This window comes from Streptomyces sp. NBC_01283 (assembly GCF_041435335.1).
Lineage (GTDB): Bacteria > Actinomycetota > Actinomycetes > Streptomycetales > Streptomycetaceae > Streptomyces.
The window spans coordinates 3,740,312-3,796,382 of the sequence record NZ_CP108430.1 but is presented as its reverse complement, the minus strand read 5'-3'; the positions used below and the strand labels follow the sequence as shown (position 1 = coordinate 3,796,382).

Sequence of the window (56,071 nt, the reverse complement as noted above, 5' to 3'; positions counted from 1 at the left end):
TGATCGATGCCGACCGGTTTGAGTGCGAGGTCCGAGGCGGGCGCGGCCACGTACTCGGCGTAGGCGTGGCCCTCGAAGCTGGGGAAACGCAGCAGACCGAAGACCTCGTCGCCGACGGAGAAGCCGTCCACATCCGCGGCGACCGCCTCGACGACGCCGGAGAGATCCGTCCCGGGGATCACGGGCAGCTCGAACCTCGGCCTCGTCTCCGGAGGCAGGTTGGACATCCCGTCCCGCAGGTACCAGTCGGGGGGATTGATGCCGGCCGCGTGGACGCGGACGAGCACCTCGCCCGGCCCCGGCTCGGGCATCGGCACCTCGTCGTAGCGCAGTACCTCGGGCCCGCCGTGCTCCAGGAGCCGGACCGCCCTCATCGTCGGCTGTGTCGGCTGTGTCGGCATCGTTTTCTCCTGCTCGCGTTGCGGGATACGCTGATTCGGATCAGCGGTCCACATAAGTGAACCACTGATCCGAATATATGGACCACCGATCCGGATCGTCAAGCGCAAGCATCGAGCCGGACAGCCGAGCCGGACAGTCATGCCGGGGCAGCCATGCCGGGACAGCCAAGAGGGAAGACATGCGGGCCGACGCCCAGAAGAACCGCGACCACCTGCTCGCCGTAGCGGGCACCGCCATCGCCGAGCAGGGCGTGGAGGTGTCCCTGCGCGACATCGCGCGCAGGGCCGACGTCGGGCTCGCGACGCTGCTGCGCCACTTCCCGACGCGCGAGGCGCTGCTCGACGCCCTGCTCCGCACGAGCTTCGACGAGCTGACGGCCAGGGCGGGCGAGCTGGAGACGTCGAGCGCACCCGACGAAGCCCTGGTCTCCTGGCTGCGCGACTGCGTCGTGTGGACCACCGAGTACCGGGGTGTGACCGTCCTGATGGCGGCCGCCATCGAGGACCCCGATTCCGCGCTCCACGCTTCGTGCGTCACCCTGCGCTCGGCCGGCGCGCGCCTCCTCGCCCGCGCCCAGGCCGCGGGCACGGCGCGCGGCGACATCGACGGCTCCGATGTGTTCGCGCTGGTGGCCATGCTGGCCTGGCTCGGCGATCAGCCCTCGCTCGCCCCGCGCGCCGAGCGCCTCTTCGGGGTGGTCGCGAGCGCGCTCCTGACGAGCGCGGGGGGCAGCTGAAACGCCCGGTACCACCGCGGGCGCGCCGCCCCGCACGGGCCGCCTCGGGAGGCGCGGGAGGTCGCATGCCGGATGTCCGCGACGGTAGATTTGCAATAGGCCGGATCCCGACCCATTGGCCTCCGGGGAGCCTCGATGACCTCGTCCGCAGCCCCTGTGGCCTCGTCTGCCTCCCTGATGGGGCGCGAGAGAATACCCAGCGCGACCAGCACTCATGCGCCACGCGGCCACTTTTTCTTACCCTATCGGGCTGAACTTTTGTTGATCGTGGGTCAGTTGGCCCACGCGCCGCCCTACTCTTCAGAGGGTGAACCAACTGATGTCACGAGATTCCGAGCGAGGGTCCGGGGCTGATCTGCCCGGGGAAACAGCGGGGGACGCCCCCGGGGAAGCAGCACTCCCCGGTGCGCTCCCGGATGCCTTGCGCGCCGAACTCATCGCCTTCCGCCGCGACTTGCACATGCACCCCGAGCTCGGAAACCAGGAGTTCCGCACCACCGCGGCGCTCAAGGCCCGGCTGGAGCGCGCGGGTCTCGAACCCCGCGTACTCGACATCGGCACGGGACTCGTCTGTGACATCGGCGCCGAGGAGTGGGACGGCGTGCGCCCCATGCTCGCGCTGCGTGCCGACATCGACGCGCTGCCCATCCCGGACACCAAGCTGGGCGTTCCGTACCGCTCCACCGTGCCCGACCGCGCCCACGCCTGCGGGCACGACGTGCACACCACCGTGGTGCTCGGCGCCGGGCTCGTCCTCGCCGAGCTCGCGAAGCAGGGGCAACTGCCCTGCCCCGTACGGCTGATCTTCCAGCCCGCCGAGGAGGTCCTGCCCGGCGGCGCGCCCGACGCCATCGAGTCGGGTGTGCTCGACGGGGTGGGCCGCATCATCGGCGTGCACTGCGACCCCCGTGTCGACGCCGGGAAGATCGGGCTGCGGCACGGCGCGATCACCTCCGCCTGCGACCGGCTCGAGGTGTCACTGGACGGCGCGGGCGGTCACACCGCGCGCCCCCACCTGACCACCGACCTCGTGACCGCCGCCGCCAAGGTCGTCACCGAGGTGCCCGCCCTGGTCGCCCGCCGCATCGACGCCCGCTCGGGGCTCGCGGTGACCTGGGGCCGCATCGAGTCCGGCCACGCCTGCAACGTCATCCCGCAGCACGCCGAACTCTCCGGCACCGTCCGCTGCCTGGACCTCACCGCCTGGCGGAAGGCGCCCGACCTGGTGCACGGCGCCATCCAGGAGATCGCCGACCTGTACCGCGCCAAGTCCGAGGTGAACTACATCCGCGGGGTGCCGCCCGTGGTGAACGACCCCGAGGTGACCGAGCTGTTGCGCGAATCCATGGAGCTGCGGCGCGGGCCGCAGGCCGTCGAGGACACCGAACAGAGCCTGGGCGGCGAGGACTTCTCCTGGTACCTGGAGCACGTGCCGGGCGCCATGGCCCGCCTCGGCGTCCGTACGCCCGGCGAGCGCACCGTCCGCGATCTGCACCAGGGCGACTTCGACGCCGACGAGTCGGCGATCACGGCGGGTGTCGAGCTCTTCACCGCCGCGGCACTGCTCGACGGCGCCCGGTAGGTAACCACCGCTATCGGCCGGTTACGGCACACCCGTTCACCCGGACGTAACCGGCCCTCGGCACGAATAGGTAACGGCCGCGCGAAACCCCGTTCCCCTCCCTTTCTACGCGCGTTACTGTGCGCCGAAATCAGTGCCGTCAACGGTGCTTTGGGGAACGTGAGGGGTGCGTCCTATGCGTCTTCGTGGTGGATCTCGTGGAATCCACGGATCTCGTGGATCGAGGCTTTCCCAAGTGGCCGTGGTGGTGGCGTCCCTCGCCCTCGCGGCCTCGGCGTGCGGCAAGACCAGCAACGAGGCTTCGCAGGACGACGACAAGGACGACAAGTCCTCGGGGTCCTCGGAGTACAAGGGCAAGGGCATAGGCCTGGCGTACGACATCGGCGGCAAGGGCGACCAGTCCTTCAACGACGCCGCGTACTCCGGCTACTCCAAGGCCCGCAAGGACTTCAAGGTCGGCGGCGTCGACATGGAGCCGGGCGACGGCGAGTCCAGCGCCGACAAGGTGCAGCGTCTGGAGCAGCTGGCGCGGCAGGGCTACAACCCGGTGATCGGCGTCGGCTTCGTCTACGCGCCCGCCGTGAAGGAAGCCGCCGAGAAGTTCCCGAAGACCACCTTCGGCATCATCGACGACAACACGGTGAAGGCGGACAACGTCGCCGACCTCGTCTTCCACGAGGAGCAGGGCTCGTACCTGGCCGGTGTCGCCGCGGCCAAGGCCACCAAGGCCGACCACGTCGGATTCATCGGCGGCGTCGACATCAACCTCATCCACAAGTTTGAGGCCGGCTTCGTACAGGGCGTGAAGTCCGTCGACCCGAAGATCAAGATCGAGAAGCGGTATCTGACCGAGAAGCCCGAGGAGGGCGGCTTCTCCAGCCCCGACAAGGGACAGAACGCGGCCAGTGGCCAGATCGAGTCGGGCGCCGACGTGATCTACCACGCGGCGGGGCTCTCCGGTCAGGGCGTGATCCAGGAGGCGGGCTCGCAGAAGGTGTGGGCGATCGGCGTCGACTCCGACCAGTACAAGCAGAAGGCCCTGGCCAAGTACAAGGACTACATCCTCGGCTCGGCCCTCAAGGACGTCGGCGGCGCCGTCTACGACCTCACCAAGTCGGTCGTCGAGGGCAAGCCGATGACGGGCGAGCAGCGCTACGACCTGAAGTCGGGACGCGTCGGGTTCTCCGACACGAATCCGAAGTACACGGCGATGAAGGACGTGGTCGCCGCCGTGGAGAAGGCCAAGAAGGACATCATCGACGGCAAGGTCACGGTCAAGACCGTTCCGTAGCCGTACCTGTGATGCCCGTGGGGCGCCCCGCTGTGTGCGGGGCGCCCCACACTGCGTACACGCTCCCGCAACCCCGCGGCCACAGCTCGATAACGGACGGGACAGAAGGGTTCTTATGTCAGGTCTACGCGCGTTACGCTGCGGCGAAATCAGCGCCAGGTGAGGCGCTCGTACGTGCTTGTGCTTGCTTGTACATAAGGAGTTCCTCTCTATGCGCCGGGTTTCCCGAATCGCCGCAGCGGGCATCGCGACCGCCGCACTCGCCGTATCCGCCACCGCTTGCGGCGGCACGTCCAGCGACGCCGCAGGCTCCAAGAGCGACGGCAAGGGCAAGGGCGTCGCCATCGCGTACGACGTCGGCGGCAAGGGCGACCAGTCCTTCAACGACGCCGCGACCGCCGGCATGGACAAGGCCGCCAAGGACCTGAAGATCGGCAAGAAGGCCGTCGAGCCGACGGACGGCGAGTCCGACGCCGACAAGGCCCAGCGTCTCACCGAGCTCGCCAAGCAGGGCTACAACCCGGTGATCGGCATCGGCTACGCCTACGCGCCCGCCGTGAAGGAGGTCGCCGCGAAGTTCCCGAAGGTCACCTTCGGCATCGTCGACGACGCCACCATCAAGGCGGACAACGTCTCGGACCTGGTCTTCAACGAGGAGCAGTCCTCGTACCTGGCGGGCGTCGCCGCGGCCAAGGCCACCAAGAAGAAGAGCGTCGGCTTCATCGGCGGTGTGGACAACCCGCTGATCCGCAAGTTCGAGGCCGGCTTCGTCCAGGGCGTCCAGGCCACCGACAAGTCGGTCAAGATCAAGCGCCAGTTCCTCACCGAGAAGGCCGAGGACGGCGGCTTCTCCAGCCCGGACAAGGGCAAGGAGGGCGCCAGCGGCCAGATCGAGGGCGGTGCCGACGTGGTCTACCACGCCGCGGGTCTCTCGGGTCAGGGCGTCATCGAGGCGGCGGCCGCCAAGAAGGTCTGGGCGATCGGTGTCGACTCCGACCAGTACAAGCAGAAGGCCCTCGCCAAGTACAAGAAGTACATCCTGACCTCGGCGACCAAGGACGTCGCCGGAGCGGTGTACAACCTGACGAAGTCGGTCCAGGATGACAACGCCAAGGGCGGCGTGGTCCGTGCGGACCTGGCGTCCGGTGGCGTCGCGCTCGCCGACTCGAACCCCGAGTTCAAGAGCATGAAGGACCTGCAGGCCGCCCTGAAGAAGGCCGAGCAGGACATCACCAGCGGCAAGATCAAGGTCAAGACCACGCTGTAGCCACGACTGCGCTGCAACAGCGAAGTCACGGCCGCGAAACGGGGTGTGGGGGACGATGTTCCCCCGCGCCCCGTTCGCGCGGCCGACTGCTCAACTCCCGTCGAACCAGGGGCGCTACGCGCGTAGGTGGCCCCTTTCCTGAGGATTCCCGAGGAGAGTGCGCCATCGACGCGTCCACCAGCCCAGACAGGGGCAAGACCACGGCCCAGGCCGTTGCCGTCGAACTCGACGGCATCACCAAGCGCTTCCCGGGCGTCGTGGCCAACCACGACATCCGCCTGACCGTCCGCAAGGGCACCGTGCACGCCCTCGTCGGTGAGAACGGCGCGGGCAAGTCGACCCTGATGAAGATCCTCTACGGCATGCAGAAGCCGGACGAGGGCACCATCACGGTCGACGGCGAGCAGGTCAGCTTCTCCAGCCCCGCCGACGCCATCGTGCGCGGCATCGGCATGGTGCACCAGCACTTCATGCTCGCCGACCAGCTCACGGTCCTGGAGAACATCGTTCTCGGCAGCGAGAAGCTGCACGGCATCGGCGCCGCGGCCCGCCGCCAGATCGCGGAGATATCCGAGCGCTACGGCCTCGGGGTGCGCCCCGACGCGATGGTCGAGGACCTCGGCGTCGCCGACCGGCAGCGCGTGGAGATCCTCAAGGTCCTCTACCGCGGCGCCACCACGCTGATCCTGGACGAGCCGACCGCGGTCCTCGTGCCGCAGGAGGTCGACGCGCTCTTCGACAACCTGCGCGAGCTGAAGTCCGAGGGCCTGTCCGTCATCTTCATCTCCCACAAGCTGGGCGAAGTCCTCTCCGTGGCCGACGACATCACCGTCATCCGGCGCGGCACGACGGTCGGCACGGCCGTCCCGTCCGAGACGACCCCGCGCCAGCTCGCCGAGCTGATGGTCGGCAGCGAGCTGCCGACGCCGGAGACCGCCGAGTCGACGGTCACCGACCGGCCGATGATCGAGGTCGAGGCGCTCAAGCTGCTCGCCGACGGCGAGTCGGGCCGCGCCCTCCTCGACGACATCTCCTTCACCATCCACGAGGGCGAAGTGCTCGGCCTCGCGGGCGTCGAGGGCAACGGCCAGACCGAGCTGATCGACGCACTGATCGGCCTCAAGCACGCCGACTCCGGCGTCATCCGTATGGCGGGCCAGGACATCACCGCCATGGCCACGCGCCACCGCCGCGAGCAGGGCGTCGGCTACATCCCCGAGGACCGCCACCGCCACGGCCTCCTCCTGGAGTCGCCGCTCTGGGAGAACCGCATCCTCGGGCACGTCACCGAGAAGCCCAACTCCCGCGGCAAGGGCGGCTTCTGGCTCGACCCCAAGGGCGCGCAGGCCGACACCCGGCGCATCGTCGAGCAGTACGACGTGCGCACCCCGGGCATCGACGTGACGGCCGCGTCCCTCTCCGGCGGCAACCAGCAGAAGCTGATCGTCGGCCGCGAGATGAGCCACAAGCCGCGCTTCCTGATCGCCGCCCACCCCACCCGCGGTGTGGACGTCGGCGCGCAGGCCCAGATCTGGGACCAGATCCGCGAGGCCCGCCGCGAGGGACTCGCCGTACTGCTGATCTCCGCCGACCTGGACGAGCTGATCGGCCTCTCCGACACCCTCCGCGTGATCTACCGCGGACGGCTCGTGGCGGACGCCGACCCGGCCACCATCACGCCGGAGGAGCTGGGTTCGGCGATGACCGGTGCCGCGTCCGGACACCTGGAACACGTCGAGTCCGGTGACGGCTCCGAGGAGGACGAGACCCGATGAAGAAGTTCGACAAGGAGCGCGTGCTCCTCGCGGTGGCCGGACCGGTCATCGCACTCATCGCGGCCGTGGCACTGACCTCGGTCGTCCTGATCGCATCGGGCAAGAACCCGTTCGAGCCGTACAGCCTGATGTTCGAGCAGGCCACCTTCTCCGACATCCAGGTCCTGATCATCAACCAGGCCGGCATGTACTACCTGGCCGCGCTCGCGGTCGCCGTCGGCTTCCGGATGAACCTCTTCAACATCGGGGTGGACGGGCAGTACCGCCTCGCCGCGATGGCCACCGCCGTCGTCGGCGCGCACGTGGCGCTCCCGGCCCCCCTCCAGATCCCGCTCCTGATCCTGGTCGCCATGCTCACCGGCGCCTTCTGGGCCGGCATCGCGGGCATCCTCAAGACCACCCGCGGGGTCAGCGAGGTCGTCGCGACGATCATGCTCAACGCCATCGCGACGAGCGTCATCGGCTACATGACCCTCACCGAGAACTTCGGTGTCCCGGTCGGCAACAACCAGACCACCGGCGAGATGTCCAAGTCCGGCTGGTTCCCCGGCATCAGCATGGGCGAGTCCGGCGAGATCTACGGCTTCGTGATCATCGCCGCGCTCGCGGGCGTCCTGTACTGGCTGATCCTCAACCGCACCCGCTTCGGCTTCGACCTGCGCGCCACCGGTGCCTCCGAGTCGGCCGCCGCGGCCTCCGGCGTCAACGCCAAGCGCATGGTGCTCAGCGCGATGCTGATCTCCGGCGCTGTCGCGGGCCTCGCGGGCATGCCGATCCTGCTCGGCGACGTCCACACCTACAGCCTCAGCTTCCCCACCGGCCTCGGCTTCACCGGCATCACCATCGCCCTGCTCGGCCGCAACAACCCGGTCGGCATCGCCTTCGCCGCGCTGCTCATCGCCTTCCTCGACAAGGCGTCACCTGCCCTCGACTACGCGACCCCGGTCGCGTACGACAAGGAGATCGCGGTGATCATGCAGGGCCTCATCGTGATCGCGGTCGTCGTCTCCTACGAGGCCGTACGCCGCTGGGGGCTCCGCCGCCAGCAGCAGCGCGTCGGCGAGGAACTGGCCGCCGCGGCCCGTGCCAACGGCAACGGCAACAACGACACCGTGAAGGAGGTGGCTGCCCGATGAGCTCGGCAACCGTAGCCAAGCCCCCGGCCAAGCAGCCCGCGCCGGGCCGCCGCCGCATCTCGCTCCCCGTCCTCCTGCTGATCATCGCGGGCGTCCTCGCCCTGACGTCCGTGGTCCGGCTGATCACCGGCGCGGACGGCATCACCTCCACCGGGCAGATGTCCACCGCGCTGCGGCTCGCCGTGCCGATCGGCCTCGCGGGCCTCGGCGGCCTGTGGGCCGAGCGCGCGGGCGTGGTCAACATCGGCCTTGAGGGCATGCTCATCCTCGGCACCTGGTTCGGCGCGTTCGCCGGTTACCAGTGGGGCCCGTGGGTCGGCATCCTCTTCGGCATACTCGGCGGCGCGCTCGGCGGTCTGCTGCACGCGATCGTCACGGTCACCTTCAACGTCAACCACATCGTCTCCGGTGTGGCCCTCAACATCCTCGCCCTGGGCGCCACCCGCTACCTCTCCACCTTCGCCTTCGAGGGCAAGGAGGGCGGCACGTCCAAGCAGTCGCCGCCGGTGGACTCGCTGGGCAGCTTCTCCGTGCCGGGTCTCTCCGACTGGCTGCAGGACCTCAACGAGAAGCACTGGTTCCTCGTCTCGGACCTCGCGGGCCTGCTCGGCGGCCTGTTCACGGACCTCTCGCCGCTCACCGTCATCGCCGTCGCGATGGTGCCGCTGAGCTGGTGGGTCCTGTGGCGCACGTCGTTCGGTCTGCGGCTGCGCTCCTGCGGCGAGAACCCGGTCGCCGCCGAGTCCCTCGGCGTGAACGTCTACAAGTACAAGTACCTCGCGGTGATCATCTCCGGTGGTCTGGCGGGCCTGGGCGGCGCGTTCCTCTCCCTGGTCGCCTCCAACATCTACCTGGAGGGCCAGACCGGCGGGCGCGGCTACATCGGCCTCGCCGCCATGATCTTCGGCAACTGGATGCCCGGCGGACTCGCGCTCGGTGCCGGACTGTTCGGTTACACCGACAGCCTGAAGCTCCGGGGCGGCGGCACGAACGTGCACGCACTGCTCCTGCTGCTCGCGATCCTGCTGGTCATCGGCGCGGCCTACCTCGTATGGCGCAAGCGTTACGTGCCCGCGGCGATCACCGCGGCCGTCTCGGCGCTGATGTTCGCGTGGTACGGCTTGACCGACGAGGTGCCCAACCAGGTCGTCACCGCGACGCCGTACGTCGTCACGCTGCTCGTGCTCTCGCTCTCCGCCCAGCGCCTTCGGATGCCGAAGGCGGACGGCCAGCCCTACCGAAAGGGACGAACGTGACGGATACCGACTGGGACGCGCTGCGGGATGCTGCGCGCGAGGCCATGTCCCGTGCGTACGCGCCCTACTCAGGCTTCCCGGTCGGTGCCGCGGCCCTTGTGGACGACGGCCGCACGGTCTCCGGCTGCAACGTCGAGAACGCCTCGTACGGCCTCGGCCTGTGCGCCGAGTGCGGCCTCGTCTCGCAGCTCCAGCTCACCGGGGGCGGCCGTCTGACGCACTTCACCTGCGTCGACGCCAAGGGCGAGATCCTGATGCCGTGCGGCCGCTGCCGCCAGCTGCTCTACGAGTTCGGCGGCGCGACGCTCCTCCTGGAGACGGCCGCGGGCATCCGGACCCTGGGGGAGATGCTGCCGGACCCGTTCGGGCCGGAGCACCTCAACTGACGTACGGCCCCTGCCCGTTGCCTCAGGCCGGGTGGGGGCCGTCTTCATCTCGTGGCTCTATGCGCGTAGAGTCGCGATCACCGTTTTAGGCGCAAAGAGGGGTTATGCCATGGACGTCATCTCCGTGATTCGTACGAAGCGGGACCGCGGCGAGCTGAGCGGCGAGCAGATCGACTGGGTCATCGACGCCTATACGCGCGGCGTGGTCGCCGACGAACAGATGTCCGCCCTCGCCATGGCGATCCTGCTGAACGGCATGAACCGCGGCGAGATCGCCCGCTGGACCGCCGCGATGATCGCGAGCGGCGAGCGCATGGACTTCTCCTCCCTGTCCCGTCCCACGGCCGACAAGCACTCCACGGGCGGTGTCGGCGACAAGATCACGCTGCCGCTCGCCCCGCTGGTCGCCGCGTGCGGCGCTGCGGTGCCGCAGCTCTCGGGCCGGGGCCTCGGCCACACCGGCGGCACCCTGGACAAGCTGGAGTCGATCCCGGGCTGGAAGGCCCTCCTCTCGAACGAGGAGATGCTCTCGGTCCTGGACTCCGTCGGCTCGGTCATCTGCGCCGCGGGCGACGGCCTGGCCCCCGCGGACAAGAAGCTGTACGCCCTTCGCGACGTGACGGGCACGGTGGAGGCCATCCCCCTGATCGCCTCCTCGATCATGTCGAAGAAGATCGCCGAGGGTACGGGCTCGCTGGTCCTGGACGTGAAGGTCGGCACCGGCGCCTTCATGAAGACCCTGGAGGACGCCCGCGAGCTGGCCTCCACGATGGTCGGCCTGGGCACGGACCACGGCGTACGCACGGTGGCCCTGCTCACGGACATGTCCACGCCGCTCGGCCTGACGGCGGGCAACGCGCTCGAGGTCCGCGAGTCGGTCGAGGTCCTCGCGGGCGGCGGCCCGGCGGACGTGGTCGACCTGACCCTCGCCCTGGCGCGCGAAATGCTGGACGCTGCGGGCCTCAAGGACGTCGACCCGGCGAAGGCGCTGGCCGACGGTTCGGCGATGGATGTCTGGCGCCGGATGATCTCCGCGCAGGGCGGCGACCCGGACGCGACGCTGCCGGTGGCCCGCGAGACGCACGTCGTGACGGCACCGTCGTCCGGCGTCCTGACCCGCCTCGACGCGTACGACGTCGGCGTCGCCGCCTGGCGCCTGGGCGCGGGCCGTGCCCGCAAGGAGGACGTGGTGCAGGCGGGCGCGGGCGTGGAGCTCCACGCGAAGCCGGGCGCTCGGGTCACCGCGGGCCAGCCGCTCATGACCCTGCACACGGACACCCCGGAGCGCTTCGAGTACGCCCTGCAGGCAGTGGAGGGCTCCTTCGACATCGCCCCCGAGGGCACGGGCTTCTCGGCCACGCCGATCGTCCTGGACCGCATCGCGTAGGCACACCCCGCACAAGATGGCCTCGAACACCGGCCGGGCTGGATATATCCAGCCCGGCCGGTGTCTTTCAGCCTGTCCGGCGTTTGAGGACGCACCGATGAGTTCCGGCCCTCCGCCCAGTCCCCCCAACATGGATGCAGACCAGAACCCCGCCCTCACCCTCACCGGCACCCTCGACCGAGAAGCAACGCACCGCCTCTGCGAGGAGGCCAGAACCCTGCTGCAAGCGACCGGCGCGGAAGAAGTCCTGGTCTGCGACGTCGCGGGCGTGGGCCCGCCCGTCCTGGCGGCGATAGACGCCCTCGCCCGACTCCAGCTCACCGCCCGCCGAGCGGGAGGCCGGATCCGCCTGCGGAACCCGGCCCCGCCCCTGCGCGAGCTACTGGACCTCGTCGGGCTCCCCATTGAGGTCGAGATGCAGCGGCAGACCGAACAGCGGGAACCACCGGGGCGTGTCCAGGAAGCAGTGGAAGCCCGCGATCCGCCCCTCTGAGATCTCGATGACCTGAACCGCCCACGGCGTGAACCCACCCTTCTCCGGGTCGGGCTTGTAGTGGGCGAAGCCCGGCGTGCCGTTGACGTCGACCGGCATGAGACGGCTGTTGGCGCAGGACGCGCCGATGGTCGACATGAAGCCGGTGATGTCGTCCGTGCCCCGCAGCCACAGGTCGAACGGGGGCATCGTCATGATGGCGTCCTCGTGCAGCAGGGCGGTGAGCGCCGCCATGTCATAGCCCTCGAACGCCGCCACGTACCGCTCGAGGAGCTTCTGCTGCTCCTCGTCGAGCGGGTCGGACGTGGCGGTGTCGTCGGCCGGACCCTCGGCGAGCGTCGCCCGCGCCCGCTGCAACGCGCTGTTGACGGAGGCCACCGAGGTGTCGAGGAGCTCGGCCGCCTCGCTGGCCTTCCACGCGAGGACCTCGCGCAGGATCAGCACCGCCCGCTGCTTGGGCGGCAGTTGCTGCAGGGCGGCGACGAACGCGAGCCGCACCGACTCCTTCGCGACGGCGGCCTCGGCGGGGTCGCTGGGGGAGGGCAGCACGCGTGCGTCCGGCATCGGCTCCAGCCACACGTTGTCGGGGCGCGGGGTGAGCGCGGCCTGGGCCAGCGGCGCCGCCGCGGTCAGGTCCATGGGACGGGCCCGGCGGTTGCCCGCGTTCAGCATGTCCAGACAGACGTTCGTCGCGATGCGGTACAGCCACGACCTCAGACTGGAGCGGCCCTCGAACTTCTCGTAGCTCCGCCAGGCGCGGACCATCGTGTCCTGCACCGCGTCCTCGGCCTCGAAGGCCGAGCCCAGCATGCGATAGCAGTACCCGGTCAGCTCGACCCGGTGCTTCTCCAGCGTGACGTCCAGTTCCGACGTCGTCCCTGCGATGTCAGTCATCCCCACCCACCCCTGCGGCTGCCACGAAAGTCCCAGCACTTCGGAAGCTACCGCAGCCCACTGACAACGGCCCCCGGAGTAGGAAGACCCGCAGGCAAGAGGGGTGGCTCAGTGCGCGGCCACGAGCCCCCGCCGCTCCTGGACGCGAGCCGCGTGCGACCCCCAGACGGTGAGGGAGACGACGCCGGACACCGCGAGCAGCCCCAGGCCCACCGTCCCGGCCCAGCCCCCCGCGTGGAAGGCGACCGCACCGAGCGTGCCGCCCGCGCTGGATCCCAGGTAGTACGCGGACTGGTAGAGCGCCGAAGCCTGCGCCCGCCCCGCGGTGGCCGTACGGCTCACGGATGAGGAGGCCACCGCGTGGCCGGCGAAGAAGCCCGCGGTGATCAGGACGAGCCCGAGCAGCACCATGAGCAGCGAGTCGGACAGGGAGAACAGCAGCCCGCCGGCCGTCGTGCTCACCGCCAGGTACAGCGCCCCGCGCCGGCCGAGCCGCGCGACCAGCTTCCCCGCGGCGGCCGACGAGACCGTACCGACGAGGTAGACCAGGAAGATCGAGCCGATGATGCCCTGCGGGAGCGAGAACGGCGCCTCGGTGAGGCGGTAGCCGATCACCGTGTAGACCGCGCCGAACACGGTCATGAACAGCGCGCCGATCGCGTACAGGCGGCACAGCAGCGGGTTGGAGAGGTGTGAACGGATCGTCCGGCCCAGGGCCTTGGGGTTGAGCGACCCGGCCGTGAAGTGGCGCGGCGCGGGGAGCAGCGCGCGGAAGGCGAGGGCGCACAGGACGGCCACGACACCCACCACGCCCACGGCCGCGCGCCAGCCCCATGCCTGCGCGACCCAGCCGGTGATGATGCGCCCGCTCATGCCGCCGATCGAATTTCCCGCCACGAACATGCCGATCGCGGCGACCAGCGCCTTGGGCCGCACCTCCTCGGCGAGGAAGGCCATCGCGGACGCCGGGAGACCGGCGAGCGCCGCGCCCTGCACGGCGCGCAGCGCGATGAGGACGCCGATGGAGGGCGCGAAGGGAACGAGCAGCCCCACGGTCACGGCCACGGTCAGCGAGGCCGTCATCAGCGTCCGTCGCCCGAACCGTTCGCTGAGCGCGCTCAGCGGCAGGACGAAGAGGGCCAGCGCGCCGGTTGCGGCCGACACCGTCCAGCTCGCCGAGCTCGCGCTCACGCCGAAGTCGGCGGATACCAGGGGGAGCAGCGCCTGCGTCGAGTAGAGGAGGGCGAACGTGGCGACACCCGCGAGGAAGAGGGCGAAGCTCATCCGGCGATAGCCGGGCCCACCGGGAGTCAGGCGGGTGTCGGCGGGATCGGCGGGTTCAGCGGGATCAATGAGAGGGGACGACGGGGTGAGGGCGGCCGCGTGGGTGGCGGACGCCCCGCTACTGGCAGGAGGCATGCATCGAACGTAGGCACACAGGACTCATCCGTCCAATGCATGGATTGGCCATAATCGTTCCTATGGTGCATGAGCGCAGTTCAGAGCGGCGTCTGTCGCAGAGCAGTTACGTAGGAGACATCGGGTCGGCCGCCGCGGCGGCGCCCGCCGGGCTCACCCCGGAGTCGTGGTCCGCGCTGCTCTCGCCGCGGCTCGCGTACTTCGCGGGGGTGGCGCGGACGGAGCACGTGACGCGGGCCGCGCAGGAGATGCAGGTGCCGCAGTCGACGCTGTCCCGCGCGCTGGTACGCCTCGAACAGGACCTGGGGGTCGACCTGTTCGCGCGGCATGGCCGGACGGTGTCCCTGACCCCGGCGGGCCGCACGTTCCTCGCCTCCGTGGAACGTGCGCTCGGCGAGGTGGAGCGGGCCGCCGAATCCGTACGGGCGGACGCGGACCCGGCGTCGGGCAAGGTGGCCTTCGGGTTCCTCCACACCATGGGCTCGGAGACCGTGCCCGGCCTGATCCGCGCCTTCCGCGCGGACCATCCGAGGGTCCGCTTCAGCCTCGTACAGAACTACGGGGAGGCGATGATCGAGCGGCTCCGGGCGGGGGAGCTGGACCTGTGCCTCACCTCGCCCGTGCCGGATGCCCCCGACCTCGTGGCCCGGCGCCTCGACGAGCAGCGGCTGCGTCTCGTGGTGCCCGACGACCACCGGCTCGCGGGGCGCAAGCGGGTCCGCCTCGCGGAGGCGGCGGACGAGGCCTTCGTGACCCTCGAACCGGGGTACGGCCTGCGGCGCATCACGGACGACCTCTGCCAGGAGGCGGGCTTCAAGCCGCGGATCGCGTTCGAGGGGGAGGAGGCGGAGACGCTGCGGGGGCTGGTCGCGGCGGGCCTCGGGGCCGCCCTCCTGCCGCCACCGGCCGTCCCCCGCCCGGGAGTCGTCGAACTGACGGTGACGGGCCAGCGGGCGGTCCGCGAGATCGGTGTGGCCTGGCTGGACGGCCATCCGGACACCCCGCCGGTGGCGGCGTTCAAGAAGTTCCTGCTGGGGAGGAGGGGGCGGCTGCTGCCGGAGTAGCGGCCCTCAGTGCCGTAACGAATCCCCGAACCCCGCGGCGAGCGGCATGCGAAGACCCAGGGGCGGCGGGGCCGCCAGCGCGTCCTCCAGGGGGCGCGCGTACGCGTGTCCGAACAGCGAGCCCATGACGAAGTCCGAAGCCAGGGCCTGGACTTCGGACTGGTGCTGCTGCAACCGGTGGCCGTCGGAATGGACTTCGAACCGGCACACCTCCCGGTTCGCCTTCTTCGCCCGCTCCGCGAGACGGAACGAGAGCTCGGGGTCGGTCCGCTCGTCGGTCGTGCCGTGCACGATCAGGACCCGGCGCCCGGCGAGCTGCTTCACCGGCTCGGGCGTGGCGGCCACGTCGTCCTCGGGCAGCCAAGGGGCCAGTGCCAGCACGGAGTTGACCGCGTCGTGGCCACTGGCCCGCAAGGCGGCCCGACCGCCCATGTCCCTGCCGACGAGGCAGATCGAGACGTCGCCGTACAGCCGGATGATCTCGTCCGCCGCCCACTCCGCGTCCCGCGCGAGCTCCGCCTGCGCGCCGTTCCACCCGCGGCAGCGGTAGTGCACGACATGCGCGGCGAGCCCCTCATCCCGGCCGTCCTGGGCGAGCCTGCGGCCGAGCGCGCGCAGCGAGGCGGCGGCGAACGGCGACGGCTTGCGGGCGGAGGTCTCGTGGCCGCCGGGGAGCAGCAGCACCGCGCCGCTGACCGCCGAGGGACGGGCGCCGATCACGCGCCCGAGCCTGGCCGCGCGCGCGGAATCGGGCGTCGCTTGCTGTGCCATGACAGAACAGTGTCAGAAGCGATGGTGTACGCCACCCGTCCGCGGGGTCACTGTTACGTATCGACCCGTGAGATCTACGCGCGTAGGCGCTAGAGTGCCGAGATGACGAGCCAGACCACCAAAGCCGGTCAGACGGACCGCGAAACGCCCAGCGCCGAACAGATCCGCCGCGCCCCGAAGGTGCTCCTGCACGACCACCTCGACGGTGGCCTGCGCCCCGGCACGATCGTCGACCTCGCCCGCGAGTCCGGGTACGAGGGTCTGCCCGAGACCGACCCCGACAAGCTGGGGATCTGGTTCCGGGAGGCCGCCGACTCCGGTTCGCTGCCGCGCTATCTGGAGACCTTCGCGCACACCTGTGCGGTGATGCAGACGAAGGACGCCCTCAAGCGCGTGGCGGCCGAGTGCGCCGAGGACCTCGCCGAGGACGGCGTCGTCTACGCCGAGATCCGGTACGCCCCCGAGCAGCACCTGGAGCAGGGCCTCACCCTCGAAGAGGTCGTCGAGGCCGTCAACGAAGGCTTCCGGGAGGGCGAGCGGCGCGCGAAGGCCAACGGCCACCGCATCCGCGTGGGCGCGCTGCTCACCGCCATGCGGCATGCCGCACGCGCCCTGGAGATCGCCGAACTCGCCAACCGCTACCGCGATCTCGGTGTCGTCGGCTTCGACATCGCGGGCGCGGAGGCGGGCTTCCCGCCCACCCGCCACCTCGACGCCTTCGAGTACCTCAAGCGCGAGAACAACCACTTCACCATCCACGCGGGCGAGGCCTTCGGCCTGCCGTCGATCTGGCAGGCCCTGCAGTGGTGCGGCGCCGACCGGCTCGGGCACGGCGTGCGCATCATCGACGACATCCAGGTCGCCGACGACGGCACGGTGAAGCTCGGCCGCCTCGCCAGCTACGTGCGCGACAAGCGCATCCCCCTGGAGATGTGCCCCAGCTCGAACCTGCAGACCGGCGCCGCGAGCTCGTACGCCGAGCACCCCATCGGGCTGCTCCGCAAGCTGCACTTCCGGGCCACGGTGAACACCGACAACCGACTGATGTCCGGCACCAGCATGAGCCTCGAATTCGAGCACCTGGTCGGTACTTTCGGCTACACGCTCGACGACATGCAGTGGTTCACAGTCAATGCGATGAAATCAGCGTTCATTCCTTTCGATGAACGCCTGGCCATGATCAGTGACGTGATCAAGCCCGGATATGCCGAGCTGAAGTCCGAATGGCTGTTCCGTCAGACCGCTTCCACCAGGGCTTCTGTCGACGTGTAGCAGGAATTGAAGCAATACGGGCGCGGCCGGGAACATTAATTCCCGGCCGCGTTTTCGCTGTTTCGCTGTTTGCGGACTGCCCCTTCACATGTTTACGGTCATGGGCCGCTCAAAAGTCCCCGTCATCAAGGACGCATAGAAGATGAAGCAGTCTGCCGCCAAGACCCTCGGTGTCGCCGCTCTCGGTGCCGCCTTCGCCGCCGTGGGCGCGGGTGCCGCCAGCGCCGCTCCGGCCCTGCCCGACGCCACGGACGCTCTGGGTTCCGCCACCGCCGTGCTCCCCGTGGACCAGGTCGCCGAGAACCTGCCCGCCGGCGGCCCCGAGGCGGTCTCCGCGGGCCAGAACGCGCTCGGCAGCACCCTGCAGGCCTCCGCGCCGACCGTCGACAAGCTCGGCAAGAGCATGCAGGACGCCTCCGACAGGGGCAAGCCCGCCGCGGGCGACCCGGTCTCCGGGCTGCTCGGCGGCCTGCCGCTCGCCGGCGCCCTGCCCACGCAGGGGCTGCCCCTGCAGGGCCTGCCCGTGAACGGTCTGCCGCTCGGCTGACCACGGCCTCGCGCACATGCCGATGGGGCGCACCCCTTTCTCAGGGGTGCGCCCCATCGGCATACGTGGGTGGCGGCGAGGGCCGCCGGTTCACCAGGCGGCCTGCCTGGCCTTGCCCTCGGAGGGCAACAGGACCCAGAGCGCGATGTAGAGCAGGAACTGCGGGCCGGGAAGAAGACACGAGAGCACGAAGATCACACGCATCGTGGTCGCCGACGTACCGAAACGCTGGGCGAGGGCGGCACATACTCCGCCGATCATCCGGCCGTGGGTGGGGCGGGCAAGGGCGGTCATGGTGACTCCTTCGTGAACCGGCGACGTGAGGTCCGGGGGCGTTTCCCCGATGACTCAAAGCTACGTTCGCGAAGCGGCCGATGCGTCGCTCTAGGGTGCGATACCGACCCTGGGAATCGTCGGGGTCGGACCCTGAGACGCGTCCTCCCGCAGGAGGGTCGCACGATGGTCCACGCCGGTACGGCGGCGGAGCCTGGCCCTGGCCGCGGGCACCACGGCGAGATGCACGAGGGTCACGCCCACCGCGTTCAGGAACAGCGAGTCGATGTCGACGACCTGCCCGGGGACCCCGGTCTGCAGCAGCTCGATGCCGAGCGAGATCAGCGCGCCCGCCGCGATCGTCCGCACCAGCGAACCCAGCGGTGACACGTGAACCCGCCCACCGGCGAGCGGAAGCAGCACACCGAGCGGGGCGAGGAGGAGCAGACCACCGCCTATCTGCCGGGCGGCCTGCACAGGACCGAGCGCCAGATCCGCCTTGATGCCGGCGAACGGCTGCAGGTTCGCCGCGCTGACCCAGGGCACGTCCAGTGGACGCAGCGTGAACCATCCGACGAACAGAAGATGCGCGACGAGGAGGAATCCTCCTGTCGCACGGAAGCGGATGGCGGCCCCGTGGCCGCCCGAGCCTTGACGCACGCCCCCCAAGACGCGCCTGGCGGCAGGATCGGTTCCGCGCATCTCGTCCCGGTGCGCGGCACTGTCCTGATCGCACACCGTGACTGACTTGTTCGGCTACTTCACCGTCTCGGTGGGCGGAGCCACCGTACCGGGGCGCTGGCGGACCGCCTGGGTGCATTCGTAGCGGCGCAGCGGATCGCTGCCGGGGCCGCCCATGATCACCTCACGGTCGTCGCCCGCCGCCGCGCTGTCGGCGAACGTGCACACGATCTGTGCCAGTGCGAACGCCGACAGGTCCTCCGGGGACGTACTGAACCGCAGCGCGTCGTCCGGGTCCCCCTTCCCGGGACCGCTGACGACCGTCCCGGCGCGTACGTCCGTGGCGAAGCCCGCCTGCTTCTCCGGCGCCGACGGCGAGTGCGACAGCTCGTCGACGAGGGCCTGCGCGATCCGGACCCGGTCCGTCGTCGCCTTGTCGGTGGAGATCCGCACCGACCGGTCGACGGTCACGAGCTGCGCCGCGCACACCAGGAAGACCTGCACCGGCACCCCGCTGGTGGACTGCGACGCGATGCTCGACCCGGACATCACACAGGGCACCCGTGAGGGGCCGGGACCGAAGTCCGTCGGCACCTCCGTCGAGCGGATCCCGCAGCCCGCCAGGGTCGCGGTCAGCACGGCGGCGAGCAGCGCGCCACGGAGCCTTCGGCGGTTCATCGTGCCTCTCCCTCGACGGCGTCGCCGCCGTCCGTGCCCTCCGCGGCCTCGTCGTCCGGCAGCAGCTCCGACGGATCGCGCGGCAGCCACAGCGTGAACACGGCGCCGCCTTCGGGCGAGTTCGCGGCGGTGATCTCCCCGCCGTGGATGTGGGCGTTCTCCAGGGCGATGGAGAGCCCCAGACCGCTGCCCTCCGACCGCGGCCGGGACGCGCTCGCCTTGTAGAACCGGTCGAAGACGTGCGGCAGTACGTCCTCGGGGATGCCGGGGCCTCCGTCACGCACCGCGATGACGAGCTTCTCGCCCGCGAGCCGCACCGAGACCTTCACCGGGGAGCCGCCGTGCTTCAGCGCGTTGCCGATCAGGTTCGCCAGGATGACGTCCAGACGGCGCGGGTCGAGCCGCACCATGATGCCGCGCTCCGCGTCCAGCTCCACCGCGTCGAGCCAGGCGCGGGCGTCGATGCAGGCCGTGATCTGGTCGGCGATGTCGACGTGGTCCAGGACGAGCCTGGCCGTGCCCGCGTCGAAGCGGGTGACCTCCATCAGGTTCTCCACCAGGTCGTTCAGCCTGCGGGTCTCGCTGACCACGAGGCGTACGGCCGGCTCGATCATCGGGTCGACGGAACCGGTCTCCGCGTCCAGCTCCTCCTCGAGGACCTCCGTCACCGCGGTGATCGCGGTCAGCGGCGTACGCAGCTCGTGCGACATGTCGGCGACGAAGCGCCGCGACGCCTCGTCACGGGCGCTCATGTCGTCGACCTTCTTCTCCAGGCTCTCCGCGGTCCGGTTGAACGTCCGTGACAGATCGGCGAGTTCATCCGTGCCCGAGACCCTCAGGCGCGTGTCCAGCTTGCCCTCGCCGAGCCGCCGCGCGGCAACGCCGAGCCGGTGCACGGGCTTGAGCACGGTGGTCGCCGCGGCCTGCGCGAGCAGCGCGGAACCGATCAGCGCGAGCCCCGTGGCGATCGCGAGCGACCAGCCGAGCGAACTCAGGTCCTTCGCCTCCGGTTCGAGCGACTTGAGCATGTAACCGGTCGGCCCGCCGCCGATGACCTTGGCGCCGCCCACGAGATACGGGGTGCCGTTGTCGACGGTCCGCTGCCAGTACAGGTGATACGGACTCTTGTTGCTGGAGGTGAGCGGCTGCTCCTTGTTCACCGTCTTGCGCAGCGACTTGGGCACGTCGGCGAGCGTGAAGGCGTCCAGGTCGGAGTAGCCGACGATCGTGTCACCGTCGCCGTTCTTCCCGATCAGGAGCACGCTGTAGCGCTGGCTGCTGTTGGCCATCGTCCCCGCGGCCTGCTGCAGTTCGTCCTGGGTCGGATTGGGCGGCAGCGCGCCGGCGCGGGTCTGCATCTCCTGCTGGAAGTCCTTCAGCGCCGCGTCCTGCGCGCGGGTCAGGACCGCCTCGCGATTCAGCCAGTACGCGATCCCGGAAGCCGTCACGGCGGCGGTGAGCGCCACCAGACCGAACACCACGACCAGCCGCAGCCGCAGGCTCGTGAAGCGAAGCCCCGCCATTATCGCCTTGCGCGCCGCGGCCCAACCGCGGAGCTTGTCCTGCGGTTTGGTCACTGAGGAGTGTCCAGCCGGTAGCCGACCCCACGCACCGTACGGATCAGCGTCGGCGAGGACGGGACGTCCTCCACCTTCGCGCGCAGCCGCTGCACACACGCGTCGACGAGCCGGGAGTCGCCGAGGTAGTCGTGCTCCCACACCAGGCGCAGCAACTGCTGCCGCGACAGCGCCTGTCCGGGCCTGCGGCTCAGCTCCAGGAGCAGCCGCAGCTCGGTCGGCGTGAGCTGCAGGTCCTCGCCGTTCTTCGTGACGGTCATCGCGGCACGGTCGATGACGAGCGAACCGAACGTCGCGGCGTCATTGGCCTCGCGCTCACCGCGCCGGAGGACCGCACGGATACGGGCGTCGAGCACCCGTCCCTGCACGGGTTTCACGACATAGTCGTCGGCACCGGACTCGAGCCCGACGACCACGTCGATGTCATCGCTGCGCGCGGTCAGCAGGATGATCGGCAACTGGTCGGTGCGCCGGATGCGACGGCACACCTCGAACCCGTCGATGCCCGGCAGCATCACATCCAGCACGATCAGGTCCGGCCGCTGCTCACTGAGCAGTTTCAGGCCGTCCTCGCCGGTGGCAGCAGTAGCCACCCGATGCCCTTGGCGGGTGAGCGAAAGCTCAAGGGCCGTACGGATGGCGTCGTCGTCCTCGATCAGCAACAGGGAAGGCACGGACGTCATTCTGTCCCATGGCAGGGGCACAGTTCGACTGTTGGAGCTCCCCCGGGCCCTGAAAGGGCCGGGAGGGGCCCCATCCTCACATCTCCCCTACACATGGAACGCCTGTTGCAGGCCTGTGACAGTCGGCGGACACCGTCATGAAGTGGGTCGGGCAGAGTTTTGGTCACACGGAAAAGCCGGACACCACCGACGGGGGGCGCGAGATGAACACACTGCACAGCACCAGCTCAAGCGCAGTAATCACGCGTCTCCACGACGTGATCCGGCCTGCCGAGAGGCACGAGAAGTCCGGTGCCGTGAGCGGGCGGGGGTGCGCTCGCGGCACCGGGCGTCAGCACACCGCGTACATGACGGTGGTTGACGTGTTCCCGGGGGAGACCCGCGGGGACAACGGGGGAAGCGAAAGGGCTCACGGGGGAGCCGCGTACAGGGAGGACACGGGGGAGCGCACATCAGCGTCGGAGGCGGAGTTCACCGCCTACGTCCAGGAGCGTCGTGCCTCCCTGTACGCAACCGCCTATCACCTGACCGGTGACCGTTTCGAGGCCGAGGACCTGCTCCAGAGCGCCCTCTTCTCGACATACCGGGCCTGGGACAGGATCAGCGACAAGGCCGCGGTCGGCGGTTACCTCCGCCGCACCATGACCAACCTGCACATCAGCGCCTGGCGGCGCCGCAAGCTCAACGAATACCCGACCGAGGAGCTGCCGGAGACGGCGGGCGACACGGACGCGATGCGTGGCACCGAACTCCGCGCGGTTCTCTGGCAGGCCCTGGCCCGCCTCCCCGAACTGCAGCGGACGATGCTGGTCCTTCGTTACTACGAGGGCCGCACGGACCCCGAGATCGCGGACATCCTCGACATCAGCGTGGGCACGGTGAAGTCCAGCATCTGGCGCTCCTTGCGCCGGATGCGCGAGGACGACGTCCTCAGCTTCGGCCGTGACCAGGAAGAGTCCTTCGGCGAGTTGGTCGCCTAGGGATCATGGGGGGCCGCCGCTCCCGGGGGGAAGTGGCGGTAGCAGGGGGGATCCACGGGGGAAAACGGGGATCACGGGGGAATCAAGTGGCGGGACCGGAAGGCCGGGGGGTCTTTCCGGTCCTTCTGCTTTGTCCGGCCCTTCTCCCGCGATCCCCTTCCCGCGTACGGAGTTACGCGGCCTCGGCGCGAGCCTTGGCGCACCGCCCGGCGGCAGCGGCCGCGAGCCGCCCCAGAGCCTCGTCCTTCCCGCAGGGGTGGGCGCCCAGCGCGGTCTGCCGGGCGACGATCGCGCGCTCGGCCCGCATCAGCCGCCACCCGCGCCGCAGCAGGAACGGCACGGACTTGCGCCCCTCGCGCAGATCCCGCACCAGCCGCCGCCGGAACGTGGTGGACGGCCGCCCCCGGAGGCAGATCGCGTCGGCGAGCACACCGATCTCCCGGCACCGCTCCACGATGTCCGCCGCGAAGATCCCCTCCGCGATGAAGACGGGCGTGCGCTCGATGTCCATCGTGGACTCGCCCGTGCGCGAGCTGGTGGCGATGTCGTAGACGGGGACGCGGGTACGACCCGTACGGCACAGCTCGTCGATGGCTGCGACGGCGGCATCCGTGTCCCAGGACGCGGGCGAGTCCCAGTCGATGTCCGTGCTGCCGGGGACCTGCGGCAGCGTCGGGTCGTCACATTCCTTGTAGAAGTCGTCGAGGCACAGGACGGGCAGCCCGGAGCGGGCGGCGAACGACGACTTGCCTGAACCCGAGGGACCGGCGAGCAGCACGACTCGGGTGGGTATCGGGGGATGGGAACTCACGAGAGACCAGTGTGCTGCATTGAGCCGCCCAGGCGACCCGACGGGTAGGGCTTTGGTGCCCGCATCCCACCTCAACTACGCTACGTGCACATCTGATTACTCAAGACGATATGGGCGGTACCCATGGCACGGCACGCAACAGCCTCCAAGCACCTCTCCCGCGCCCTGCTGCGCGCGGGCCTCACGGTCACCGTCGCGGGCACGGCGCTCGGCATCGGCGGCGCGGCCACGGCGAGCGCCGCCCCCGCCCCGGTGCCTCCGGCGTCCGACAACCTGCCGGCGGCCGGCGAAGGGGTGCTGCGTGCGCTGCAGGAGGTCGCGGCGGGCGGGCTCGGCCCGACCAAGGACCTGAAGCTCAACCCGCTCGCCGGTACGGGGTCCGACCCGCTGGACAACGCCCTGGGCACCCAGATCGCGGACTTCAAGCCGATCTCCACGGCGCCGCTGACGGCCCCGCTGACCCAGGGCGCGTCGCTGAGCGACCTGCCGGTGGTGAGCTCGGTTGCGGCGCTGCTGCCCGGCTAGCCCCTGACGCGGGGTCCCCCTGACATTCCTTCTGTCACTCCTTCTGTTATTCCTTCCGCAGGGGGACTTCCCGCACCAGCCACGCCACCGCGAAGGCCGCCGCGCCGAGGAGTGCTGTGCCAAGGACCACACCGTGCATGCCGCCGGTGACCGCCGTGCGCACCGCTTCCTGGACCGCGTCCGGCATCTTCCCGACCGCCTCCGGGGTCCATGAAGTGCCCCCCTCCGGCATGCCGCCCGATGCCAGGCGGCTCGCGTAGACGGCTCCCATGACGGCGATGCCCAGTGAGCCGCCGATCGTGCGCAGGAGTGTGGTGGTGCCGGTGGCGGCGCCCATGTCGCGCGGCTCCGCGCTGTTGATCGTGATGAGCAGGGTGCTCTGGATCAGGAAGCCCATGCCCGCGCCGAGCACGAACGTCAGCGCGGACGGCACGGCGGTGGGAGTGTCCGCGCCGACCGTGAGGAGCGCGAGACCGCCCACGGCCGTCAACGCGCCCCCGACGATGGTGTACGCGCGATAGCCGCCGCCGTTGGCCGTGATCCGGCCCAGCAGGAGCTGCGCCCCGAACATGCCTCCCATCAGCGGGAGCAGCAGCATGCCGCTGGCCGTGGACGAGGCGCCGCGTACGAACTGCATGTACTGCGGCAGGTACGAGGACGCCGCGAGCATGGCCGCGCCCACCAGGAAGGTGAGGACCTGGGCGAGCGTGAAGTTGCGGTCGGTGAAGAGCCGGGGCGGGATGATCGGTTCGGCCGCCCGCCGCTCGACCCGCGCGAACCAGACCAGGGAGCCCGCGCCGAGCACGCCGAGTCCGAGGATCTGCGGCGACGACCAGCCGTACGTCGTCCCGCCCCAACTGCCGAGCAGGGTCAGGGCGAGGATGCCCGTGGAGAGGAGGGCGGCCCCCGCGAAGTCGATGCGGGCCGTGACCCGCTCGGTGCGCAGGTCCAGGCACAGGCCGATGATGAGCAGGGCGATCCCGCCGATGGGCACGTTGACGTAGAAGACCCAGCGCCAGTCCAGCTGGTCGGTGAGGAAACCGCCGAGCAGGGGTCCGCCCACCAGTGCCACGGGCATCATCGCGCCGATCATCGACTGCGAGCGGCCCGCCTGCGAGGGCGGCAGCATGACACCGATGATCGAGATGGCGCCGACCATCAGACCGCCCGCGCCTAGGCCCTGTACGGCGCGGAAGGCGATGAGCTGCCCCATGTCCTGGGCGAGCCCGGAGAGGACCGAGCCCGCGAGGAACACCGCGATCGACCAGAGGAAACTGCCCTTGCGCCCGTACAGGTCGCCGAGCTTTCCCCAGATGGGTGTGGAGACCGAGGCGGTGAGCAGATAGGTCGTCACCACCCAGGAGAGGTGGTCGAGGCCGCCGAGGTCACCGACGATCGTGGGCAGGGCGGTGCCCACGATCGTGCCGTCGAGCAGTCCGAGCATCAGGCCGAGCAGCAGCCCGAAGAGGACGAGCTTCGACGGTCCGCCCTCGGCCGTGGGATCAGCGTCCCGAGTGGGCGTCGCTGGCGTGGTCCGGATCATGGGTCCCCCTGGTGCGAAGCGGCGTCGGGTCAGGCGGCGTACGGGGTGTGGGACCTGGCGTCCCGCAGGGCGTGCGCCCACCAGGCCAGTTGGTCGAGGAGCGCCTTGGCCGCGGTGTCGACCATGGGGTCGTCGACGGCGCCGTCCTCGCCGAAGCTGCCGAAGGCGTTGTGGAAGCTGACCGTGTTGCGGATGGTCATGGCATTCAACTCGGCCATGACCAGACGGAGTTGCTCCACCGCGCGCAGGCCGCCGGAGAGGCCGCCGTAGGAGACGAAGCCGATCGGCTTCCCGTGCCACTGCGTGTTGTGCCAGTCGACGGCGTTCTTCAGGGACGCCGGGAAGCTGTGGTTGTACTCCGGCGTGACGAAGAGGAACGCGTCGGCCGCCGCGAGGCGCGGCGAGACCAGGGCGAGGGCCTCCTCGGTGCCGGGCGCGGGCGGCTGACCGAAGGCCGGGAAGACGGTCGGCAGCGGGGTCTCGGCGAGGTCGACGACGTCGGTGGTCATGTCGTCGCGCTGTTCGAGGTGTCCCGTGAGCCACCGGGTGACGACGGGCGCGAACCGGCCCTCGCGGGTGCTGGCGACGACGACGGCCACGCGGAGAGGGCTGCTGCTGGAACTGGTGCCGGAGCTGGCGCTGGACATGGGGACCCCCTGGAACGCGGATGTGTGTACGGCGTATCGAGCTGCGTACAACGTACACGCGCAATGTGTACAGCGTCTACAGAGGGATACGTTGTACGCTCGTCCTTCGACGAGAGGAGCCCGGCTGTGGCTGGCCAGAAGAAGGACGGCAAGGCGGTGCCGGACAAGTCGCTCTGGGAGCGCCTCGATAAGCCGGCCGCCGCGCCCCGCGCATCGCTGTCCCTGGAGCGGATCGGCGCCGTGGCGGTGCGGGTGGCCGACGCGGAGGGCCTCGCCGCCGTCACCATGCGACGGCTCGCCACCGAGCTGGGGGTCGCGCCCATGGCGGCGTACCGGCACGTCTCGGGCAAGGACGACCTGTGGGCGCTGATGGCCGAGCGGGTGGCGGCCGAGCACCGGATCCCCGATGAGCTGACCGAATGGCGTGAGGTGCTGCACGCCTTCGCCCTGCTGACGCGGGAGATGATGCTGCGCCACCCGTGGGTGGGTCAGCTGCCCACGGCTCTCTTCGTGCTCACGCCGGGCCGGATGGCCATCGCCGAGCGGCAGTTGGCGGCGCTCGACGGCCTCGGGCTCGACGAGGACTCGATGATGGCGGCCTTCCGCACGGTCAGCGCCTACGCGCACGGCGCGGCCTCGTCCGAGACGGCCCTGCGGGAGTGGACGCGGTCCGAGGGCTGGTCGTCGGGCGACGAGACCCGGATGGGCCTCGCACCGCAGATGACGTACCTCATGGGCACCGGCCGCTACCCCACCTACCGGCGCTACGGCCTGCGCTCGCGCCGCAAGGACGACGCCACGTGGATGTTCGAGACGGGCCTCGAATGCGTCCTGGACGGGATCGCGGCACGGTTCGGCATCTGAGCCGGGCCGAAAAAGGGCGAAGCCCCGGCCCTCCTGGACGGAGGAGGGCCGGGGCTTCGTCGTGCGGGGAGTGGTCCGGTGTGAGGGCGGGCCTCAGTACGAGGAGCCGGACGCGCCGAGCGAACCAGTGGGGTGCCAGACCGTCTTGGTCTCCAGGAAGGCCGTCAGGCGGTGCGTGCCCGGATCCGCCGACCAGTCCACAGGCTGTGGACGGACGACGCGCTTGAGGTTGTCCGCCGCGGCGACCTCAAGCTCCTTCGCCAGTACGTCGTCGTCGACGCCCGCGAGGTCGATCGCGTTCACGTCCTGGTGCGCGGCGAGCGACGGGGTGATCTCCGCCGTACGGCCGGACAGGATGTTCACGACGCCGCCCGGCAGGTCGGAGGTGGCGAGCACCTCGCCCAGCGAGAGCGCCGGGAGCGGGGAGTCCTCGCTGGCGATCACGACGGCGGTGTTGCCCGTCGCGATCACCGGGGCGATGACCGAGACCAGGCCGAGGAACGACGACTTCTGCGGGGCGACGACCGTCACCACACCCGTCGGCTCCGGCGAGGAGAGGTTGAAGAAGGGGCCCGCGACCGGGTTGCCGCCGCCCACGATCTGGGCGATCTTGTCGGTCCAGCCCGCGTACCAGACCCAGCGGTCGATCGCCGCGTCGACGACCGCGGCGGCCTTGGACTTGGACAGCCCCTCCGCCTCGGCGACCTCGCGGACGAACTGGTCCTTGCGGCCCTCCAGCATCTCCGCGACGCGGTAGAGGATCTGACCGCGCAGGTAGGCCGTCTTGCCCGCCCAGCCGCCCTGCGCCTTGCGCGCGGCGACCACCGCGTCACGCGCGTCCTTGCGGGACGAGAGCGGGGCGTTGGCCAGCCACTTGCCCTTTGAGTCGGTCACCTCGTACACCCGGCCGCTCTCGCTGCGGGGGAACTTGCCCCCTACGTACAGCTTGTAGGTCTTGAAGACACTCAAACGCTCAGACATCGAGGTAAGCCTCCAGGCCGTGGCGGCCGCCCTCGCGGCCGTAACCCGATTCCTTGTAGCCGCCGAAGGGCGAGGTCGGGTCGAACTTGTTGAACGTGTTGGCCCAGATGACGCCCGCGCGCAGGCGGTCGGCGACCGCGAGGATGCGCGAGCCCTTCTCCGTCCAGATGCCGGCGGAGAGGCCGTACTGCGTGTTGTTGGCCTTGGCGACGGCCTCTTCCGGCGTACGGAAGGTGAGGACCGAGAGCACCGGGCCGAAGATCTCGTCGCGGGCGACGGTGTGCGCCTGCGTGACGTTCGTGAAGAGCGTCGGCGCGAACCAGTAGCCGGACGAGGGCAGTTCGCACGGGGCGGACCAGCGCTCGGCGCCCTCCGCCTCGCCCGTCTCGGTGAGCGCGGTGATGCGGGCGAGCTGCTCGGCGGAGTTGATCGCGCCGATGTCCGTGTTCTTGTCCAGCGGGTCGCCCAGACGCAGGGTCGTCAGACGCCGCTTGAGGGCGTCGAGCACCTCGTCCTGGACCGACTCCTGTACGAGGAGACGCGAACCGGCGCAGCAGACCTGGCCCTGGTTGAAGAAGATGCCGGTGACGATGCCCTCGACGGCCTGGTCGATGGGGGCGTCGTCGAAGACGATGTTCGCGCCCTTGCCGCCCAGTTCGAGCGTGACCTTCTTGTCCGTGCCCGCGACCTGGCGCGCGATGGCCTTGCCGACGGCGGTCGAGCCGGTGAAGGCGACCTTGTTCACGTCCGGGTGGGCGGTGAGGGCGGCGCCCGCGTCGCCGTACCCGGGAAGGATGTTGACGACGCCCTTGGGCAGGCCCGCCTGGCGGCAGATGTCCGCGAAGAACAGGGCGCTCAGGGGAGTGGTCTCGGCGGGCTTCAGGACGACCGTGTTGCCCGTCGCGAGGGCCGGGGCGATCTTCCAGGCCAGCATCAGGAGCGGGAAGTTCCAGGGGATGACCTGGCCCGCGACACCGAGCGGCCGCGGGTCCGCGCCGTACCCGGCGTGGTCGAGCTTGTCGGCCCAGCCCGCGTAGTAGAAGAAGTGCGCGGCGACCAGCGGGAGGTCCGCGTCGCGCGTCTCCTTGATGGGCTTTCCGTTGTCGAGCGTCTCCAGGACGGCCAGTTCGCGGCTGCGCTCCTGGATGATCCGCGCGATCCGGAAGAGGTACTTGGCGCGCTCGGCGCCCGGCAGCGCCGACCACTTCTCGAAGGCCTTGCGGGCGGCCTTCACCGCGCGGTCGACGTCCTCGGAGGATGCCTGCGCGACCTCGGAGAGGACCTCTTCGGTGGAGGGCGAGACGGTCTTGAAGACCTTGCCGTCGGCCGCTTCCACGAACTCGCCGTCGATGAACAGGCCGTACGACGGCGCGATGTCGACGACGGAGCGGGACTCCGGTGCGGGGGCGTACTCAAAAGCTGAAGTCGTGGAAGTCATGGGTCAGTCCACCGTCACGTAGTCGGGGCCGGAGTAGCGGCCCGTGGCCAGCTTCTGGCGCTGCATCAGGAGGTCGTTGAGGAGCGATGAGGCGCCGAAGCGGAACCAGTGGTTGTCAAGCCAGTCCGCGCCCGCGGTCTCATTCACCAGGACGAGGAACTTGATCGCATCCTTGGAGGTGCGGATGCCGCCCGCGGGCTTCACGCCGATCTGTACCCCGGTCTGCTCGCGGAAGTCGCGCACGGCTTCCAGCATCAGGAGGGTGTTCGCGGGGGTCGCGTTGACGCCGACCTTGCCGGTCGAGGTCTTGATGAAGTCCGCACCCGCGAGCATGCCGATCCAGGAGGCACGGCGGATGTTGTCGTACGTGGACAGCTCACCGGTCTCGAAGATGACCTTGAGCCGGGCCGCGCCGGAGGCTTCCTTCACGGCGCGGATCTGCTCGAACACCGTCATGTAGTCACCCGCGAGGAAGGCGCCGCGGTCGATGACCATGTCGATCTCGTCGGCACCCGCCGCGACGGCCTCGCGGACGTCGCCGAGCTTCACGTCGATGGCGGCACGGCCCGCGGGGAAGGCGGTCGCGACGGAGGCGACCTTGACGCCGCTGTCGCCGACGGTCTCCTTGGCGGTGGCCACCATGTCCGGATAGACGCAGACGGCGGCGGTCCTCGGCGTGCCGCGGTCGGTCGGATCCGGGTTCACGGCCTTCGCGCCGAGCGCCCGGACCTTGCCCGGGGTGTCGGCGCCCTCCAGCGTCGTCAGGTCGATCATCGAGATGGCGAGGTCGATGGCGTACGCCTTCGCCGTGCTCTTGATCGAACGGGTGCCGAGCGCCGAGGCGCGCGCCTCCAGGCCGACCGTGTCGACGCCTGGCAGCCCGTGGAGGAAGCGGCGCAGCGTGCGGTCCGACGCGGTGGCGTCAGTCAGTGCGTGCGGAGTTGCGGGTGCAGTGGGCATGGTCACGAGGGGAGCATATCTACGCGCGTAGCGGCTGTACAGGGGGTGGGTACCGACCGGGTTGTCCGGCCTCTCCGGGGGCGCACCGGCGGCCCCCCGCGCGGGTTCAGGCAGAATCAGGGGTATGACCGACCCCGAGCCCCCCGTGGCGGAGCCCCAGGACCCCGAGTACAAGGACCGGACCTTCCGGTCGTCCGGCGGTATCGCCGGAGGCGTCCTGCTGCTCGCCCTCGGCGGCTGGCTCGGCATCGACGCGATGATCCGCGGGGAGGGCCGCACCCCGTGGCTCGCGCTCGCCGGACTGCTCCTCGCGGTGCCGCTCGTCGTCGCCTTCACCGTGCGCCCCGCCGTGTACGCCAACGACGACCGGATGCGCATCCGCAACCCCTTCCGGACGATCACGCTGCCGTGGGCGTCCGTCTCGGGGCTGCGCTCCGGGTACTCGAACGAGGTCTTCACCCAGTCCGGCACCAAGTACCAGCTCTGGGCCGTCCCCGTCTCCCTCCGCGGCCGCAAGAAGGTCGCCCGCAGGAAGACGCAGGGCGTCGCGTCGGGCGACCCGAGCATCGGCACGGGCGCCTCGCGGCGGCCCGCCCAGCCGGAGTCCCTGCGCGCCGCGGGGGACCAGATCATGGACGACCTGCGCGAACTGTCCGAGCGGCGCGCCGGGGCGAAGTCCGCGCAGGGCGAACCCGTGGTGCGCTGGGGCTACGAGATCATCGCGCCCGCCGTGGCCGGAGCGGTGCTGCTCGCCGTGGTCCTCGCCGTCGCCTAGGAGTACCTGAGCCGCCACGGCTCCCCGCGCCTCTGCCTACGGAGGGCCCATCCACGCCAGCAGCATGTGGCCCCCGAACGCCGCCGACGTCACGGCCGCGGTCACCATCACCGTCACGGCGACATGCGGGCGGGCGCGGGCCAGGGCCGCCGCGAGCGGCAGCAGCAGCGGGAAGCCGGGGAGCAGGAAGCGGGCCCGGGGGAAGTAGACCCCCTTGCTGCCGAGCACGATCAGCAGCAGCAGTCCCGTGAAGACCAGCAGTGGCAGCGGCTGCCGGTCGCCCACCGACAGGACGAACAGCGCCGCCGACGCCAGCAGCGTCGCCGTCACCATGATCAGGAACAGCTGCGGACCCTTGGCCGACAGCAGGTCCCGCACGGTCCGCCACGTCCCCACCCCGCCGTCCCACTCGTTGTGCCACAGCTTCTGTACGGCGAAGTAGCCGTCCCAGCGGCCAAGCCGGAACCCCACCCAGCCGACGTACGAGAGCCAGCCGAGCGGCGCGAGCAGGGCACCCAGGAGGAGGTGCGTGACCTCTCCCCGGCGCATCGGCCGGCACCGGCGCAGCAGCGTGAGCAGTGCGGTCAGGGAGACGGCCGCCGCGAGCGCCACACCCGTCGGGCGGGTCAGGCCCGCGAGCGCGGCCAGCGCACCCGCCCAGACCCAGCGGCCGGTGAGCACGGCGTACAGCGACCACGCGGTGAGCGCCGTGAAGAGCGACTCCGTGTAGCCCATCCACTGCACGAGAGCGACGGGGAGCGAACCCCAGAGGGCGGCCAGCAGGACGCCGGTCCTGCGGCCGTACAGATGGTCGCCCACCGCGAAGATCCCCCACGCCGCGAGGAACGAGCAGCCGACGGCGATCGCGAGTCCCACGGCCCCGCGCGGCTCCGGGACGAGCACGCTGCCCGCCCTGATGAGCAGCGGATGCAGCGGGAAGAAGGCGAGGTTGTTCGCGTCGACCTGGGTGCCCAGGGTGTGCGCGTACCCCTGGCCGGCGATCCTCAGATACCAGTCGCAGTCCCACGACTCCGCAAGCAGATGCCACACGTCCCGGTGCTCCCCGCGGGCCCAGAGGGCGAAGACGAGGGCGCCGAAGAGACGTACGGCGGCGTACGCGAGGAGTGCGGGCGACGCGTGCCGCAGGGCGCGGGCGGCGCGTGCGGGGCGGCCCGGGGGACTGCCCGGAGCGGTGCGGGGGCGCCGGGCCGGGGAGACGATCCGGGGTGCGGCGGCGGACGTCGACGCGGTCGAGGTCTCTGGGGTCGGTCCGTACGGCACTGCGGCAGCTCCTGGAACGTGATCGTGCGCTGCCGGTCACCCTTCCTGGGGGACCGGCAGCGCACCGGATCGCTGCGGCAGCTGCGCCGGCTCAATCACTCGGACGGGTGGCGGCCCTGCGGCCACCCGCCCCGGAAGCCCGCCGGGCGACCGCTAGATGCCCGCGGCCACGGACAGGTCGCGCTTGATCGCCGCGAGACGGTCCGCCGCCTCGGTGCGGGCGGCGGGCAGGCCCGGCTTCGCCGACACCGGGACCACCACCTCCAGGTAGCACTTCAGCTTCGGCTCCGTGCCGCTCGGGCGCACGATGACGCGGGCCCCGTCGAGCGTGTAGCGCAGGCCGTCCGTGGGCGGCAGCTTGTCCGTGCCCCGCGTCAGGTCCTCGGCCTTCGTCACGGGCAGGCCCGCGAGCGCCGTCGGCGGCTGTTCGCGCAGGCGGCGCATCGCGTCCGCGATCAGGGAGAGGTCCTCGACGCGGACCGACAGCTGATCGGTGGCGTGCAGGCCGTGCTCCACGGCCAGATCGTCCAGGAGGTCGAGCAGCGTGCGCCCCTCCTCCTTGAGCCCGGACGCCAGCTCCGCGAGCAGGAGCGCCGCCGTGATGCCGTCCTTGTCGCGTACGCCTTCGGGGTCCACGCAGTAACCGAGGGCCTCTTCGTAGCCGTAGCGCAGGCCGTCCACGCGGGCGATCCACTTGAAGCCGGTGAGGGTCTCCTCGTACGCGAGGCCCGCCTTCTCGGCGATCCGGCCGAGCAGGGAGGAAGACACGATCGACTCGGCGAACGTGCCGGTGGCGCCCCGGCGCACGAGATGGGCCGCGAGGAGCGCGCCGACCTCGTCGCCCCGGAGCATGCGCCAGTCCGCCTCGCCCGTACCGTCCTTGACCGCCGCCGCGCAGCGGTCCGCGTCCGGGTCGTTGGCGATGATCAGGTCCGGGTCCACCTCGCGGGCCTTCGCGAAGGAGAGGTCCATCGCGCCCGGCTCCTCCGGGTTGGGGAACGCGACCGTGGGGAAGTCCGGGTCGGGCTCCGCCTGCTCGGCGACGAGGACGGGGGCGGGGAAACCGGCTCGGGCGAACGCGGCCAGGAGGGTGTCCTTGCCGACGCCGTGCATCGCCGTGTAGACGGTGCGGGCGGTACGAGGGGAGTCCGGGGACAGGACGGCGTCCGTACGCGCCAGGTAGGCCTCCAGGACGTCGTCCGTGAGGGTTTCCCAGCCGCTGTCGGGGCGGGGGACGTCGTGGAGCGTGGCGATGGCGTCGATCCGCGCCGCGATCTCCGCGTCAGCGGGCGGGACGATCTGGGAGCCGTCGCCCAGATAGACCTTGTAGCCGTTGTCGCGCGGCGGGTTGTGGCTCGCCGTCACCTCCACGCCCGCGACCGCACCGAGGTGCCGTATGGCGAAGGCGAGTACGGGGGTGGGGAGCGGGCGGGGGAGCACCGCCGCCCTGAGTCCGGCGCCGGTCATGACGGCGGCCGTGTCGCGCGCGAAGTCCGCGGACTTGTGGCGGGCGTCGTAGCCGATGACGACGAGACCGCCGGCCTCGCCCTTGCCCTTGAGATACGCGGCGAGGCCGGCGGCGGCGCGGATGACCACGGAGCGGTTCATGCGCATGGGGCCCGCGCCGAGCTCGCCGCGGAGGCCCGCGGTGCCGAACTGGAGGGTCCCGCTGAAGCGGGCGGTCAGCTCTTCGGTGTCCGCGGTGTCGATGAGCTTCGCGAGTTCCTCGCGGGTCTCGGGATCCGGGTCCTCGGCCAGCCAGGCCTGGGCTCGCGCGATGAGTTCAGAGTCGTCCGGCACGTTTCTTCAGCCTCTCGTGTGCGGAGTTCTATGGCGGGCGTCCGGGTTACTCCTACCCGGGGTACGCCCTTGCGGGGAGCTTTTCTGTCCGACGCGGCCCTGCGGGAGCTTCCCCACCCCCACGGGGTACGCCTTCCCGGCCGGTCCGGCCGGGGCCGTTCCTGCACCGCCGGTGCGCGACGGCTCGCTCGCCCCTGCCGGAGCGCCCGGCGGCGGGAAGGGGTTGCGGGCCGGCCCGGTCCTGCGGACTTTCCCACCCACCCACCCGAGCACCCGGCGGTGCGAAGGGGAGCATCCGGCGGTCGGAAGGCTTTGGGGCTCGTCCGGTCCTGCGGGTTCTTCCCGCCCGCCCACCCGAGCGCCCCATCCCGGGAGGGCCTGTGCGCCCGCTCGGTGCTGCCGGGCAAACGGGTGGGTGGGCGGGAAAGGCCCTTGCGGGAGCGTGCGCCGCGGGCCGGCAAGGCACGGTGCGGAGGCGCCCCACCCGGGGAAGCCCTCCGCCAGGCAAGGCCCCGCCCAGCGAGGAACCCACCGAGCAAGGCCCCCGCCCAGCAAGCCCCCCCCGGGCCGGGCAAGGCTCGCCCAGCAAGGCCCCCGCCAGGCAAGGCCCCACCGGGTAAGACGCCCCCGCCACTCAAGGCGCCCCCGCCCGCTAAATGCGGCCCAGCACCTGACCAAGCAGCTCGCCCATGCGGGTGGCGCTGTCGCGGCCCGCCTGGAGGACCTCCTCGTGGTTCAGCGGCTCGCCCGTCATGCCCGCGGCGAGGTTCGTGACCAGGGAGATGCCGAGCACCTCCGCACCCGCCTCGCGCGCGGCGATGGCCTCGAGGACCGTCGACATGCCCACCAGGTCCGCACCGATCGTGCGGGCCATGTGGATCTCCGCCGGAGTCTCGTAGTGCGGGCCGGGGAACTGCGCGTAGACGCCCTCCTCCAGGGAGGGGTCGATCTCCTTGCAGAGGGTGCGCAGGCGCGGGGAGTAGAGGTCCGTGAGGTCCACGAAGTTCGCGCCGACGATCGGCGACGTGGCCGTCAGGTTGAGGTGATCGCTGATCAGGACCGGCTGGCCGGGACGCATGCCCTCACGCAGACCGCCGCAGCCGTTCGTCAGCACGATCGTCTTGCAGCCCGCGGCCACGGCCGTACGCACGCCGTGCGCGACGGCGGCGACGCCACGGCCCTCGTAGTAGTGGGTGCGGCCCAGGAAGACGAGGGCGCGCTTGTCACCGACCTGGAAGGAACGGATGCGGCCACCGTGTCCCTCGACCGCCGGCGGCGGGAAGCCGGGGAGCTCGGTGACGGGGAACTCGGCGTCGGGCACGCCGAGCGCGTCCACGGCCGGTGCCCAGCCGGAGCCCATCACAAGGGCTACGTCGTGGGTCTCGGCGCCCGTCAGCTCACGCAGGCGCGCGGCGGCGGCGTCGGCGGCGGCGTAGGGGTCGCCCTGGATGTCGTCCGGAATAACTGAAGCGTTCACGCGGACGAGAGTAGCCGCTCACGCCCTACGCGCGTAGATGACGATGCTCACGGGATTCGGATCGTTGTCTTGTCGTTTCCGACGAGAGGTGAGCCGGCAGGTGTCACAGCGGCCCGAAGCAGGCTCACCGCAGCCCGGCGCGCGCCTAGCAGGGGCGCTTGCGGAGCTCCATCACGTAGTCGTGGGGAGCTCCCGCGGTCTCCGCCGCGTCGGCGAGCTCCCCCAGATAACGCGCCGACGGCAGGCCGCCCTCGTAACCGTTGAGTACGTACACCCAGGCGGGTTCCTCGCCGTCGAGGGTGTGCACGCGCACCCGCATCCTGCGGTAGATGTCGAGCCCCACGCCCTCCCACCGGTCCATGGAGTCCTCGTCCATGGGGGCGACGTCGTAGAGCGTCACGAAGACCTGCGAGCGAGGCGCCTCCACGATGGTGGCGAGCGCGCCCTCCCACCCCATGTGCTCCCCGCCGAAGGTCAGCCGCCAGCCGTTCAGCCAGCCGGTCTGGCGCAGCGGCGAGTGCGGGGCGCGGCGTGACATGAGCCGCGGATCCAGATTGCCGGCGTACGCGGCGTAGAGCGACATGTGGTCGAGGGTACGGCAGGCGACGCGTGCGTCCCTCCCGTAACGGAAGTGCCCTTCTCATGGGCAGAACGGCCCGGATGGAGCCCCCGGGGCGAAGCACCTTGAAGCGTGCGGGACAATGGAGTACGTGACTCGGATCGTGATCATTGGCGGCGGACCCGGCGGATACGAGGCGGCACTCGTTGCCGCCCAGCTCGGCGCGGAGGTGACCGTCGTCGACTGCGACGGTCTGGGCGGGGCGTCGGTGCTCACCGACTGCGTCCCGTCCAAGACTCTGATCGCCACGGCCGAGGTGATGACCAGCTTCGACTCCTCGTACGAGGAGCTCGGCATCATCGTCGCGGACGACACCCCGCACATCGACACCCCGGCGCGCGTCGTCGGCGTCGACCTCGGGAAGGTCAACCGCCGTGTGAAGCGCCTCGCGCTCGCGCAGTCCCACGACATCACCGCGTCCGTCACGCGTGCGGGCGCCCGCGTGCTGCGCGGCCGTGGCCGTCTGGAGGGCCAGCAGGACACGGACGGCTCGCGCAAGGTCGTCGTGCGCGCGGCCGACGGCACCGAGGAGACCCTCGTCGCCGACGCCGTCCTCATCGCCACCGGCGGGCACCCGCGCGAGGTTCCCGACGCGCTGCCCGACGGCGAGCGGATCCTGAACTGGACGCAGGTGTACGACCTGGATGAGCTCCCCGAGGAGCTCATCGTGGTCGGCTCCGGTGTCACCGGTGCCGAGTTCGCCGGTGCCTATCAGGCGCTCGGGTCGAACGTCACGCTGGTGTCGAGCCGTGACCGCGTGCTGCCCGGCGAGGACCCGGACGCCGCCGCCGTCCTGGAGGACGTCTTCCGGCGCCGCGGCATGAACGTCATGTCCCGCTCGCGCGCCGCCTCCGCCAAGCGCGTGGGCGACCGCGTGGAGGTCACGCTCGACGACGGCCGCGTCATCTCCGGCACGCACTGCCTGATGGCCGTGGGCGCCATCCCGAACAGCAGCGGCATGGGCCTGGAGGAGGCCGGGGTCAAGCTCAAGGACTCGGGGCACATCTGGACCGACAAGGTGTCGCGCACGTCCGCGCCGGGTGTGTACGCCGCCGGTGACGTGACCGGTATCTTCGCGCTGGCCTCCGTCGCCGCCATGCAGGGGCGCATCGCGATGTACCACTTCCTGGGCGACGCGGTGCAGCCGCTGAACCTGAAGACCGTGTCGTCGAACGTCTTCACCGACCCCGAGATCGCGACCGTCGGCTACAGCCAGTCGGACGTCGACGGCGGCAAGATCGACGCCCGCGTCGTCAAGCTGCCGCTCCTGCGCAACCCGCGCGCGAAGATGCAGGGCATCCGCGACGGCTTCGTCAAGATCTTCTGCCGCCCCGGTACGGGCATCGTGGTGGGCGGTGTGGTCGTCGCGCCGCGCGCTTCGGAACTGATCCACCCCATCTCGATCGCGGTCGACAACAATCTGACGGTCGAGCAGATCGCGAATGCGTTCACCGTGTATCCATCCCTTTCGGGCTCGATCGCCGAGGTCGCGCGCCAACTCCACACGCGTAAGTCGGCCGGCGAAGCCTGATCGCGGACCGATCGTCGGTTGAACGCCGACTGACCGGGGTTCGCACGGGGTAACAACTCCGCGCAGGTCACGGGCTGTTGTCGCCCATTCGCCCGGCATAGGCGCGGCGAGTAGGCACCTATACCACTTCCCACCCTGCCGTGCGAACAACTTCTGTAATTCGGCGCAAACTGCTGAAAGCAGACGGTCGTTGGGGTTACTGTCAGTTTCGTGTTCGCTGCAGAACGTCGCCAATTGATCCTCGAAATGGTGCGGGCCAACGGAGCGGTATCGCTCCGGGAGCTCGCCCGCGTCGTCCAGACCTCCGAAGTGACCGTACGGCGGGACGTGCGCGCGCTGGAGGCAGAAGGACTCCTCGACCGCAGACATGGCGGTGCGGTATTGCCGGGCGGATTCACGCGGGAGTCCGGCTTTCCGCAGAAATCACATCTCGCGACCGCCGAGAAGACGGCTATCGCCGATCTCGCGGCGGGACTCGTCGAAGAAGGCGAAGCCATCGTCGTCGGGGCGGGTACGACCACGCAGGAGCTGGCCCGACGGCTCGCGCGGGTACCCGGTCTGACCGTCGTCACCAATTCCCTCCTGGTGGCACAGGCCCTGGCCCATGCCAACCGCGTCGAGGTCGTCATGACCGGCGGCACCCTGCGCGGTTCCAATTACGCTCTCGTGGGCAGCGGGGCCGAACAGTCCCTGCAGGGCCTGCGGGTCTCACGCGCCTTCCTGTCGGGCAGTGGTCTGACCGCCGAACGCGGGCTCTCCACGTCCAACATGCTCTCGGCGAGCGTGGACCGGGCGCTCGTCCAGGCCGCCGCCGAGGTCGTGGTCCTCGCCGACCACACCAAGCTCGGCACCGACACGATGTTCCAGACGGTGCCGACGGACGTCATCACCCGCCTGGTCACGGACGAACCGCCCACGCACGACGACCGCGCGGCCACCGAACTGCAGGCCCTGGCGGACCAGGGAGTGCAGATCGCCGTCGCGGGCGGGACCGCGAATCCCAACTCCGGATCAGGGGTGGATCCCGTCCCGGCGCGACAGCCGCGCCGGGACGTGCCGCTGCCGGGGCAGCGCCGTAACCACGGCGGTCACGGGCAGAGCCCCGGGGCGCAGTTGCGCAGTGCGGTGCTCGGGGAGCAGCAGCCCGGGGAGCGGGCCGCGCGGGTGGCGGATCTACGCCGCCGCTGAACCGGCCGTCGGTCCGGTACCGCAGTCGTCGGGTGCCGACCCTTCGGGCTTCAGGCCGCGCAGGGTCAGCATCAGCAGCCGGTCGGCCAACTCGGGCTCGTCCGGGGTCTCTTCGGCGGCCAGCGCGATCGCGTTGGTCAGCTGCATCAGATCGCCGATCGAGACGCCGGGGCGTACGGCACCGGCCTGCTGGGCCCGCACCAGCAGGGCCGTGCCCGCCTCACGCATGGGCCTGCTGCATCGGGAGAGTGCCGAACTGTCGTCGTGCGACGCCGACATGAGGGCGCGGGAGAGCCCGCGGTACTCACCCGCATGAGTGATGATGGCGCGGAGCCAGGTCACCAGGGCCGAGCAGGGCCGCGGATCGTCGAGCAGCGCGCGGGAGCGGTCCAGGAGGTCGCTCACCGCCTCTTCGAAGACGGCGCTCATCAGGGCGTGGCGGTTGGGGAAGTGGCGGTAGAGGGTGCCGATGCCCACGTTCGCGTGGCGGGCGATGTCCTCCAGGGAGGCGTCCGTGCCGTGCTCCGCGAAGGCGGTGCGGGCCTCTGCGAGGAGCCGGTCGTAATTGCGGCGCGCGTCGGCTCTCTTCAAGCGAGGGCGCTCTTGCGGGCTCTCTGCCATGGCGTGCCTCCCTGAACGTACGCGTGCCTCAAGTCTGCCCGAAGGGTAAAGACGCCGGACGGGCTGGAATGCTCCAGCCCGTCCGGGGTCCGCTCAGCGGGGGTGTCAGTCCTTGATCTCGCAGATGACCGCGCCGGAGGTCAGGCTCGCGCCCACCTCCGCCGTGAGGCCCTTGATCGTTCCCGACCGGTGCGCGTTCAGGGGCTGTTCCATCTTCATGGCCTCCAGGACGACGACCAGGTCGCCCTCCTGCACCTCCTGGCCCTCCTCGACAGCGATCTTGACGATCGTGCCCTGCATCGGAGAGGCGAGGGTGTCACCGGAGGCCGCCGGGCCCGACTTCTTCGCCGCGCGCCGCTTGGGGCGGGCGCCGCCCGCCGCCGCTGTGCGGGCGATGGTCATGCCCAGCGAGGAGGGGAGCGAGACCTCCAGGCGCTTGCCGCCCACCTCGACGACGACCGTCTCGCGGCCGGGCTCTTCGTCCGTCTCGGTGTCGGCCGCCGCGGCGAACGCGGGGATCTCGTTGACGAACTCGGTCTCGATCCACCGGGTGTGGACCGTGAACGGGTCGGTGGAGCCGGTCAGTTCAGGGGCGAACGCCGGGTCCTTGACGACCGCGCGGTGGAAGGGGATGGCGGTGGCCATGCCCTCCACGGTGAACTCCTCCAGGGCGCGCGCGGCCCGCTGGAGCGCCTGCTGGCGCGTCGCACCGGAGACGATCAGCTTGGCCAGGAGCGAGTCCCAGGCCGGGCCGATCACGCTGCCGGACTCCACGCCCGCGTCCAGGCGCACGCCAGGACCCGACGGCGGGGCGAACAGGGTCACCGTGCCCGGCGCCGGCAGGAAGCCGCGGCCCGGGTCCTCGCCGTTGATGCGGAACTCGAAGGAGTGACCGCGCATCTCCGGGTCGCCGTAGCCCAGTTCCTCGCCGTCGGCGATGCGGAACATCTCGCGGACCAGGTCGATGCCGGTGATCTCTTCGGTGACCGGGTGCTCCACCTGCAGACGGGTGTTGACCTCCAGGAAGGAGATCGTGCCGTCGGTGCCGACGAGGAACTCGACGGTGCCGGCGCCGACATAGCCGGCTTCCTTCAGGATCGCCTTGGACGCCGCGTACAGCTCGGCGTTCTGGGCCTCGCTCAGGAACGGCGCGGGCGCCTCCTCCACGAGCTTCTGGTGGCGGCGCTGCAGCGAGCAGTCACGGGTCGACACGACGACCACATTGCCGTGCTTGTCGGCCAGGCACTGCGTCTCCACGTGCCGCGGCTTGTCCAGGTAGCGCTCCACGAAGCACTCGCCACGGCCGAAGGCCGCGACGGCCTCGCGCACCGCGGAGTCGTACAGCTCGGGCACCTCTTCGAGGTTCCGGGCCACCTTCAGACCGCGTCCGCCGCCACCGAAGGCGGCCTTGATCGCGATCGGCAGGCCGTGCTCCTGGGCGAAGGCCACGACCTCGTCGGAGCCGCTCACGGGGTCCGGCGTACCGGCCACCAGCGGGGCACCCGCGCGCTGCGCGATGTGCCGGGCGGCGACCTTGTCACCCAGGTCACGAATGGCTTGCGGCGGCGGGCCGATCCAGATCAGGCCCGCGTCGATGACGGCCTGCGCGAAGTCGGCGTTCTCCGAAAGGAAGCCGTAGCCGGGGTGGACCGCGTCCGCCCCCGCGTCCTTGGCCGCTGCCAGCACCTTGGAAATGTCCAGGTAGCTGGTGGCCGGAGTGTCACCGCCCAGCGCGAACGCCTCATCTGCCGCACGTACATGCAGAGCATCCCGGTCAGGATCTGCGTAGACGGCTACGCTCGCGATCCCTGCATCCCGGCATGCCCGAGCAACGCGGACAGCGATTTCGCCACGGTTGGCGATGAGCACCTTGCGCACGATGGCTCCCTCCTTGAAACAAGCCGAGTTTAGGGACTGCCGACACGACCTTTCGACCCGTCCCCAGTGGTGAGCTTGCCCACACGGAGCGTGATCCGGGGCCTGCCCGTCCGCGAAATCCCTTGTCGCACCACGGTACGCAGGGTCCCTTGCGGGCAGACTAACGCGCCGATGTGGCCAAGGTCTCTGTGAGAGCGTGCTGCGGCAGAGGGGCATTCTTTGTCGAGTCCCTACGAATGGCCCAATGATTCTTTGCCTTGGGCAGAGCCCTTGTCCCCCGGTTTACCCGTTAGTAGCGTTCGCGATGTCTGGGACGTACTGGTGGTAACAGCGGAAGAGGGTGGGCGCCGTGGCGCGTAGACCGGTTGCCTGGGTGGGCGCGATCGTGCTCCTGGTGGAGGCGGTGGGCATCGCGATGCTCAACTGGTTCCTCGGGCTTGTCGTGAACAAGCAGGACATGTCGCTCGCAGGCCTCGACCCGCACGCGATGTCCGTGTCGACGTGGATCGCGGGCGGCCTCTTCGGCCTCTACCTCGCGCTGTGCGCCTTCATCATGCTGCGCGCGGCGATACTCGACCGCGCGCCGGGCCGCTTCGGCCGGCTGCTGCTGATCAGCGCCGCCGTGGTGCACGCGCTCCTCGGGGCGTTCTCGGTCGGCCTGGTGGGCTGGCCCGCGTTCGCCTTCATGATGGTCGTGCTCGGCCTGATCGTCCTGACGCTGGTGGCGTACGACAGGAAGCCCGACGAGGTCGCCGACGCGCCGCGCACCGGCACCGGGGCAGCGGGCGGCGGCGCACCGGAGAACGGCGCCCCACAGCCCGCCTGAGCCCTCTGAGGCCTACTTCGCCCACAACTCCGTGATGCCGACGCCCAATTCACCCAGGAGGCGCCGGAGCAGCGGCAGGGAGAGGCCGATGACGTTGCCGTGGTCGCCCTCGATCGAGTCGACGAAGGGGGCGGAGCGGCCGTCGAGCGTGAACGCGCCCGCCACGTGCAGGGGTTCACCGCTCGCCACGTACGCGGCGATCTCCTCGTCCGAGGGGTCACCGAAACGGACGACGGTCGAGGCGACCGCCGACACATGGCGGCCGGACGCGGTGTCGTACACGCAGTGGCCGGTCTGCAGGACGCCCGCACGCCCGCGCATGGACTTCCAGCGGGCGGTGGCCTCCTCGGCATCGGCGGGCTTGCCGAGCGCCTCTCCGTCCAGTTCGAGGACCGAGTCGCAGCCGACGACCAGGGCGCCCTTGGTCTCCGGGCGCGCCGAGACGACCGACGCCTTGGCCTCGGCCAGGGCAAGGGCGAGCTCGGCGGGGGTCGGTGCGGAGATCGCGTCCTCGTCGACCCCGCTGACGATCACCTCGGGGGCGAGACCGGCCTGGCGCAGGAGGCCGAGCCGGGCGGGGGACTTGGAGGCGAGGACGAGACGGCGGGGCTGTCCGGGCTGTCGGGGCTGATCACTCATGCGGTCAGGTTAGCGAGCCGCGGGAGACGTCTCGGCGGATGCCGGCGGGTGCCGGCGGGTGCCTCAGAGCGTGCCTCAGCGGAAGCCTCAGTGAATGCCCAGGACGAACATCGCGACGACCATGGCCAGGGCGAGGACGAGTCCCGCACGGCGCATCTTCGCCTGCATGTCCCGCATGTCCTTGGGCGGGTTGTTCTCCGGGTCGGACCACAGCATGAATCCGATACTGCGCGCGGCGACGGCGGGGGCGCCTGAGTACGCGTACTCAGGCGCCCCCGCCCGTCCCACTCATTTCCCGGCTCGGCCCGCCCGGCTCACCCGGGCCAGTAGGTGCGGCCCCACGACGTCGGTCCCGGCGCGGGCAGCCGGTCGCGGGCCACGCGCGCGGGGTCCGCCCAGGCGTCGAGTACCGAGGGCGCGCCGGACGGCTGGTTCGCGACCGCCGCGGCGCGCGCCTGGACCACCGCGAGCGCGGCGGCGAGCTCCTCCGGGGTGGGATTGCCCCGTACGACCTTGATCATGAATGCTCTCCTCGCTCTCCTCGCTGGGGCACGGTCTAGAGGGGGATGTTGCCGTGCTTCTTCGGGGGCAGGGATTCCCGCTTCGTCCGCAGCTGACGCAGGCCCCGCACCAGGTGGGAGCGGGTCTCCGACGGCATGATCACGGCGTCGATGTAGCCGCGCTCGGCAGCCGTGTACGGGTTGAGGAGACGGTCCTCGTACTCCTGGATCAGCCGGGCCCGGGTCGCCTCGACGTCGCCGGTGGCCTCCGCCGCCGCGATCGTCTTGCGGTGCAGGATGTTCACCGCGCCCTGCGCGCCCATCACCGCGATCTGCGCCGTCGGCCAGGCCAGGTTGAGGTCGGCGCCCAGGTGCTTGGAGCCCATGACGTCGTACGCGCCGCCGAACGCCTTGCGCGTGATGACCGTGATGAGCGGGACCGTGGCCTCCGCGTACGCGTAGATCAGCTTGGCGCCGCGCCGGATGATGCCCGTGTGCTCCTGCTCGACGCCCGGCAGGAAGCCCGGCACGTCGACGAAGGTGATGACCGGGACGTTGAACGCGTCGCAGGTGCGGACGAAGCGGGCGCCCTTCTCGGAGGCGTCGATGTTCAGGCAGCCGGCGAACTGCGTCGGCTGGTTGGCGACGATGCCCACCGGGCGGCCCTCGATCCGGCCGAAGCCGGTGAGGATGTTCGGCGCGAACAGCGGCTGCGTCTCGAAGAACTCGGCGTCGTCCAGGACGTGTTCGATCACGCCGTGCATGTCGTACGGCTGGTTGGCGCTGTCCGGGACCAGCGTGTCCAGCTCGCGGTCCTCGTCCGTCAGCTCCAGGTCCGCGTCCTCGGGGAACGCGGGGGGCTCGCTGAGGTTGTTCGAAGGCAGGTAGGAGAGAAGGGACTTGACGTACTCGATCGCGTCCTTCTCGTCGCCCGCCATGTGGTGCGCGACACCGGAGGTGCTGTTGTGGGTGCGGGCACCGCCGAGCTCCTCGAAGCCGACGTCCTCGCCGGTGACGGTCTTGATGACGTCGGGTCCGGTGATGAACATGTGCGACGTCTGGTCGACCATGACGGTGAAGTCGGTGATGGCGGGGGAGTAGACCGCGCCGCCCGCGCACGGGCCGACGACCAGGCTGATCTGCGGGATCACACCGGAGGCGTGGGTGTTCCTGCGGAAGATCTCCCCGTACATCCCGAGGGCCATGACGCCCTCCTGGATGCGGGCGCCGCCGGAGTCGTTGATGCCGATGACCGGACAGCCGGTCTTCAGGGCGAAGTCCATGACCTTGACGATCTTCTGGCCGAAGACCTCGCCGAGTGCCCCGCCGAAGACGGTGAAGTCCTGGGAGAAGACGGCCACGGGGCGGCCGTCGACGGTGCCGTAACCGGTCACGACTCCGTCGCCGTAGGGGCGGTTGGCCTCCAGGCCGAAGTCGGTCGAGCGGTGCTGGGCGAACTCGTCGAACTCGACGAAGGAGCTTTCGTCCAGGAGCAGTTCGATGCGCTCACGCGCCGTCAACTTGCCCTTGGCGTGCTGCTTCTCGACCGCGCGAGCCGAACCGGCGTGCTTGGCCTCCTCGATGCGGCGCTGGAGATCAGCGAGTTTTCCCGCAGTCGTATGGATGTCGATACCACCTGCGTCGGGGATGGCGGCGGTATCGCTTGCGGCGCTGGGCACGGGCACGTTGGGCTCTTCCGGCTCGGACATAGGGATGCGGCTCCCTGCCTGCTCAAAGGGGCGACTGGCGGCTTGCGGTGCGGCTTGGGGGGTGCGGCTCGGGGTGCGGCTTGCGGGTACGGCTCGGGTGCGGTGATCGCTTGCTACTGACTCGTAGGGTATCGGCGCGCATACGGATCGGCAGTGCGGCGTTTACCACACCTAAGGTGGCTTGCATGACGCCGCGAGATGCTTCAGACGACTCTTCAGAGACTCCTTCGGGTTCGGGTTCGGGCCCGGTTTCTGGTCCCGCTTCCGGCACCCCTGGCGGTGGCCGGTGGTCCGACCTCGACCGGCCGCCCCTGAACGCCGCGTCGCTGCGGCGTGCGCTCGTTCGGGACGGGGGGCTGTGGACCTCTCTGGACGTGGTGCCCGCGACGGGGTCGACCAACACGGATCTGGCCGCCCGCGCGGACGAGCTGCCCGAGGGGGCGGTGCTCGTCGCCGAGGAGCAGAGCTCGGGGCGCGGGCGCCTCGACCGCCGCTGGTCGGCGCCCGCGCGCTCCGGTCTCTTCTTCTCCGTGCTCCTGAAGCCGGGGGCCGCGGTGCCGGTCGAACGGTGGGGGTGGCTGCCGCTGCTTACCGGGGTCGCCGTCGCCACGGGGCTCTCGCGGTCCGCCGGGGTGGACACGGCCCTGAAGTGGCCGAACGACCTGCTGGTGACGGTGGCGGGGGAGGAACGGAAGGCGGGCGGCATCCTGGCCGAGCGGGCGGGCTCCGGGGACGGCGGGGGCGTGGTGGTCGGCATCGGCATCAACGTGACCCTGCGGGCGGAGGAGCTGCCGGTGCCGACGGCGGGGTCGCTGGCGCTGGCCGGGGCGGCGTCGACGGACCGGGACACGGTGCTGCGGGCGGTGCTGCGGTCACTGGAGCAGTGGTACGGGGACTGGCGCGCGGCAGAGGGCGACCCGTCGGCCTCCCGCCTCCAGGAGACGTACGCGGCGGGCTGCGCGACGCTGGGCCGCAAGGCCCGCGCGGAACTCCCGGGTGATCGGTCGATCACGGGGGAGGCGGTGGCGGTGGACGCCGACGGACGCCTGGTGCTGGCTACGGGGGACGGGGTGCAGGAGCCTGTGGGGGCGGGGGATGTTGTGCATTTGCGGGGGGCGTAGGGGGGGGCTGGGTCTGGGCTTGGGCCTGAGCCGGGGTGCGGTGCTGGTCCGGCTGGGGTGCGTGCGGGCAGCGGGTTCGCTCCGTCTGTTGGTGCGGTGCCGCGCCGGTATGTCCGCCCTCGCTATCGTCCGGTGGCCATTGGGGTGCTTCGGTTCCGGAGTGCCGCGAACCGTGCTTCGGGCGGACATACCGGCACCTCCCCTCGTGAGCGTCGCCGAATGCGGCCGATCGATGGTGCTGCGGGGCAATCGGGCGGGTGGGCGCGAAATGCTTGTTCGTTCAGGTGAGGGTGTGGGGCAAACGGGCGGGTGGGTGGCGAAGGTGTGTTCGGCGGCGCGGCTACGGGGGAGCCACAGATCGAGGCGCCCCGCCAGGCAAAGGCGTACCGCCGGGCGTGAGCTGCGGCACACCTGCCGTAAAGTTGGCGCCGGTCGATACCTGACCGCGGCAGATCGGAAGGGCAGCAGGCGTGACCGTCGACGACACGGGCTCCGGCACGGGTGCATCGCCCGACGGTGAGCCCGGACGCACCGCTGGGTCCGTCAGCCACACGTTCGACTCGATGGACTCCGGGGACGAGAAGCCGGGAGATCCGGAGAGGGACCCCCTGGCCCTGCGTCTCGAAGGGCTGATCCTCGGCGCGGACCGCCGCTACACCCCGTTCCAGGCGGCCCGCAGTGCCGGCGTATCCATGGAGCTGGCCTCCCGCTTCTGGCGGGCCATGGGCTTTCCCGACGTGGGCCAGGCCAAGGCCCTGACCGAGGCGGACGTGCTCGCACTGCGCCGCCTCGCCGGTCTCGTGGAAGCGGGCCTGCTCAGCGAGGCCATGGCCGTGCAGGTGGCCCGGTCGACCGGACAGACCACCGCCCGCCTGGCCGAATGGCAGATCGATTCCTTCCTGGAGGGTCTGACGGAGCCGCCCGAGCCGGGCATGACGCGGACCGAAGTCACGTATCCGCTGATAGAGCTCCTCCTGCCCGAGCTGGAGGAGTTCCTCGTCTACGTGTGGCGACGGCAGCTCGCCGCCGCCACCGGACGCGTCGTGCAGGCCGCGGACGACGACGAAATGGTCGACCGGCGCCTCGCCGTCGGCTTCGCCGACCTCGTCGGCTTCACGCGGCTCACCCGGCGCATGGAGGAGGAGGAGCTCGGCGAGCTCGTCGAGGCCTTCGAGACCACGGCGGCCGATCTCGTCGCCGCGCACGGCGGCCGGCTCATCAAGACGCTGGGCGACGAGGTGCTGTACGCCGCCGACAACGCGGGCGTGGCCGCGGAGATCGCGCTGCGGCTGATCGAGACCATGGCCAACGACGAGACGATGCCCGAACTGCGCGTCGGCATCGCCTTCGGCACGGTCACCACGCGGATGGGTGACGTCTTCGGCACGACGGTGAACCTCGCGAGCCGCCTCACCTCGATAGCGCCACGGGACGCGGTCCTGGTGGACGGCGCGCTCGCGGAGGAACTGACGCGTACGGGGGAGGCGCCCGCCTCCGAGACCGAGGCGGCGGAGGCCGCCGAGCGGGCCGAGAAGGAAGGCGCGGAGCCGCCCTCCTACCGCTTCGCCCTGCAGCCGATGTGGCAGCGGCCCGTACGAGGCCTCGGCGTCGTCGAGCCCTGGCTGCTGAACCGCCGGACCTGAACCGCCGGACCTGAACCGCCGGACCTGAACCGCCGGGGATGTGCGTACCCGCGGTTCGCCGCAGATTTTTTTCGTCCGCCCGCCCGATCGCCCTACAGCGGTGGCATGATCCGCGGGTGGCCCGGTAACGGGCGTTAACCGGACGTGGAGGAAAGCAATGGGTGGCGAGCAGCGGTTCGGGGAATTCGTCAGCGTCAGGCGGCACGCCTACGTCGCCGAGCTCGTCCTCGACCGGCCCAAGGCCATGAATGCCGTGTCCACGGACATGGCCCGCTCGATCGGCTCCGCCTGCGCCGCCCTCGCGGAGGACCGTGACGCGCGCGTCGTGGTCCTCACCTCGACCCATGAGCGTGCCTTCTGCGTCGGCGCCGACCTGAAGGAGCGCAATTCCTTCTCCGATGCCGAGTTGGTGCGCCAGCGTCCCACCGCACGGGCCGCCTACACCGGCGTACTCGAACTGCCCATGCCGACCGTCGCGGCCCTGCACGGCTTCGCGCTCGGCGGCGGCTTCGAGCTCGCGCTCGCCTGCGATCTCATCGTCGCCGACCCGACCGCCGTGGTCGGGCTCCCCGAGGTGTCGGTCGGCGTGATCCCTGGCGGCGGCGGCACGCAGCTGCTGCCGCGCCGCGTGGGTGCCGCGCGGGCCGCCGAGCTGATCTTCACCGCGCGGCGTCTGGAGGCGGGCGAGGCGCGGGAGTTGGGGCTCGTCGACCAGCTCGTGGGCAAGGGCGAGGACCGTACGGAGGCACTCGCGCTCGCCGAGCGGATCGCCGCCAACTCGCCCGTCGGGCTGCGCGCCGCCAAGCGTGCCCTGCGGCTCGGGCACGGGCTCGACCTGCGCGCCGGCCTTGAGGTCGAGGACGCCGCCTGGCGCTCGGTGGCCTTCTCCGGTGACCGGGCGGAGGGCGTCGCGGCGTTCAACGAGAAGCGCAAGCCGCAGTGGCCCGGGGAGTGAGTGGTGGTACGGGTGTGGGGAGTGGGGGCGTAGACGCCCCAGGCGGATTTACGTGACCCCACACGCTGCGTAATGTTCCAAACGCCCAAATTGTCCCTAATCTCCTAGCCTAGGGAGATGGGAGAGGATGTCCGGCTGCGGGCCGTGGTGGTGCTGGCGCAGGGAATGGCCGCCGCGCACACTCCACGTGAGTCCTGGCGGGCGGCTGCCCGGGGCGCGTGCCGTGCGTTGTCCGGGAGTTTCGCGGCGCTGTCCGTCTGGGAGCGTGACCTCGGACGGCTGAGGGTGCTCGTGAACGTGGGCGAACGGGCCGAGGGGGAGGAAGAGTTCCCGGAGCACGAGGCGTATCCCGTGAACGAGTTCCCGGAGATCACCGAGTTCCTGCACGAGCGCTGGGCGGGCGGCGGTGAGCCGCACGCCTGGGTCGAGACGGCGGGCGGACCCGCGGCGAACACGGCCCCCGGCTACTGCCACCAGCGCGTCGCCGCCCTCCGCAGGCGTGGCCGCGGCTGCTGTGTGGTGGCGCCGATCGTGCTGCACGGGCGGGCGTGGGGCGAGCTCTATGTCGCGCGTCCGGTAGGGGCGCCGCCCTTCGGCCGCGCGGACGCGGACTTCGCGACGGTGCTCGCCTCGGTCGTCGCGGCGGGCATCGCGCAGACCGAACGCCTGGAGGAGGCCCGCCGCCTCGCCTTCACCGACGCGCTGACGGGCCTCGCCAATCGCCGTGCGGTCGATCTACGTCTTGAGGAGGCGGTGGAGCGGCACCGTGCGGACGGGACCGTGGTGAGTCTGGTCGTCTGTGACGTGAACGGTCTCAAGTGGGTCAACGACACCCAGGGGCACGCGGTCGGCGACCGCCTCCTCGAACGCTTCGGTTCGGTGCTGTCCCTGTGCGGGGCGATGCTGCCGGGGACGCTGGCCGCGCGGCTCGGCGGCGACGAGTTCTGCCTGCTCTCGGTGGGTCCCACCGCCGATGAGGTGGTGCGGGTGGCGGACGAACTCTGCGTACGGGCAGCCGAGTTGGAGCTGGGGGACGGGGTCGCGTGCGGCGTCGCCTCCACGGAGGACCGGATCGGCGAGGTCCGCTCGGCCCGCCGCCTGTTCCGCCTCGCGGACGCGGCCCAGTACCGCGCGAAGGCGGCCCGCGCGCCGAAGCCGGTGGTCGCGGGGCGCGAGGGCGCGGACGACCCCGTGGTGCGCCTGGCGAACTCGGAGGTCTCGCGCCCGGCGGGCGAGAGGCGCCGGTTCCGGGGGCGGGGCCCCGAGCGGGGGTCGCGGGGCTCCCGGGAGGACAAGGGGGGTGGGCAGGGGGCTCGGTGACGAAGCTGCGGGCCGGTGGGGGCTGCCCGCGCAGTTCCCCGCGCCCCTTACGGGGCACAACTCGCCGTGCCCCCTGGCTTTGCGCAGTTCCCCGCGCCTCTTGCGGGGCGTGGCTCGTCGTGTCCGCTGGTCTTGCGTAGCTCTCCGCGGCGCTTACGGGCGCGGCTCGTCGTGTCCGCTCGCCTTGCGCAGTTCCCCGCGCCCCTTACGGGGCGTAGTTCCCCGCGCCCGCTCGCCTTGCGTAACTCCTCGCGCCTCTTGCGGGGCGTGGCTCGTCGTGTCCGCTGGTCTTGCGTAGCTCTCCGCGGCGCTTACGGGCGTGGCTCCCCACGTCCGCTCGCCTTGCGCAGTTCCCCGCGCCCCTTACGGGGCGGAGATCCCCCCGCCCGCTCGCCTTGCGTAACTCCCCGCGCCCTCTACGGGGCGTACTTCCCCGTGCCCCCTCGCCTCGCGCAGCTCCCCGCACCCCCCTTAAGCGGCGCACTCCCGCGCCCCTCCCTGAGCCCGGTAAGAGGCTAAGGCCGTATCCGCCCGTGACACCTGGCGATTCAATCCGTACTCTGCTGAATATGGATATGCACACCGTGGTCCTGGGGACGTCCGGGACAACCGCGGCGGACGTCATCGCCGTCGCACGCGGCAACGCCCGCATCGAGCTGTCGGCCGAAGCCGTGGCCGCCCTCGCCGCCGCCCGCGAGATCGTCGACGCCCTCGCGGCGAAGCCCGAGCCCGTCTACGGCGTCTCGACCGGCTTCGGCGCCCTCGCCACCCGGCACATCGGCCCGGACCTCCGCGCCCAGCTGCAGCGCAACATCGTCCGCTCGCACGCGGCCGGAATGGGCCCGCGCGTGGAGCGCGAGGTCGTGCGTGCGCTGATGTTCCTGCGGCTCAAAACGGTCTGTTCCGGTCGTACCGGCGTACGACCCGAGGTCGCGCAGACCATGGCCGACGTACTCAACGCGGGCATCACCCCCGTCGTCCACGAGTACGGCTCACTCGGCTGCTCCGGCGACCTCGCGCCGCTCAGCCACTGCGCGCTCACGCTCATGGGCGAGGGCGACGCGGAGGGCCCCGACGGTGAGCTGAAGCCGGCGGGCGAGCTGCTCGCCGCGCACGGCATCACCCCGGTCGAGCTGCGCGAGAAGGAGGGCCTCGCCCTCCTGAACGGCACCGACGGCATGCTCGGCATGCTGGTGATGGCCCTCGCCGACCTCGACGACCTCTACAAGTCCGCCGACATCACCGCGGCCCTCACCCTGGAGGCGCTCCTCGGCACCGCCAAGGTCCTCGCCCCCGAGCTGCACGCCATCCGCCCGCACCCGGGCCAGGGCGCGTCCGCCGCCAACATGGCCGCGGTGCTCGCCGGTTCGGGCCTGACCGGCCACCACCAGGACGACGCGCCGCGCGTGCAGGACGCGTACTCGGTGCGGTGCGCGCCGCAGGTCGCGGGCGCGGGCCGGGACACCATCGCCCACGCCCGTACGGTCGCCGAGCGCGAGCTCGCCGCCGCCGTCGACAACCCCGTGGTCCTGCCCGACGGCCGCGTCGAGTCGAACGGCAACTTCCACGGCGCCCCGGTCGCGTACGTCCTGGACTTCCTCGCGATCGCCGCGGCCGACCTCGGCTCGATCGCCGAGCGCCGCACGGACCGGCTGCTCGACAAGAACCGTTCGCACGGTCTGCCGCCGTTCCTCGCGGACGACGCGGGCGTGGACTCGGGCCTGATGATCGCCCAGTACACGCAGGCGGCGCTCGTGAGTGAGATGAAGCGGCTCGCGGTCCCGTCGTCGGCCGACTCGATCCCGTCCTCCGCGATGCAGGAGGACCACGTCTCGATGGGCTGGTCCGCGGCCCGCAAGCTGCGCACCGCGGTCGACAACCTGACCCGCATCGTCGCGATCGAGCTGTACGCGGCGACGCGCGCCGTCGAACTCCGCGAGGGCCTCACGCCGGCCCCCGCCACGCAGGCGGTCATCGAGGCGGTCCGCAAGGCGGGCGTCCAGGGCCCGGGTCCCGACCGCTTCCTCGCGCCGGACCTGGCGGCGGCGGACGAGTTCGTGCGCTCGGGCGCGCTGCTCGCCGCGGTCGAGCCGGTGACGGGCCCGCTGGCCTAGCCACCGCACACCTACGCGAAGGGGGCGCCGTCACCTGGTGACGGCGCCCCCTTGCGTGGTTCCGGCGCGTCAGTCGCGGTCGGTCTCCTGGTGGGTGATCGTGCCCTTGACCGCGTCGACCTCGAAGTCGGTCTTGTTCCAGTCGTCGGTGACGACGTCGACGGACCAGACGAGGGCGCCGCCGTCCTTGTCGTCCAGGCCGACGGAGGTGACCGTGCCCTTCTTCTTGCCGGTGGCGGTCTTGGCCGCCTGCTCGGGCGACTGCTTGACGCGGGAGAGCCAGTCGGCCGTCTCCTTCTTGTCGTCGGCGTCCTGGTCGCTCTCGGGGGCCGAGCTGATCACCTTGCCGGAGACGGCGTCGATGCGGACGTCGTGCACGGTGCCGTCCTTCTCGGCGACCTCGGCGACCCACTGCGGGCCGGCCGCGCCGCCGCTCGGGCTGGCACTGGCCCTGGCACTGGCACTGGCACTGGCACTGGGACTCGGACTTGCGCTCGCGTCGTCGTCATCGTCGCTGTCGTCCTTGACGTCGGCCGCGTCCTTCAGGTCGAGGTCGGTCAGCTTGCCGCCCGGGACCTTGTCCACCGCCGTGGCGGCGGCCTTGTCGTAGGTGACCTTGGTGGCGCCGAGCAGATCCTTGCGCTCCTGCTGGTCCCGGGTACGGGACGCGCTGCCCGTGGGGCTCTCCGACGGCGCTTCCTTCGGAATGGTCTTCGCCGCTTCCGAGGTCGCCTCGGCGGACGACGCCTTGTCGCTGTCCGACCCGCAGCCGGTGACCAGGGCCGCCGATGCCGCGACGGCGCACAGGGCGCCGACGAGACGGAGGCGGCGGGCGCGGAGTGTTCCGGTCTTCTTGTTCCGGGGCTCGAATCTCATACCCGCATGCCTAGCCCTCGCCCCGTATCCGGCCGTGTCGGCGCGCGGTCAGGGTCACCCGAGTGCCCGGCGTGCGAGTCCCCTCACCGAGACCTCAGTAAGCCCCTCGGTACGCCGGGCCCTGGCGTTCCCTGCGTACCGAGTACGCCACGAAGCCCGCTCCGAGGCCCAGGAACGCCGTTCCGCCGATCAGATACGGGGTCGTGTCGACGCCGGCGCCGGTGTCGGCGAGGCGGTCCTCCGCGGTGGCGGCGGTGGTGGTGGCGGTGTGCTCCGAGCTCAGCGTCGCGCGGCGCTGTTCGGTGTGGACCACCCGGGGGGCGTCAGGGGCCTCCGGGGTTCTGAACGTCGCCGACGCATTCGCGGAGGGAACGAACCACAGGGCGCCGAGGAGGGCACCTGCGGCAGTGGCGGTGAGCAACGATCGACGTGCGGACACGGAATCGGATCCCCCTTGTGGCGCTGGCGAATTGGCCGTGTGGGGCGATGGTAGTGAAAGGCGCGGGTCGCGGGAAAGTCGCGGGGGCCGTGGGTCGTACGCTCCGACTCATGAGCACACCTGAGACATCACGTTTTGTACGGCTCCGCGTCGAATTGGTGGTCGAGGTCGACGACTCCGGCGAGCTGTCGGCCTCCGCCCTGCGCCGCATCGCGGAGGACGAGCACATGCCCGCCGAGGAGCGGCTGCACGCCGAGACGGCCGTCAAGGAGGACGACGCGGAGGCGCTCGCCTATCTGGTGGATCCCTTCGACCTGGTCAGCCAGCTGCCGGGAGTGGAGCTCTCGCAGGCCTCCTGGAGCAGCGAGCAGATCGACTACGACCCCGATTCGCCGGATTGGGACCCCGACGAGGATGATGACGACGACGAGGATGGTGCGGCCGATGAGGCTGTGGCCGGGGGCGGCGCCGGTGGCCGGGGGTTGTAGGCGGTAGACGGAAAGTAGTACGTCTACCGGACGGAAAAAACGGAACCCGTAGCCCCGGACGGCAACCGCCGCTCGGGGTTCCGTCGTCTCAGGGGTGCACGGCTTTCACCGGCGCACCGCGGGACGTGGTGTTCCCCACATCTTCCGCAGAAGTGGAACGGGACGAACCGGGCAGGACGTTATGCGGGATTACGGGGAGTCTCGACGTTCATGGCGTGTTGGGGATTTCGGCAACGATGGAGAAGCGTGTGATGACGGACAGTAGGCGACAGGGCGGACGGCGCAAGGGTCTTGCGGCCGTATCCGCTCTGGTCGGCGGCGTCCTGGTGCTCTCGGCCTGCAGCAGCGACGACGGCGACAAGAACAGTGCCGGCGCGGGCAAGGAGTCGCAGAACCAGGTCGACGAAGCAGCCGCCAAGAAGACGTCCGACGCCGATATCAAGATCGCGCCGAAGGACGGCTCCGACAACGCGAGCATCAACAGCGCCGCCGCGGTCAAGGTGAGCAAGGGTTCGCTGACGGACGTCACGATGACGACCGAGAAGGGGACCGCGGTCGAGGGGCAGATAGCTGCCGACAAGAAGAGCTGGAAGCCCAGCGGCCAGCTGGAGCGGGCGACCACTTACAAGATCTCCGCCACCGCCACGGACTCCGAGGGCCGCAAGGCGCACGAGAACTCGAAGTTCACGACGGTCTCGCCGGCCAACAGCTTCATCGGGAACTTCACGCCCGAGGACGGGTCCACGGTCGGCGTGGGCATGCCGGTGTCGATCAACTTCGACAAGGCGATCACGAACAAGAAGGACGTCCAGTCCCACATCAAGGTGTCGTCCAGCAGCGGCCAGGAAGTCGTCGGCCACTGGTTCGGCAACAACCGCATCGACTTCCGCCCCGAGAAGTACTGGCAGGGCAACTCCACGGTCACCTTGAAGCTGGCCCTGGACGGCGTCGAGGGCGCGGACGGCGTCACCGGCGTCCAGCAGAAGACGGTCCAGTTCAAGATCGGCCGTAACCAGGTCTCCGTCGTCGACGCCAAGACGAAGACGATGAAGGTCATGCGGGACGGCAAGGTCATCAAGACCATCCCGATCTCCGCGGGCTCCCCGGAGAACAAGACGTACCAGGGCCAGATGGTGATCTCCGAGAAGTTCAAGGAGACCCGGATGGACGGCGCGACCGTCGGCTTCAAGGACGGCGACGGCAAGGGCGAGTACGACATCAAGGACGTGCCGCACGCCATGCGCCTCTCCCAGTCGGGCACGTTCATCCACGGCAACTACTGGGGCGCGAAGTCCATCTTCGGCGGCGCCAACACCAGCCACGGCTGTGTCGGCCTCCAGGACGCCAAGGGCGCGGGCGACAAGAGCACCCCGGGCGCCTGGTTCTACGACAACTCGATGGTCGGTGACGTCGTGGACGTCCGGAACACCGGCGACAAGACGGTCCAGCCCGACAACGGCTTCAACGGCTGGGTCATGGACTGGGCGCAGTGGAAGGCCGGTTCCGCGGTCTGAGACCCGGGTAACCCCCTTCACCTTTACGGCAGCGGCCCGCACCCCTCAACGGGGGTGCGGGCCGCTGCCGTTCGGATCAGGGTCACGGAGCGGACCGCCACTCAGTGACCACATGCCCAACTCGCCACTTCTGACGCACTATTGAGCAGATGTTCGACCCTGGGTAATACTTCCTGGCTCAGGGGCGAGAGCCTCTTGACCTCCAGGGGGAGACTTGCGCAGAAAAGTGAAGAGAGCCTACGGGGCCACGATCGCCACAGCGGCGGCCGTGGCCCTCGCCGCGGGCATGACCAGCCCGGCGTCGGCGGCGAAGCAGTCGCCGGACGCACAGGCGGCAGCCGCGCAGTCGGCGGGCCTCAAGAGCGCCGGACAGACCACGCACCACATCACGCTCATCACCGGCGACCGCGTCACCGCCGACTCCAAGGGCCGCGTCAC

Annotated in this window: 55 protein-coding genes (2 of these 55 cut by a window edge); 28 read left to right on the top strand and 27 right to left on the bottom strand. The window is 70.6% G+C overall.

From position 1 onward, the window contains the following. Positions 1-401: the beginning of an NADP-dependent oxidoreductase gene (locus tag OG302_RS17145; RefSeq protein WP_371527600.1), read on the bottom strand. Its footprint begins 622 nt before the window's first position; the window shows 401 of its 1,023 coding nt (coding positions 1-401); its start codon is at positions 399-401; its stop codon lies beyond the left edge, outside the window. Positions 402-580: 179 nt separating this feature from the next. Between OG302_RS17145 and OG302_RS17140 the strand changes: the two genes are divergently transcribed. From OG302_RS17140 to OG302_RS17095, 10 genes are all read left to right on the top strand, one after another. Beyond that, the gene (locus OG302_RS17140) at positions 581-1,138 is read left to right on the top strand and encodes a TetR/AcrR family transcriptional regulator (protein WP_371527599.1); all 558 of its coding nucleotides are present in this window, start codon (positions 581-583) and stop codon (positions 1,136-1,138) included. Positions 1,139-1,457: 319 nt separating this feature from the next. Continuing rightward, complete coding sequence (locus tag OG302_RS17135) at positions 1,458-2,720, top strand: M20 family metallopeptidase (protein ID WP_371527598.1); 1,263 nt, start codon at positions 1,458-1,460, stop codon at positions 2,718-2,720. Positions 2,721-2,895: 175 nt separating this feature from the next. Beyond that, on the top strand, positions 2,896-4,011 hold the full coding sequence (locus OG302_RS17130; RefSeq protein WP_371527597.1) for a BMP family protein: 1,116 nt from the start codon (positions 2,896-2,898) through the stop codon (positions 4,009-4,011). 211 nt (positions 4,012-4,222) lie between these two features. Then, positions 4,223-5,278, top strand: a complete 1,056-nt coding sequence (locus OG302_RS17125; RefSeq protein ID WP_371527596.1) for a BMP family protein — start codon at positions 4,223-4,225, stop codon at positions 5,276-5,278. Positions 5,279-5,442: 164 nt separating this feature from the next. Continuing rightward, positions 5,443-7,053, top strand: a complete 1,611-nt coding sequence (locus OG302_RS17120) for an ABC transporter ATP-binding protein (protein ID WP_371750145.1) — start codon at positions 5,443-5,445, stop codon at positions 7,051-7,053. Then, a complete protein-coding gene (locus OG302_RS17115) occupies positions 7,050-8,189 on the top strand; it encodes an ABC transporter permease (RefSeq protein WP_371527595.1) in 1,140 nt (379 codons plus the stop codon). The genes OG302_RS17120 and OG302_RS17115 overlap by 4 nt, the downstream gene beginning before the upstream one ends. Further along, positions 8,186-9,445, top strand: a complete 1,260-nt coding sequence (locus OG302_RS17110) for an ABC transporter permease (protein WP_371527594.1) — start codon at positions 8,186-8,188, stop codon at positions 9,443-9,445. The genes OG302_RS17115 and OG302_RS17110 overlap by 4 nt, the downstream gene beginning before the upstream one ends. Further along, positions 9,442-9,831 carry a cytidine deaminase gene (locus OG302_RS17105; protein WP_361837647.1) on the top strand — a complete coding sequence of 130 codons (390 nt, stop codon included), beginning with the start codon at positions 9,442-9,444 and terminating at the stop codon, positions 9,829-9,831. Before OG302_RS17110 ends, OG302_RS17105 begins: the two co-directional genes overlap by 4 nt. 109 nt (positions 9,832-9,940) lie before the next feature. Further along, a complete protein-coding gene (locus OG302_RS17100) occupies positions 9,941-11,218 on the top strand; it encodes a thymidine phosphorylase (RefSeq protein WP_371527593.1) in 1,278 nt (425 codons plus the stop codon). Between the two features lie 16 nt (positions 11,219-11,234). Further along, positions 11,235-11,711, top strand: coding sequence for an STAS domain-containing protein (locus OG302_RS17095; RefSeq protein WP_371527592.1), 477 nt, complete (start codon positions 11,235-11,237; stop codon positions 11,709-11,711). Here the strand turns inward: OG302_RS17095 and OG302_RS17090 are convergent. Both OG302_RS17090 and OG302_RS17085 read right to left on the bottom strand, forming a co-directional pair. After that, positions 11,598-12,605, bottom strand: coding sequence for a sigma-70 family RNA polymerase sigma factor (locus OG302_RS17090; protein ID WP_371527591.1), 1,008 nt, complete (start codon positions 12,603-12,605; stop codon positions 11,598-11,600). The two genes, OG302_RS17095 and OG302_RS17090, sit on opposite strands and share 114 nt — an antisense overlap. A 108-nt stretch (positions 12,606-12,713) precedes the next feature. Continuing rightward, entirely contained in the window at positions 12,714-14,024 is a 1,311-nt protein-coding gene (locus OG302_RS17085) for an MFS transporter (protein ID WP_371527590.1), read from the bottom strand. A 62-nt stretch (positions 14,025-14,086) separates the two neighbouring features. Here OG302_RS17085 and OG302_RS17080 point away from each other — a divergent pair, with 62 nt between their 5' ends. Then, positions 14,087-15,088 carry a LysR family transcriptional regulator gene (locus tag OG302_RS17080; RefSeq protein WP_371527589.1) on the top strand — a complete coding sequence of 334 codons (1,002 nt, stop codon included), beginning with the start codon at positions 14,087-14,089 and terminating at the stop codon, positions 15,086-15,088. A 6-nt stretch (positions 15,089-15,094) separates the two neighbouring features. Here the strand turns inward: OG302_RS17080 and OG302_RS17075 are convergent, their stop codons facing one another. After that, a complete protein-coding gene (locus OG302_RS17075) occupies positions 15,095-15,859 on the bottom strand; it encodes an alpha/beta hydrolase (RefSeq protein ID WP_371527588.1) in 765 nt (254 codons plus the stop codon). Positions 15,860-15,961: 102 nt separating this feature from the next. Here OG302_RS17075 and OG302_RS17070 point away from each other — a divergent pair, with 102 nt between their 5' ends. Both OG302_RS17070 and OG302_RS17065 read left to right on the top strand, forming a co-directional pair. Beyond that, positions 15,962-17,131, top strand: coding sequence for an adenosine deaminase (locus OG302_RS17070; protein ID WP_371527587.1), 1,170 nt, complete (start codon positions 15,962-15,964; stop codon positions 17,129-17,131). 142 nt (positions 17,132-17,273) lie between these two features. Then, the gene (locus OG302_RS17065; protein WP_371527586.1) at positions 17,274-17,678 is read left to right on the top strand and encodes an ATP-binding protein; all 405 of its coding nucleotides are present in this window, start codon (positions 17,274-17,276) and stop codon (positions 17,676-17,678) included. Positions 17,679-17,768: 90 nt separating this feature from the next. On the opposite strand, the gene OG302_RS17060 is transcribed toward OG302_RS17065, so the two are convergent. From OG302_RS17060 to afsQ1, 5 genes are all read right to left on the bottom strand, one after another. Then, complete coding sequence (locus OG302_RS17060; protein ID WP_361837670.1) at positions 17,769-17,972, bottom strand: PspC domain-containing protein; 204 nt, start codon at positions 17,970-17,972, stop codon at positions 17,769-17,771. A gap of 90 nt (positions 17,973-18,062) precedes the next feature. Continuing rightward, positions 18,063-18,653 (bottom strand): VanZ family protein, encoded by a 591-nt coding sequence (locus OG302_RS17055; protein WP_371750144.1) that lies wholly within the window; start codon positions 18,651-18,653, stop codon positions 18,063-18,065. Between the two features lie 54 nt (positions 18,654-18,707). After that, the gene (locus OG302_RS17050) at positions 18,708-19,310 is read right to left on the bottom strand and encodes a hypothetical protein (protein ID WP_371527585.1); all 603 of its coding nucleotides are present in this window, start codon (positions 19,308-19,310) and stop codon (positions 18,708-18,710) included. Further along, positions 19,307-20,833 (bottom strand): ATP-binding protein, encoded by a 1,527-nt coding sequence (locus tag OG302_RS17045; protein WP_371750143.1) that lies wholly within the window; start codon positions 20,831-20,833, stop codon positions 19,307-19,309. The genes OG302_RS17050 and OG302_RS17045 overlap by 4 nt, the downstream gene beginning before the upstream one ends. A 50-nt stretch (positions 20,834-20,883) precedes the next feature. Next, entirely contained in the window at positions 20,884-21,561 is a 678-nt protein-coding gene (afsQ1, locus tag OG302_RS17040) for a two-component system response regulator AfsQ1 (RefSeq protein ID WP_030562528.1), read from the bottom strand. A 212-nt stretch (positions 21,562-21,773) separates the two neighbouring features. On the opposite strand from afsQ1, the gene OG302_RS17035 reads away from it, so the two are divergent. Then, complete coding sequence (locus OG302_RS17035) at positions 21,774-22,550, top strand: SigE family RNA polymerase sigma factor (RefSeq protein ID WP_371527584.1); 777 nt, start codon at positions 21,774-21,776, stop codon at positions 22,548-22,550. Positions 22,551-22,722: 172 nt separating this feature from the next. Here the strand turns inward: OG302_RS17035 and OG302_RS17030 are convergent, their stop codons facing one another. Continuing rightward, positions 22,723-23,361, bottom strand: coding sequence for a uridine kinase (locus OG302_RS17030; protein ID WP_371527583.1), 639 nt, complete (start codon positions 23,359-23,361; stop codon positions 22,723-22,725). A 123-nt stretch (positions 23,362-23,484) separates the two neighbouring features. Between OG302_RS17030 and OG302_RS17025 the strand changes: the two genes are divergently transcribed. Further along, positions 23,485-23,886: a hypothetical protein gene (locus OG302_RS17025; protein WP_371527582.1), complete on the top strand. Its 402-nt coding sequence runs from the start codon at positions 23,485-23,487 to the stop codon at positions 23,884-23,886. 46 nt (positions 23,887-23,932) lie between these two features. Here OG302_RS17025 and OG302_RS17020 read toward each other — a convergent pair whose 3' ends face one another. After that, positions 23,933-25,429: an MDR family MFS transporter gene (locus tag OG302_RS17020; RefSeq protein WP_371527581.1), complete on the bottom strand. Its 1,497-nt coding sequence runs from the start codon at positions 25,427-25,429 to the stop codon at positions 23,933-23,935. Between the two features lie 29 nt (positions 25,430-25,458). Further along, positions 25,459-26,076 carry an NADPH-dependent FMN reductase gene (locus OG302_RS17015; protein ID WP_371527580.1) on the bottom strand — a complete coding sequence of 206 codons (618 nt, stop codon included), beginning with the start codon at positions 26,074-26,076 and terminating at the stop codon, positions 25,459-25,461. A 126-nt stretch (positions 26,077-26,202) separates the two neighbouring features. Here OG302_RS17015 and OG302_RS17010 point away from each other — a divergent pair, with 126 nt between their 5' ends. Continuing rightward, complete coding sequence (locus tag OG302_RS17010; RefSeq protein WP_371527579.1) at positions 26,203-26,940, top strand: TetR/AcrR family transcriptional regulator; 738 nt, start codon at positions 26,203-26,205, stop codon at positions 26,938-26,940. 93 nt (positions 26,941-27,033) lie between these two features. Here the strand turns inward: OG302_RS17010 and OG302_RS17005 are convergent, their stop codons facing one another. From OG302_RS17005 to deoC, 3 genes are read right to left on the bottom strand one after another with little or no spacing between them, the layout of a single operon-like run. Beyond that, positions 27,034-27,921 carry an aldehyde dehydrogenase family protein gene (locus OG302_RS17005; RefSeq protein WP_371527578.1) on the bottom strand — a complete coding sequence of 296 codons (888 nt, stop codon included), beginning with the start codon at positions 27,919-27,921 and terminating at the stop codon, positions 27,034-27,036. Continuing rightward, complete coding sequence (locus tag OG302_RS17000) at positions 27,914-29,359, bottom strand: aldehyde dehydrogenase family protein (protein ID WP_371527577.1); 1,446 nt, start codon at positions 29,357-29,359, stop codon at positions 27,914-27,916. The genes OG302_RS17005 and OG302_RS17000 overlap by 8 nt, the downstream gene beginning before the upstream one ends. Before the next feature lie 3 nt (positions 29,360-29,362). Further along, on the bottom strand, positions 29,363-30,319 hold the full coding sequence (gene deoC / locus OG302_RS16995) for a deoxyribose-phosphate aldolase (protein ID WP_371750142.1): 957 nt from the start codon (positions 30,317-30,319) through the stop codon (positions 29,363-29,365). A 124-nt stretch (positions 30,320-30,443) separates the two neighbouring features. On the opposite strand from deoC, the gene OG302_RS16990 reads away from it, so the two are divergent. Continuing rightward, positions 30,444-31,094 (top strand): PH domain-containing protein, encoded by a 651-nt coding sequence (locus OG302_RS16990; RefSeq protein ID WP_371527576.1) that lies wholly within the window; start codon positions 30,444-30,446, stop codon positions 31,092-31,094. A gap of 36 nt (positions 31,095-31,130) precedes the next feature. Here OG302_RS16990 and OG302_RS16985 read toward each other — a convergent pair whose 3' ends face one another. The 4 genes from OG302_RS16985 to OG302_RS16970 form a co-directional block, all read right to left on the bottom strand. Beyond that, positions 31,131-32,375 carry a hypothetical protein gene (locus OG302_RS16985; protein WP_371527575.1) on the bottom strand — a complete coding sequence of 415 codons (1,245 nt, stop codon included), beginning with the start codon at positions 32,373-32,375 and terminating at the stop codon, positions 31,131-31,133. A gap of 153 nt (positions 32,376-32,528) precedes the next feature. Then, positions 32,529-34,175: a phospho-sugar mutase gene (locus OG302_RS16980; RefSeq protein ID WP_371527574.1), complete on the bottom strand. Its 1,647-nt coding sequence runs from the start codon at positions 34,173-34,175 to the stop codon at positions 32,529-32,531. Between the two features lie 652 nt (positions 34,176-34,827). Next, positions 34,828-35,652: a purine-nucleoside phosphorylase gene (locus OG302_RS16975; RefSeq protein WP_361837711.1), complete on the bottom strand. Its 825-nt coding sequence runs from the start codon at positions 35,650-35,652 to the stop codon at positions 34,828-34,830. A gap of 145 nt (positions 35,653-35,797) precedes the next feature. Then, the gene (locus tag OG302_RS16970) at positions 35,798-36,235 is read right to left on the bottom strand and encodes a gamma-glutamylcyclotransferase (RefSeq protein WP_249588135.1); all 438 of its coding nucleotides are present in this window, start codon (positions 36,233-36,235) and stop codon (positions 35,798-35,800) included. A gap of 118 nt (positions 36,236-36,353) precedes the next feature. Between OG302_RS16970 and OG302_RS16965 the strand changes: the two genes are divergently transcribed. Further along, complete coding sequence (locus tag OG302_RS16965) at positions 36,354-37,802, top strand: NAD(P)H-quinone dehydrogenase (RefSeq protein WP_371527573.1); 1,449 nt, start codon at positions 36,354-36,356, stop codon at positions 37,800-37,802. A 210-nt stretch (positions 37,803-38,012) separates the two neighbouring features. Next, positions 38,013-38,990, top strand: coding sequence for a DeoR/GlpR family DNA-binding transcription regulator (locus tag OG302_RS16960; protein WP_371527572.1), 978 nt, complete (start codon positions 38,013-38,015; stop codon positions 38,988-38,990). Here OG302_RS16960 and OG302_RS16955 read toward each other — a convergent pair. Together OG302_RS16955 and OG302_RS16950 are read right to left on the bottom strand one after the other, a co-directional pair. Further along, positions 38,976-39,611 (bottom strand): TetR/AcrR family transcriptional regulator, encoded by a 636-nt coding sequence (locus OG302_RS16955; RefSeq protein WP_371527571.1) that lies wholly within the window; start codon positions 39,609-39,611, stop codon positions 38,976-38,978. The two genes, OG302_RS16960 and OG302_RS16955, sit on opposite strands and share 15 nt — an antisense overlap. A 105-nt stretch (positions 39,612-39,716) precedes the next feature. Continuing rightward, positions 39,717-41,489 (bottom strand): biotin carboxylase N-terminal domain-containing protein, encoded by a 1,773-nt coding sequence (locus tag OG302_RS16950; RefSeq protein WP_361837723.1) that lies wholly within the window; start codon positions 41,487-41,489, stop codon positions 39,717-39,719. Positions 41,490-41,838: 349 nt separating this feature from the next. On the opposite strand from OG302_RS16950, the gene OG302_RS16945 reads away from it, so the two are divergent. Then, entirely contained in the window at positions 41,839-42,315 is a 477-nt protein-coding gene (locus OG302_RS16945) for a hypothetical protein (RefSeq protein WP_371527570.1), read from the top strand. Positions 42,316-42,327: 12 nt separating this feature from the next. Here the strand turns inward: OG302_RS16945 and OG302_RS16940 are convergent, their stop codons facing one another. From OG302_RS16940 to OG302_RS16925, 4 genes are all read right to left on the bottom strand, one after another. Next, on the bottom strand, positions 42,328-42,954 hold the full coding sequence (locus OG302_RS16940) for a nucleoside triphosphate pyrophosphatase (protein WP_371527569.1): 627 nt from the start codon (positions 42,952-42,954) through the stop codon (positions 42,328-42,330). An 87-nt stretch (positions 42,955-43,041) separates the two neighbouring features. Next, positions 43,042-43,170, bottom strand: coding sequence for a morphogenic membrane protein MmpB (mmpB, locus tag OG302_RS16935; RefSeq protein ID WP_272902837.1), 129 nt, complete (start codon positions 43,168-43,170; stop codon positions 43,042-43,044). A 98-nt stretch (positions 43,171-43,268) separates the two neighbouring features. Next, a complete protein-coding gene (locus OG302_RS16930; RefSeq protein WP_371527568.1) occupies positions 43,269-43,475 on the bottom strand; it encodes an acyl-CoA carboxylase subunit epsilon in 207 nt (68 codons plus the stop codon). Between the two features lie 35 nt (positions 43,476-43,510). Beyond that, positions 43,511-45,163: an acyl-CoA carboxylase subunit beta gene (locus OG302_RS16925; protein WP_371527567.1), complete on the bottom strand. Its 1,653-nt coding sequence runs from the start codon at positions 45,161-45,163 to the stop codon at positions 43,511-43,513. 185 nt (positions 45,164-45,348) lie between these two features. Between OG302_RS16925 and OG302_RS16920 the strand changes: the two genes are divergently transcribed. From OG302_RS16920 to hutH, 5 genes are all read left to right on the top strand, one after another. Further along, positions 45,349-46,284 (top strand): biotin--[acetyl-CoA-carboxylase] ligase, encoded by a 936-nt coding sequence (locus tag OG302_RS16920; RefSeq protein ID WP_371527566.1) that lies wholly within the window; start codon positions 45,349-45,351, stop codon positions 46,282-46,284. Between the two features lie 470 nt (positions 46,285-46,754). After that, a complete protein-coding gene (locus tag OG302_RS16915; protein ID WP_371527565.1) occupies positions 46,755-47,927 on the top strand; it encodes an adenylate/guanylate cyclase domain-containing protein in 1,173 nt (390 codons plus the stop codon). A gap of 157 nt (positions 47,928-48,084) precedes the next feature. Further along, positions 48,085-48,882: an enoyl-CoA hydratase/isomerase family protein gene (locus OG302_RS16910; RefSeq protein WP_371527564.1), complete on the top strand. Its 798-nt coding sequence runs from the start codon at positions 48,085-48,087 to the stop codon at positions 48,880-48,882. Between the two features lie 117 nt (positions 48,883-48,999). Then, on the top strand, positions 49,000-50,202 hold the full coding sequence (locus OG302_RS16905; protein ID WP_371527563.1) for a diguanylate cyclase domain-containing protein: 1,203 nt from the start codon (positions 49,000-49,002) through the stop codon (positions 50,200-50,202). A gap of 575 nt (positions 50,203-50,777) precedes the next feature. Beyond that, positions 50,778-52,316: a histidine ammonia-lyase gene (gene hutH, locus OG302_RS16900; RefSeq protein WP_371750141.1), complete on the top strand. Its 1,539-nt coding sequence runs from the start codon at positions 50,778-50,780 to the stop codon at positions 52,314-52,316. A 69-nt stretch (positions 52,317-52,385) separates the two neighbouring features. On the opposite strand, the gene OG302_RS16895 is transcribed toward hutH, so the two are convergent. Together OG302_RS16895 and OG302_RS16890 are read right to left on the bottom strand one after the other, a co-directional pair. Continuing rightward, positions 52,386-53,192 (bottom strand): PepSY domain-containing protein, encoded by an 807-nt coding sequence (locus OG302_RS16895; RefSeq protein WP_371527562.1) that lies wholly within the window; start codon positions 53,190-53,192, stop codon positions 52,386-52,388. Between the two features lie 94 nt (positions 53,193-53,286). Further along, positions 53,287-53,631, bottom strand: coding sequence for a hypothetical protein (locus tag OG302_RS16890; protein WP_371527561.1), 345 nt, complete (start codon positions 53,629-53,631; stop codon positions 53,287-53,289). Positions 53,632-53,741: 110 nt separating this feature from the next. Here OG302_RS16890 and OG302_RS16885 point away from each other — a divergent pair, with 110 nt between their 5' ends. The 3 genes from OG302_RS16885 to OG302_RS16875 all read left to right on the top strand — a co-directional run. Further along, complete coding sequence (locus tag OG302_RS16885) at positions 53,742-54,119, top strand: hypothetical protein (protein WP_361832851.1); 378 nt, start codon at positions 53,742-53,744, stop codon at positions 54,117-54,119. Between the two features lie 251 nt (positions 54,120-54,370). Then, positions 54,371-55,633 carry an Ig-like domain-containing protein gene (locus OG302_RS16880; protein ID WP_371527560.1) on the top strand — a complete coding sequence of 421 codons (1,263 nt, stop codon included), beginning with the start codon at positions 54,371-54,373 and terminating at the stop codon, positions 55,631-55,633. Between the two features lie 226 nt (positions 55,634-55,859). Next, positions 55,860-56,071, top strand: the beginning of a protein-coding gene (locus tag OG302_RS16875; RefSeq protein ID WP_371527559.1) for a S8 family serine peptidase. 3,133 nt of this gene lie beyond the right edge of the window; only the first 212 of its 3,345 coding nucleotides appear in the window; its start codon is at positions 55,860-55,862; the stop codon falls past the right edge of the window.

Bases quoted from the DNA above. Each gene is read 5' to 3' on its own strand.
- OG302_RS17140 (WP_371527599.1), top strand. From the start codon at position 581: ATGCGGGCCGACGCCCAGAAGAACCGCGACCACCTGCTCGCCGTAGCG.
- OG302_RS17135 (WP_371527598.1), top strand. From the start codon at position 1,458: ATGTCACGAGATTCCGAGCGAGGGTCCGGGGCTGATCTGCCCGGGGAA.
- OG302_RS17130 (WP_371527597.1), top strand. From the start codon at position 2,896: ATGCGTCTTCGTGGTGGATCTCGTGGAATCCACGGATCTCGTGGATCG.
- OG302_RS17125 (WP_371527596.1), top strand. From the start codon at position 4,223: ATGCGCCGGGTTTCCCGAATCGCCGCAGCGGGCATCGCGACCGCCGCA.
- OG302_RS17115 (WP_371527595.1), top strand. From the start codon at position 7,050: ATGAAGAAGTTCGACAAGGAGCGCGTGCTCCTCGCGGTGGCCGGACCG.
- OG302_RS17110 (WP_371527594.1), top strand. From the start codon at position 8,186: ATGAGCTCGGCAACCGTAGCCAAGCCCCCGGCCAAGCAGCCCGCGCCG.
- OG302_RS17100 (WP_371527593.1), top strand. From the start codon at position 9,941: ATGGACGTCATCTCCGTGATTCGTACGAAGCGGGACCGCGGCGAGCTG.
- OG302_RS17095 (WP_371527592.1), top strand. From the start codon at position 11,235: ATGGCCTCGAACACCGGCCGGGCTGGATATATCCAGCCCGGCCGGTGT.
- OG302_RS17090 (WP_371527591.1), bottom strand. From the start codon at position 12,605: ATGACTGACATCGCAGGGACGACGTCGGAACTGGACGTCACGCTGGAG.
- OG302_RS17085 (WP_371527590.1), bottom strand. From the start codon at position 14,024: ATGCCTCCTGCCAGTAGCGGGGCGTCCGCCACCCACGCGGCCGCCCTC.
- OG302_RS17080 (WP_371527589.1), top strand. From the start codon at position 14,087: ATGGTGCATGAGCGCAGTTCAGAGCGGCGTCTGTCGCAGAGCAGTTAC.
- OG302_RS17075 (WP_371527588.1), bottom strand. From the start codon at position 15,859: ATGGCACAGCAAGCGACGCCCGATTCCGCGCGCGCGGCCAGGCTCGGG.
- OG302_RS17070 (WP_371527587.1), top strand. From the start codon at position 15,962: ATGACGAGCCAGACCACCAAAGCCGGTCAGACGGACCGCGAAACGCCC.
- OG302_RS17065 (WP_371527586.1), top strand. From the start codon at position 17,274: ATGAAGCAGTCTGCCGCCAAGACCCTCGGTGTCGCCGCTCTCGGTGCC.
- OG302_RS17060 (WP_361837670.1), bottom strand. From the start codon at position 17,972: ATGACCGCCCTTGCCCGCCCCACCCACGGCCGGATGATCGGCGGAGTA.
- OG302_RS17055 (WP_371750144.1), bottom strand. From the start codon at position 18,653: ATGCGCGGAACCGATCCTGCCGCCAGGCGCGTCTTGGGGGGCGTGCGT.
- OG302_RS17050 (WP_371527585.1), bottom strand. From the start codon at position 19,310: ATGAACCGCCGAAGGCTCCGTGGCGCGCTGCTCGCCGCCGTGCTGACC.
- OG302_RS17045 (WP_371750143.1), bottom strand. From the start codon at position 20,833: ATGGCGGGGCTTCGCTTCACGAGCCTGCGGCTGCGGCTGGTCGTGGTG.
- OG302_RS17035 (WP_371527584.1), top strand. From the start codon at position 21,774: ATGAACACACTGCACAGCACCAGCTCAAGCGCAGTAATCACGCGTCTC.
- OG302_RS17025 (WP_371527582.1), top strand. From the start codon at position 23,485: ATGGCACGGCACGCAACAGCCTCCAAGCACCTCTCCCGCGCCCTGCTG.
- OG302_RS17020 (WP_371527581.1), bottom strand. From the start codon at position 25,429: ATGATCCGGACCACGCCAGCGACGCCCACTCGGGACGCTGATCCCACG.
- OG302_RS17015 (WP_371527580.1), bottom strand. From the start codon at position 26,076: ATGTCCAGCGCCAGCTCCGGCACCAGTTCCAGCAGCAGCCCTCTCCGC.
- OG302_RS17005 (WP_371527578.1), bottom strand. From the start codon at position 27,921: ATGTCTGAGCGTTTGAGTGTCTTCAAGACCTACAAGCTGTACGTAGGG.
- OG302_RS17000 (WP_371527577.1), bottom strand. From the start codon at position 29,359: ATGACTTCCACGACTTCAGCTTTTGAGTACGCCCCCGCACCGGAGTCC.
- deoC (WP_371750142.1), bottom strand. From the start codon at position 30,319: ATGCCCACTGCACCCGCAACTCCGCACGCACTGACTGACGCCACCGCG.
- OG302_RS16990 (WP_371527576.1), top strand. From the start codon at position 30,444: ATGACCGACCCCGAGCCCCCCGTGGCGGAGCCCCAGGACCCCGAGTAC.
- OG302_RS16970 (WP_249588135.1), bottom strand. From the start codon at position 36,235: ATGTCGCTCTACGCCGCGTACGCCGGCAATCTGGATCCGCGGCTCATG.
- OG302_RS16965 (WP_371527573.1), top strand. From the start codon at position 36,354: ATGGAGTACGTGACTCGGATCGTGATCATTGGCGGCGGACCCGGCGGA.
- OG302_RS16955 (WP_371527571.1), bottom strand. From the start codon at position 39,611: ATGGCAGAGAGCCCGCAAGAGCGCCCTCGCTTGAAGAGAGCCGACGCG.
- OG302_RS16940 (WP_371527569.1), bottom strand. From the start codon at position 42,954: ATGAGTGATCAGCCCCGACAGCCCGGACAGCCCCGCCGTCTCGTCCTC.
- mmpB (WP_272902837.1), bottom strand. From the start codon at position 43,170: ATGCTGTGGTCCGACCCGGAGAACAACCCGCCCAAGGACATGCGGGAC.
- OG302_RS16930 (WP_371527568.1), bottom strand. From the start codon at position 43,475: ATGATCAAGGTCGTACGGGGCAATCCCACCCCGGAGGAGCTCGCCGCC.
- OG302_RS16925 (WP_371527567.1), bottom strand. From the start codon at position 45,163: ATGTCCGAGCCGGAAGAGCCCAACGTGCCCGTGCCCAGCGCCGCAAGC.
- OG302_RS16920 (WP_371527566.1), top strand. From the start codon at position 45,349: ATGACGCCGCGAGATGCTTCAGACGACTCTTCAGAGACTCCTTCGGGT.
- OG302_RS16910 (WP_371527564.1), top strand. From the start codon at position 48,085: ATGGGTGGCGAGCAGCGGTTCGGGGAATTCGTCAGCGTCAGGCGGCAC.
- OG302_RS16905 (WP_371527563.1), top strand. From the start codon at position 49,000: ATGGGAGAGGATGTCCGGCTGCGGGCCGTGGTGGTGCTGGCGCAGGGA.
- hutH (WP_371750141.1), top strand. From the start codon at position 50,778: ATGCACACCGTGGTCCTGGGGACGTCCGGGACAACCGCGGCGGACGTC.
- OG302_RS16895 (WP_371527562.1), bottom strand. From the start codon at position 53,192: ATGAGATTCGAGCCCCGGAACAAGAAGACCGGAACACTCCGCGCCCGC.
- OG302_RS16885 (WP_361832851.1), top strand. From the start codon at position 53,742: ATGAGCACACCTGAGACATCACGTTTTGTACGGCTCCGCGTCGAATTG.
- OG302_RS16880 (WP_371527560.1), top strand. From the start codon at position 54,371: ATGACGGACAGTAGGCGACAGGGCGGACGGCGCAAGGGTCTTGCGGCC.